This is a genomic window from Demequina aestuarii (assembly GCF_000975095.1).
Taxonomy (GTDB): domain Bacteria; phylum Actinomycetota; class Actinomycetes; order Actinomycetales; family Demequinaceae; genus Demequina; species Demequina aestuarii.
Genome location: NZ_BBRD01000002.1, coordinates 115,344 through 170,536 on the forward strand (window position 1 = coordinate 115,344; position 55,193 = coordinate 170,536).

The 55,193-nt window shown below is 69.8% G+C and carries 60 protein-coding genes and 3 tRNA genes (2 of these 63 cut by a window edge); 20 read left to right on the forward strand and 43 right to left on the reverse strand.

Annotation, left to right across the window (positions count from 1 at the left end):
• From AOP72_RS12105 to AOP72_RS12120, 4 genes are all read left to right on the forward strand, one after another.
• A protein-coding gene (locus tag AOP72_RS12105; RefSeq protein WP_062137507.1) for a hypothetical protein crosses the window boundary here: on the forward strand, positions 1 to 90 show its 3' end. The gene continues 309 nt to the left of window position 1, outside the view; only the last 90 of its 399 coding nucleotides appear in the window; the start codon falls outside the window, past its left edge; the stop codon is at positions 88 to 90.
• Complete coding sequence (locus AOP72_RS12110) at positions 87 to 365, forward strand: hypothetical protein (protein WP_062137510.1); 279 nt, start codon at positions 87 to 89, stop codon at positions 363 to 365. Before AOP72_RS12105 ends, AOP72_RS12110 begins: the two co-directional genes overlap by 4 nt.
• Before the next feature lie 85 nt (positions 366 to 450).
• Positions 451 to 1,533, forward strand: coding sequence for an LLM class flavin-dependent oxidoreductase (locus AOP72_RS12115; RefSeq protein ID WP_062137514.1), 1,083 nt, complete (start codon positions 451 to 453; stop codon positions 1,531 to 1,533).
• Positions 1,534 to 1,569: 36 nt separating this feature from the next.
• Positions 1,570 to 2,088 carry a metallophosphoesterase family protein gene (locus AOP72_RS12120; protein ID WP_062138066.1) on the forward strand — a complete coding sequence of 173 codons (519 nt, stop codon included), beginning with the start codon at positions 1,570 to 1,572 and terminating at the stop codon, positions 2,086 to 2,088.
• A gap of 48 nt (positions 2,089 to 2,136) precedes the next feature.
• Here the strand turns inward: AOP72_RS12120 and AOP72_RS12125 are convergent, their stop codons facing one another.
• Positions 2,137 to 2,649 (reverse strand): ASCH domain-containing protein, encoded by a 513-nt coding sequence (locus AOP72_RS12125; RefSeq protein ID WP_062137517.1) that lies wholly within the window; start codon positions 2,647 to 2,649, stop codon positions 2,137 to 2,139.
• 60 nt (positions 2,650 to 2,709) lie between these two features.
• On the opposite strand from AOP72_RS12125, the gene AOP72_RS13725 reads away from it, so the two are divergent.
• Genes AOP72_RS13725 through AOP72_RS12145 form a run of 4 tightly spaced genes read left to right on the forward strand, consistent with a single transcriptional unit; the run spans position 2,710 to position 5,298 of the window.
• Complete coding sequence (locus tag AOP72_RS13725; protein ID WP_062137521.1) at positions 2,710 to 3,372, forward strand: hypothetical protein; 663 nt, start codon at positions 2,710 to 2,712, stop codon at positions 3,370 to 3,372.
• Positions 3,369 to 3,668 carry a transcriptional regulator gene (locus AOP72_RS13730; RefSeq protein ID WP_062137524.1) on the forward strand — a complete coding sequence of 100 codons (300 nt, stop codon included), beginning with the start codon at positions 3,369 to 3,371 and terminating at the stop codon, positions 3,666 to 3,668. Before AOP72_RS13725 ends, AOP72_RS13730 begins: the two co-directional genes overlap by 4 nt.
• Before the next feature lie 8 nt (positions 3,669 to 3,676).
• Positions 3,677 to 4,546: an ABC transporter ATP-binding protein gene (locus AOP72_RS12140; RefSeq protein WP_062138070.1), complete on the forward strand. Its 870-nt coding sequence runs from the start codon at positions 3,677 to 3,679 to the stop codon at positions 4,544 to 4,546.
• A complete protein-coding gene (locus AOP72_RS12145; RefSeq protein WP_062137527.1) occupies positions 4,543 to 5,298 on the forward strand; it encodes an ABC transporter permease in 756 nt (251 codons plus the stop codon). Before AOP72_RS12140 ends, AOP72_RS12145 begins: the two co-directional genes overlap by 4 nt.
• Before the next feature lie 14 nt (positions 5,299 to 5,312).
• On the opposite strand, the gene AOP72_RS12150 is transcribed toward AOP72_RS12145, so the two are convergent.
• The 5 genes from AOP72_RS12150 to AOP72_RS12170 all read right to left on the reverse strand — a co-directional run bounded on the left by AOP72_RS12150 (position 5,313) and on the right by AOP72_RS12170 (position 7,990).
• Entirely contained in the window at positions 5,313 to 5,993 is a 681-nt protein-coding gene (locus tag AOP72_RS12150) for a nucleoside/nucleotide kinase family protein (protein WP_062137530.1), read from the reverse strand.
• 2 nt (positions 5,994 to 5,995) lie between these two features.
• Positions 5,996 to 6,697 carry a phosphoribosylformylglycinamidine synthase subunit PurQ gene (purQ, locus tag AOP72_RS12155; protein ID WP_062137533.1) on the reverse strand — a complete coding sequence of 234 codons (702 nt, stop codon included), beginning with the start codon at positions 6,695 to 6,697 and terminating at the stop codon, positions 5,996 to 5,998.
• Positions 6,697 to 6,945: a phosphoribosylformylglycinamidine synthase subunit PurS gene (gene purS / locus AOP72_RS12160; RefSeq protein WP_062137537.1), complete on the reverse strand. Its 249-nt coding sequence runs from the start codon at positions 6,943 to 6,945 to the stop codon at positions 6,697 to 6,699. The genes purQ and purS overlap by 1 nt, the downstream gene beginning before the upstream one ends.
• Before the next feature lie 73 nt (positions 6,946 to 7,018).
• On the reverse strand, positions 7,019 to 7,468 hold the full coding sequence (locus AOP72_RS12165) for a septum formation family protein (protein ID WP_062137541.1): 450 nt from the start codon (positions 7,466 to 7,468) through the stop codon (positions 7,019 to 7,021).
• Positions 7,469 to 7,525: 57 nt separating this feature from the next.
• A complete protein-coding gene (locus AOP72_RS12170; RefSeq protein ID WP_152650415.1) occupies positions 7,526 to 7,990 on the reverse strand; it encodes a hypothetical protein in 465 nt (154 codons plus the stop codon).
• Positions 7,991 to 8,086: 96 nt separating this feature from the next.
• Between AOP72_RS12170 and AOP72_RS12175 the strand changes: the two genes are divergently transcribed.
• Entirely contained in the window at positions 8,087 to 8,803 is a 717-nt protein-coding gene (locus AOP72_RS12175) for a trimeric intracellular cation channel family protein (RefSeq protein WP_062137547.1), read from the forward strand.
• Positions 8,804 to 8,816: 13 nt separating this feature from the next.
• Here the strand turns inward: AOP72_RS12175 and AOP72_RS12180 are convergent, their stop codons facing one another.
• The 12 genes from AOP72_RS12180 to AOP72_RS12230 form a co-directional block, all read right to left on the reverse strand.
• Entirely contained in the window at positions 8,817 to 9,713 is an 897-nt protein-coding gene (locus AOP72_RS12180) for a phosphoribosylaminoimidazolesuccinocarboxamide synthase (protein ID WP_062137549.1), read from the reverse strand.
• The gene (purD, locus tag AOP72_RS12185; protein ID WP_062137552.1) at positions 9,713 to 10,987 is read right to left on the reverse strand and encodes a phosphoribosylamine--glycine ligase; all 1,275 of its coding nucleotides are present in this window, start codon (positions 10,985 to 10,987) and stop codon (positions 9,713 to 9,715) included. Before purD ends, AOP72_RS12180 begins: the two co-directional genes overlap by 1 nt.
• A gap of 28 nt (positions 10,988 to 11,015) precedes the next feature.
• Positions 11,016 to 11,165, reverse strand: coding sequence for a hypothetical protein (locus AOP72_RS13655; protein WP_193746431.1), 150 nt, complete (start codon positions 11,163 to 11,165; stop codon positions 11,016 to 11,018).
• A 131-nt stretch (positions 11,166 to 11,296) separates the two neighbouring features.
• Complete coding sequence (locus tag AOP72_RS12190) at positions 11,297 to 12,595, reverse strand: adenylosuccinate synthase (protein ID WP_062137555.1); 1,299 nt, start codon at positions 12,593 to 12,595, stop codon at positions 11,297 to 11,299.
• 112 nt (positions 12,596 to 12,707) lie between these two features.
• Positions 12,708 to 13,763 carry a class II fructose-bisphosphate aldolase gene (gene fbaA, locus AOP72_RS12195; protein WP_274519740.1) on the reverse strand — a complete coding sequence of 352 codons (1,056 nt, stop codon included), beginning with the start codon at positions 13,761 to 13,763 and terminating at the stop codon, positions 12,708 to 12,710.
• A 54-nt stretch (positions 13,764 to 13,817) separates the two neighbouring features.
• The gene (locus AOP72_RS12200; RefSeq protein WP_062137561.1) at positions 13,818 to 14,480 is read right to left on the reverse strand and encodes a metal-dependent transcriptional regulator; all 663 of its coding nucleotides are present in this window, start codon (positions 14,478 to 14,480) and stop codon (positions 13,818 to 13,820) included.
• 55 nt (positions 14,481 to 14,535) lie between these two features.
• A complete protein-coding gene (locus AOP72_RS12205; protein WP_062137564.1) occupies positions 14,536 to 15,186 on the reverse strand; it encodes a TrmH family RNA methyltransferase in 651 nt (216 codons plus the stop codon).
• 9 nt (positions 15,187 to 15,195) lie between these two features.
• Positions 15,196 to 15,834 carry a hypothetical protein gene (locus AOP72_RS12210; RefSeq protein WP_062137567.1) on the reverse strand — a complete coding sequence of 213 codons (639 nt, stop codon included), beginning with the start codon at positions 15,832 to 15,834 and terminating at the stop codon, positions 15,196 to 15,198.
• A 10-nt stretch (positions 15,835 to 15,844) separates the two neighbouring features.
• Positions 15,845 to 16,405, reverse strand: coding sequence for a LemA family protein (locus AOP72_RS12215; RefSeq protein ID WP_062137570.1), 561 nt, complete (start codon positions 16,403 to 16,405; stop codon positions 15,845 to 15,847).
• A 97-nt stretch (positions 16,406 to 16,502) separates the two neighbouring features.
• A complete protein-coding gene (locus AOP72_RS12220; RefSeq protein ID WP_062137573.1) occupies positions 16,503 to 17,411 on the reverse strand; it encodes a hypothetical protein in 909 nt (302 codons plus the stop codon).
• A gap of 46 nt (positions 17,412 to 17,457) precedes the next feature.
• Positions 17,458 to 18,024: an orotate phosphoribosyltransferase gene (gene pyrE / locus AOP72_RS12225; protein WP_062137576.1), complete on the reverse strand. Its 567-nt coding sequence runs from the start codon at positions 18,022 to 18,024 to the stop codon at positions 17,458 to 17,460.
• A 60-nt stretch (positions 18,025 to 18,084) separates the two neighbouring features.
• On the reverse strand, positions 18,085 to 18,849 hold the full coding sequence (locus tag AOP72_RS12230) for an SDR family NAD(P)-dependent oxidoreductase (RefSeq protein ID WP_062137579.1): 765 nt from the start codon (positions 18,847 to 18,849) through the stop codon (positions 18,085 to 18,087).
• An 89-nt stretch (positions 18,850 to 18,938) separates the two neighbouring features.
• Between AOP72_RS12230 and AOP72_RS12235 the strand changes: the two genes are divergently transcribed.
• Positions 18,939 to 19,730, forward strand: coding sequence for an exodeoxyribonuclease III (locus AOP72_RS12235; protein WP_062137582.1), 792 nt, complete (start codon positions 18,939 to 18,941; stop codon positions 19,728 to 19,730).
• Positions 19,727 to 20,371, forward strand: a complete 645-nt coding sequence (locus AOP72_RS12240) for a septum formation family protein (RefSeq protein WP_062137587.1) — start codon at positions 19,727 to 19,729, stop codon at positions 20,369 to 20,371. The genes AOP72_RS12235 and AOP72_RS12240 overlap by 4 nt, the downstream gene beginning before the upstream one ends.
• A gap of 43 nt (positions 20,372 to 20,414) precedes the next feature.
• Here AOP72_RS12240 and AOP72_RS12245 read toward each other — a convergent pair whose 3' ends face one another.
• On the reverse strand, positions 20,415 to 21,011 hold the full coding sequence (locus tag AOP72_RS12245; protein ID WP_062137590.1) for a variant leucine-rich repeat-containing protein: 597 nt from the start codon (positions 21,009 to 21,011) through the stop codon (positions 20,415 to 20,417).
• A 207-nt stretch (positions 21,012 to 21,218) separates the two neighbouring features.
• On the opposite strand from AOP72_RS12245, the gene AOP72_RS12250 reads away from it, so the two are divergent.
• The 3 genes from AOP72_RS12250 to AOP72_RS12260 are packed head-to-tail and all read left to right on the forward strand — an operon-like array spanning position 21,219 to position 24,084.
• Positions 21,219 to 21,851 carry a response regulator transcription factor gene (locus AOP72_RS12250; protein ID WP_062137592.1) on the forward strand — a complete coding sequence of 211 codons (633 nt, stop codon included), beginning with the start codon at positions 21,219 to 21,221 and terminating at the stop codon, positions 21,849 to 21,851.
• Positions 21,848 to 23,020: an ATP-binding protein gene (locus AOP72_RS12255; RefSeq protein WP_062137595.1), complete on the forward strand. Its 1,173-nt coding sequence runs from the start codon at positions 21,848 to 21,850 to the stop codon at positions 23,018 to 23,020. Before AOP72_RS12250 ends, AOP72_RS12255 begins: the two co-directional genes overlap by 4 nt.
• On the forward strand, positions 23,017 to 24,084 hold the full coding sequence (locus AOP72_RS12260; RefSeq protein WP_062137598.1) for a DUF8320 family protein: 1,068 nt from the start codon (positions 23,017 to 23,019) through the stop codon (positions 24,082 to 24,084). Before AOP72_RS12255 ends, AOP72_RS12260 begins: the two co-directional genes overlap by 4 nt.
• Here the strand turns inward: AOP72_RS12260 and AOP72_RS12265 are convergent, their stop codons facing one another.
• From AOP72_RS12265 to AOP72_RS12285, 5 genes are all read right to left on the reverse strand, one after another.
• A complete protein-coding gene (locus AOP72_RS12265) occupies positions 24,085 to 24,477 on the reverse strand; it encodes an SHOCT domain-containing protein (protein ID WP_062137601.1) in 393 nt (130 codons plus the stop codon).
• A 111-nt stretch (positions 24,478 to 24,588) separates the two neighbouring features.
• Complete coding sequence (locus tag AOP72_RS12270) at positions 24,589 to 26,223, reverse strand: DUF885 domain-containing protein (protein ID WP_062137604.1); 1,635 nt, start codon at positions 26,221 to 26,223, stop codon at positions 24,589 to 24,591.
• A gap of 95 nt (positions 26,224 to 26,318) precedes the next feature.
• Positions 26,319 to 26,391: transfer RNA gene (locus AOP72_RS12275), tRNA-Arg, on the reverse strand.
• A gap of 75 nt (positions 26,392 to 26,466) precedes the next feature.
• Positions 26,467 to 26,556: transfer RNA gene (locus tag AOP72_RS12280), tRNA-Ser, on the reverse strand.
• A 74-nt stretch (positions 26,557 to 26,630) separates the two neighbouring features.
• Positions 26,631 to 27,518, reverse strand: coding sequence for a LysR family transcriptional regulator (locus AOP72_RS12285; RefSeq protein WP_062137606.1), 888 nt, complete (start codon positions 27,516 to 27,518; stop codon positions 26,631 to 26,633).
• 72 nt (positions 27,519 to 27,590) lie between these two features.
• On the opposite strand from AOP72_RS12285, the gene AOP72_RS12290 reads away from it, so the two are divergent.
• Entirely contained in the window at positions 27,591 to 28,505 is a 915-nt protein-coding gene (locus AOP72_RS12290; protein WP_202965678.1) for a DMT family transporter, read from the forward strand.
• Between the two features lie 58 nt (positions 28,506 to 28,563).
• Here AOP72_RS12290 and AOP72_RS12295 read toward each other — a convergent pair.
• From AOP72_RS12295 to AOP72_RS12320, 6 genes are all read right to left on the reverse strand, one after another.
• Positions 28,564 to 28,651 (reverse strand) — tRNA-Ser (locus AOP72_RS12295).
• 10 nt (positions 28,652 to 28,661) lie between these two features.
• On the reverse strand, positions 28,662 to 29,093 hold the full coding sequence (locus AOP72_RS12300; protein WP_062137608.1) for a hypothetical protein: 432 nt from the start codon (positions 29,091 to 29,093) through the stop codon (positions 28,662 to 28,664).
• 88 nt (positions 29,094 to 29,181) lie between these two features.
• The gene (locus AOP72_RS12305; protein WP_062137613.1) at positions 29,182 to 29,781 is read right to left on the reverse strand and encodes a GTP-binding protein; all 600 of its coding nucleotides are present in this window, start codon (positions 29,779 to 29,781) and stop codon (positions 29,182 to 29,184) included.
• Positions 29,762 to 30,157 (reverse strand): DUF742 domain-containing protein, encoded by a 396-nt coding sequence (locus tag AOP72_RS12310; protein WP_238581698.1) that lies wholly within the window; start codon positions 30,155 to 30,157, stop codon positions 29,762 to 29,764. The genes AOP72_RS12305 and AOP72_RS12310 overlap by 20 nt, the downstream gene beginning before the upstream one ends.
• 15 nt (positions 30,158 to 30,172) lie before the next feature.
• Positions 30,173 to 30,613: a roadblock/LC7 domain-containing protein gene (locus AOP72_RS12315; protein ID WP_062137616.1), complete on the reverse strand. Its 441-nt coding sequence runs from the start codon at positions 30,611 to 30,613 to the stop codon at positions 30,173 to 30,175.
• A gap of 73 nt (positions 30,614 to 30,686) precedes the next feature.
• Positions 30,687 to 35,492, reverse strand: a complete 4,806-nt coding sequence (locus AOP72_RS12320; protein ID WP_062137619.1) for a sensor histidine kinase — start codon at positions 35,490 to 35,492, stop codon at positions 30,687 to 30,689.
• Positions 35,493 to 35,716: 224 nt separating this feature from the next.
• Here AOP72_RS12320 and AOP72_RS12325 point away from each other — a divergent pair, with 224 nt between their 5' ends.
• The gene (locus AOP72_RS12325) at positions 35,717 to 36,682 is read left to right on the forward strand and encodes an NAD(P)H-quinone oxidoreductase (RefSeq protein ID WP_062137622.1); all 966 of its coding nucleotides are present in this window, start codon (positions 35,717 to 35,719) and stop codon (positions 36,680 to 36,682) included.
• 57 nt (positions 36,683 to 36,739) lie between these two features.
• Here the strand turns inward: AOP72_RS12325 and AOP72_RS12330 are convergent, their stop codons facing one another.
• The 3 genes from AOP72_RS12330 to serS all read right to left on the reverse strand — a co-directional run bounded on the left by AOP72_RS12330 (position 36,740) and on the right by serS (position 40,291).
• Positions 36,740 to 37,972: an AGE family epimerase/isomerase gene (locus AOP72_RS12330; protein ID WP_062137625.1), complete on the reverse strand. Its 1,233-nt coding sequence runs from the start codon at positions 37,970 to 37,972 to the stop codon at positions 36,740 to 36,742.
• Positions 37,973 to 38,052: 80 nt separating this feature from the next.
• A complete protein-coding gene (locus tag AOP72_RS12335; RefSeq protein WP_062137627.1) occupies positions 38,053 to 38,913 on the reverse strand; it encodes an HAD family hydrolase in 861 nt (286 codons plus the stop codon).
• 106 nt (positions 38,914 to 39,019) lie between these two features.
• Positions 39,020 to 40,291, reverse strand: a complete 1,272-nt coding sequence (gene serS / locus AOP72_RS12340) for a serine--tRNA ligase (RefSeq protein ID WP_062137630.1) — start codon at positions 40,289 to 40,291, stop codon at positions 39,020 to 39,022.
• Between the two features lie 37 nt (positions 40,292 to 40,328).
• Here serS and AOP72_RS12345 point away from each other — a divergent pair, with 37 nt between their 5' ends.
• The gene (locus tag AOP72_RS12345) at positions 40,329 to 41,555 is read left to right on the forward strand and encodes a diacylglycerol/lipid kinase family protein (protein WP_062137633.1); all 1,227 of its coding nucleotides are present in this window, start codon (positions 40,329 to 40,331) and stop codon (positions 41,553 to 41,555) included.
• A gap of 21 nt (positions 41,556 to 41,576) precedes the next feature.
• Here the strand turns inward: AOP72_RS12345 and pheA are convergent, their stop codons facing one another.
• Both pheA and AOP72_RS12355 read right to left on the reverse strand, forming a co-directional pair.
• Positions 41,577 to 42,530 (reverse strand): prephenate dehydratase, encoded by a 954-nt coding sequence (gene pheA, locus AOP72_RS12350; RefSeq protein WP_062137636.1) that lies wholly within the window; start codon positions 42,528 to 42,530, stop codon positions 41,577 to 41,579.
• Positions 42,527 to 43,495: a glycosyltransferase family 2 protein gene (locus tag AOP72_RS12355; protein ID WP_084631946.1), complete on the reverse strand. Its 969-nt coding sequence runs from the start codon at positions 43,493 to 43,495 to the stop codon at positions 42,527 to 42,529. Before AOP72_RS12355 ends, pheA begins: the two co-directional genes overlap by 4 nt.
• A 127-nt stretch (positions 43,496 to 43,622) precedes the next feature.
• Between AOP72_RS12355 and pgm the strand changes: the two genes are divergently transcribed.
• Together pgm and AOP72_RS12365 are read left to right on the forward strand one after the other, a co-directional pair.
• Positions 43,623 to 45,302, forward strand: coding sequence for a phosphoglucomutase (alpha-D-glucose-1,6-bisphosphate-dependent) (gene pgm, locus AOP72_RS12360; RefSeq protein ID WP_062137639.1), 1,680 nt, complete (start codon positions 43,623 to 43,625; stop codon positions 45,300 to 45,302).
• A 177-nt stretch (positions 45,303 to 45,479) separates the two neighbouring features.
• Positions 45,480 to 46,616, forward strand: coding sequence for a winged helix DNA-binding domain-containing protein (locus AOP72_RS12365; protein ID WP_062137646.1), 1,137 nt, complete (start codon positions 45,480 to 45,482; stop codon positions 46,614 to 46,616).
• Here AOP72_RS12365 and AOP72_RS13660 read toward each other — a convergent pair whose 3' ends face one another.
• The 7 genes from AOP72_RS13660 to hisC form a co-directional block, all read right to left on the reverse strand.
• Entirely contained in the window at positions 46,617 to 46,760 is a 144-nt protein-coding gene (locus AOP72_RS13660; protein WP_193746432.1) for a hypothetical protein, read from the reverse strand.
• Between the two features lie 81 nt (positions 46,761 to 46,841).
• Entirely contained in the window at positions 46,842 to 48,302 is a 1,461-nt protein-coding gene (locus AOP72_RS12370; RefSeq protein ID WP_062137649.1) for a dihydrolipoamide acetyltransferase family protein, read from the reverse strand.
• A 10-nt stretch (positions 48,303 to 48,312) separates the two neighbouring features.
• Positions 48,313 to 49,329: an alpha-ketoacid dehydrogenase subunit beta gene (locus tag AOP72_RS12375; protein ID WP_062137652.1), complete on the reverse strand. Its 1,017-nt coding sequence runs from the start codon at positions 49,327 to 49,329 to the stop codon at positions 48,313 to 48,315.
• Complete coding sequence (locus AOP72_RS12380) at positions 49,326 to 50,474, reverse strand: thiamine pyrophosphate-dependent dehydrogenase E1 component subunit alpha (RefSeq protein ID WP_152650416.1); 1,149 nt, start codon at positions 50,472 to 50,474, stop codon at positions 49,326 to 49,328. Before AOP72_RS12380 ends, AOP72_RS12375 begins: the two co-directional genes overlap by 4 nt.
• A gap of 95 nt (positions 50,475 to 50,569) precedes the next feature.
• On the reverse strand, positions 50,570 to 51,331 hold the full coding sequence (locus AOP72_RS12385) for an ABC transporter ATP-binding protein (RefSeq protein WP_062137658.1): 762 nt from the start codon (positions 51,329 to 51,331) through the stop codon (positions 50,570 to 50,572).
• On the reverse strand, positions 51,324 to 52,181 hold the full coding sequence (locus AOP72_RS12390; RefSeq protein ID WP_062137661.1) for an ABC transporter permease: 858 nt from the start codon (positions 52,179 to 52,181) through the stop codon (positions 51,324 to 51,326). The genes AOP72_RS12385 and AOP72_RS12390 overlap by 8 nt, the downstream gene beginning before the upstream one ends.
• 109 nt (positions 52,182 to 52,290) lie before the next feature.
• Positions 52,291 to 53,358, reverse strand: coding sequence for a histidinol-phosphate transaminase (hisC, locus tag AOP72_RS12395; RefSeq protein ID WP_062137664.1), 1,068 nt, complete (start codon positions 53,356 to 53,358; stop codon positions 52,291 to 52,293).
• Between the two features lie 35 nt (positions 53,359 to 53,393).
• Here hisC and AOP72_RS12400 point away from each other — a divergent pair, with 35 nt between their 5' ends.
• Positions 53,394 to 53,780, forward strand: coding sequence for a phage holin family protein (locus AOP72_RS12400; protein WP_062137668.1), 387 nt, complete (start codon positions 53,394 to 53,396; stop codon positions 53,778 to 53,780).
• On the opposite strand, the gene AOP72_RS12405 is transcribed toward AOP72_RS12400, so the two are convergent.
• On the reverse strand, positions 53,746 to 55,193 hold the 3' portion of the coding sequence (locus AOP72_RS12405; protein WP_062137671.1) for a PGAP1-like alpha/beta domain-containing protein. Its footprint extends 148 nt past the window's final position; only the last 1,448 of its 1,596 coding nucleotides appear in the window; the start codon falls outside the window, past its right edge; its stop codon occupies positions 53,746 to 53,748. The two genes, AOP72_RS12400 and AOP72_RS12405, sit on opposite strands and share 35 nt — an antisense overlap.

A 55,193-nucleotide genomic window follows, 5' to 3' on the forward strand; every position in this document is an offset into this window, starting at 1 on the left:
TTCTACGGCAGCCTGGCGGTCATCGGCGCAGCGACGCTGGCCGGCAAGGTCGCCGGCTACCGCGAGGCCAGGCTGGGCGACGCCTCATGACCGGGCGCCAGCTGCGCCGACAGGCCTTCACGATCTGGCTGACCGCCCGACCCCCGCGCTGGTACACGTGGGCGTTCTTCCCCCTGATCGCTCTGGGAATCGCGTTCCTCGCGGTGGTCATCACCCGCTACGAGGAGCCACCCTCCTGGTTCGGGCCGATCATGACGACCTTCATCTGGACGGTGGGCGCCGTGATCATCGCGGCGTTCGCCGACTCCTACCGCCGCATCGTGCGCGATCTCCGGCGCGACCAGGGCCACATGGAGAGCACCTAGCCCTCGCATCGGCCGCGTGGAATGACCGATGTGCACGTCACGTTGATCTCGGTGGATACTTGAGGCTTCAACTACGGAGGGCGACATGCTCAACATTGGATTCCTGAGCTTCGGATGGTGGTCCGGCGCACCTGGTTCGCGCGTGCGCAGCGCGAGTGAACTCATGCGCGACACGATCCGCCTGGCCGAGGCCGCTGAGGACGCCCGGATGGACGGCGCGTGGATCCGCATCCATCACTACGAGCAGAACACCTCGTCACCGTTCCCGCTGCTGGCCGCGATGGGCGCACGCACCTCGAGCGTCGAGCTCGGCACTGGCGTGATCAACATGCGCTACGAGAACCCGCTGTACATGGCGGAGGCCGCCGGAACCGCGGACCTCATCTCGGGCGGGCGGCTTCAGCTCGGCGTGAGCCGCGGCAGCCCCGAGCCCGCGGCCGACGGCCCGGGCACCTTTGGCTATCCGCTTCCCGTTGGCAAGCTACCGGTCGAGGACGCGGCCGAGCGCATCGCGCAGTTCCGCGACGCGATCTCGGGCACCGGGATCGCCGATCCTGGCGCCAATGCTCGCGTGCGTCCGGGCACCAAGCTGCCGATCACACCGCAGTCACCCGGGCTGACCGAGCGCATCTGGTACGGCGCCGGTGGTGAGGAGTCGGCGCGCAAGGTGGGCCAGTTGGGCATGAACCTCATGTCGTCGACCCTGGTCGAGGGCGGCACCGGCGAGCCGCTGGGAGTCATCCAGTCGCGCCAGATCGACGGCTTCCGTTCTGCATGGGCCGATGCGGGCCACGAAGGCGTGCCGCGCGTCTCCGTCTCCCGGTCGATCCAGCCCATCATCGACGACGAGACCGCGCTGTACTTCAGCCCCACCCTCGAGCGCGACAAGATGGGGGCGAACCGGGACCAGGTGGGGTCGATCGACAACTTCATCGCCACGTTCGGCAAGACGTACGTGGGTGACATGGACAAGCTCGAGCGCGAACTGCGGGACGACGAGGCCGTGATGAGCTCCGACACCCTGCTGGTGACCATCCCCAATCAGCTCGGCGCGGACTTCAACCACCGCACCTTCTTTGCGCTCAAGGAACTGCGCGACAGGCTCGCACCTCACCACACCGGCCCCCGCGAGGGCCTGCGAGGATTCGAGCGGCACTCGACGCGATGACCCCATGTGCGTGACGGCCATGCCACCCTCGGAGGCGTGACCACGCGCCTCTTGCTCATCAGCGACACCCACGTTCCCAAGAAGGCCCGCGCCCTGCAGCCGCAAGTGTGGGCGCTCATCGAACAGGCCGACATCGTGCTGCACGCGGGCGACTGGGTTGATGAGGCGCTGCTCGACGAGATCGACAGCCGGGCATCCCGCCTCGTGGGCGTCGCGGGCAACAACGATGGGCCCGCGCTGTGGCAGCGGCTGGGCGAGGTCGCGCGAGTGGAGATCGAGGGCGTGCGGTTCGCCATGATTCATGAGACTGGGGATGCTGCAAGGCGCGAGCGACGCTGCGATGCGCTGTTCGGGCCCGCCAGCGCCGCACCCGCCGACGTGCTCGTGTTCGGTCACTCGCACATCCCCTGGGACTCGACGACACCCGGCGGACTGCGTCTGCTGAACCCCGGCTCGCCCACCGACCGTCGCCGACAGCCCGTGGGAACCGTCATGACGGCCGTGGCCGACGACGGGGTGCTGCGCGATGTCGCCCTCGTGCCCACCCCGCGCTGATCGACTCGAGCGCCTCGGTGGCCCCGGCGGACTCGCCTGGCACTGTAGCTAGTCCACCTCCGCGGGCTCGCCCGCCTTCACTCCAACCGGCGGGTACAGCAGGCGGAACTCTTCGCACACCACCGGCATGCCCGGCTCGTATCCTCGCGGGTTTGCGGAGTGCTCGCGCCAGTAGCATTCGTGGACCTGCCGCCAGTGCGTCAGGGACCGGTCCCCCTCACCCTCGGCCGCCGCATGGGCGGCGTCCACCTCGTGGAAGGGCACGATGCGCACGCGGGCGGTCTCGATCAGGGCGCGCGGGACGGACCGGCCATCGAGGATGATGCTCAACTCGCCCTCGACCGGGACGGGCTCGCCCGTCGCCTCATGGTCCCACAGTGCCGATGCGGTGGCCGTCTTGACGCCCTGGATCACCAGGGCGAGCAGATCATCAGCGTGTGCCGGCGTGGCGCCGAACGCCCACGCCGCGGGTTGGGGCTCGGGCAGGTGCGGCATATCTGCGAGTCGCGCAGCCCAGAATGCGGCGAGCCGGGACGGGTCGGGGTCGCTGGCGCTCGTCATGGGATAAGGATCGCAGGCTCCCTCTTGACTCTCTGGACTTTGTGCTACAAACTACTTTGCATGTCGCCACTTGCAGATCACGAAGATCACCCCGGATCGGCCGACGAGATGGTCGCCCTCATGCGCGAGCAGCGCCGCGCCACCCGCGCCCAGCTCGACCGCCGCTTCACGATCCTGCTCGTCGTCTGGGCCCTCGCATGGTGCGTGGGGTTCTTCGCGCTGTGGAGCGCTGAGAATGTGGGCGGCAATCCCGCCTTCCGCATTCCTGAGCAGGTCGCATGGCCGCTGTTCGGCGGTCTTATGCTCGCCGGAATCGTGTGGTCGATCATGACGGGCGTGCTGGCGGGCAGGGACTTCCGTGGCAGCTCGCAGCTCGCCGGAATGCTCTACGGCTGGTCGTGGTCCGTGGCGATGACGGGTGCGGGCTTATTCACGTTCGGACTTCAGCGGGCGGGGCTGACCGGAGAGATGTCGGCGCTGCTGTACCCCGGCCTGTTCATCATCCTGGTCGGCACGCTCTATCTCACCGGCGCCGCACTCGAACGCTCGCCCGGCATGTTCGCGCTGGGCATCGTGATGATCGCCACCGTCGTCGTCGCCACCTGGGTCGGCTCCCCCACGCACTACCTGCTGTACGCCACGGTGGGGCCATCAGCGCTCGCCACCGTCGCCGTGCTGCAGGCTCGCGGAATCCTTCCGACCGTGTCCGAGGAGCTGGCGTGACCGACCTCGACCCCGTCATCCACGCGCCCGCACGCCTCATGATCATGACCACGCTCGATGAGGCGCTCGGCGACCGCGACGAGGTGACCTTTCCCGGCCTGCAGAAGCTGCTGGGCATGACCGCCGGCAACCTCACCACCCACCTCGCCAAGCTCGAGGCCGCCGGCTACGTCGAGACCACCAAGGCCTTCGTCGGCCGCAAGCCCACCACCTACGTGGCGCTCACGCCCGAGGGGCGTGGCGCGTTCCGCAGATACCGCAAGCACCTGCTCCAACTCCTGGGAGGGAACTCATGACGGCTCTGATGAGCACCCGCCGCCTCACCAAGACGTTCGGCGACGTCACCGCGCTTGCCGAGGTTGACCTCGACATCCATGCAGGCGAATGCGTCGGGCTGCTCGGCCCCAATGGCGCGGGCAAGACCACCCTGCTGACCATGGCTCAGGGGCTGCGCAGACCGACGTCGGGACACGTGCGGCTCTTCGGCGGCGACCCACTCGACGCTGCGTCGCGGACCGCCCTCGGCTCCACCCCGCAGGCCACGGCCCTGCCCGAGGCACTGCGGGTCGGCGAGGTGCTCGACTTCATCGCCGCCCACTACCCCACCCCAGCACCGCGAGACAGCATCGTGGAGGAGTTCGACCTCGGGCCGCTCGTCTCGAAGCAGTGCGGTTCGCTCTCGGGCGGCCAGCAGCGTCGCGTCGCCGTCGCGCTTGCCTTCGTCGGCAACCCCGACCTGGTGCTGCTCGACGAGCCCACGACCGGACTCGACGTGAACGCTCGACGGACGCTCTGGGACGCCGTTCGGGCGCGACATGCGGCCGGGTGCGCCGTCGTCGTCACGAGCCATCACCTCGAAGAGATCGAGCAGCTCGCCCGCCGAGTGGTCGTCATCGACCATGGCCGCGTGCGCGCCGACGACACCCTCGCGACGATCGTATCCAGCGTCGCTCGCCGGCGCGTGACGCTCACTGGAGTCGCGCCCGGCCAGGTTCGCAGTCTCGCCCCCGACGCGGCTGTCACGTCCGACGACGGCGTCGTCGAGGCGGTCGTCGAGGACGCCGACTCCCTCGTCAGAAGCCTCGTCGCAGCGAACCTTCCCTTCAGCAATCTCGAGGTCCGCGGCGCGACCCTCGAAGAAGCATTTCTCACCCTCACCACGGAGGCCGCATGATGTCCACCGCTCAGCTCGCTCTGGTCCACACCCGCTACAACCTGCTCGAGACCGCCCGAGTGCCGATCGCGGTCATAGGGTCGCTGGTGTTCCCCACCCTCGCCTTCTGCCTCTTCGTCCTTCCCCAGGGCGTGGTCACTCAGGACCCGGAGGCGGCGACAGCCGCAGTGGCATCCATGACGGTCTTCGCCTTCATGTCCGCAGGGCTGTTCGCCATCGGCATCGATCTAGCCGAGCAGCGCGCCAAGCCCTGGGTTCCCTACATGCGTACGCTTCCCGGCAAGCCCAGCGTTCGCATCGGCGGCCTGATCCTGGCTACGCTCGTGATCGCGTGCCTGGCCATGGTGCCGCTGCTGGTGGTAGGCGCGCTGTTCACAAGCGCCGACCCGGCGTTCTCGGACCTACTCGCGGCCGTCGGTCTCGTCGTCGTGACGTCAGTTCCGCCCATGCTCATCGGCGTGATCATCGGGACCGCATCGGGACCGAAGGCGGCGATCGCCATCACCCAGGTCGCAATGTTCCTGCTCGCGTTCGGCGGAGGCCTGTTCCTCCCCCCACCACTCTTCGCGCCCTGGCTGGATGCCGCGTCCTCCGTGCTACCCATCCGCCAGGCCCGAGAGATCGTGGTGGGTGCCGCGAATGGCCAAGGCGTGCCGCTCTGGGCGGTGCTGGGAATCGTCGCGTGGACGGCCGCACTCGGGGCGCTGGCGGTCTGGCTGCACCGCCGCGACGAGGGGCGCCGCTACCGCTAATTCGGCGGCTGCGGTCAGACCACCGGGACGCTTCCGAGCGACGGACCGGAAAGAACTCGGGGCCGCTTGGGGTCCGCGTTGTCGACCACCACGAGCGCCTTCTGTCGGGGCGCCACCTCGCGGCGGTAGATCAGCTGGCCGTCGAAGTAGCGGCGCTGCAACGGATCGTCCGGATCGTCCTCCAGCCCGTCGCGGGCGACCATGCGCGTGAACCGCACGGAGTAGGGGGCCTCGACCCACACGACGGCGTTCCACCACGCGGCCAGCGCGGGGTGCTGCATGAAGAGGCCGTCGGCGAGGAGCGTCACCTGGTCTCCCACCCCCACTGAGCGGGTGTCGGGCAGCAGCTCATCGGACTCCAGGTCGTGATGGCGCAGGGTGACCACGCGATCCCCGCCAGGGCCGAGCGGCTTCAACACCTTCTCGATGAACGCCTCGTGGTCGAACGAGTCCTCCCAGAATCCGCGCGGGCTCGTCCGTCCCTGGCGATACCGGTGGTCGCGCGGGTGATGAAAGTCGTCCATGCTCACTTCGACCACATCGCGGCCGCGGCAGCGGAGCTCGGCTCCGAGCTCTTTGCGCAGCGTGGTCTTGCCGGAGGCATCGGGCCCGTCGATCGCGATCAGCACCGGCGCGCCCTCGGAACGAGGGAGCGAATCGGCGACGGTGCCGATGACCTTCTGGCGGCGATCCATGGCTACCCGGTGGTGACCAGTTCCCGGATCGCGGAGGTGAAGAACGCGAGCCCGTCGGTGCCGCGCCGGCCGTTCAGGCGAGAATCGGGGCCGAACCCGGGCTCCACGGCGTGCTCGGGGTGAGGCATGAGCCCCACGACGTTGCCACGCCCATTCGTGATGCCGGCGATGTCCCGGCGGGAGCCGTTGGGGTTCCACCCCACGTACCGGAACGTCACGAGCCCCTCACCCTCGAGCTCGTCGAGAGTACGCTCGTCGGCCACGTACTGGCCGTCCTGGTTCTTGAGCGGAATGGTGATCTCCTGGCCCGCCTCGTAGTCGCCGGTCCAGGCGGTCGAGGCGTTCTCCACGCGCAGCACCTGATCGCGGCAGACGAAGTGCAGGTGCTCGTTCTTGATCATCGAGCCGGGCAGCAGGTGCACCTCGGTGAGGACCTGGAAGCCGTTGCAGATTCCGAGCACCGGCATGCCGCCGCGGGCCGCGTCGACCACGCGTTCCATGATGGGCGAGAACCGTGAGATCGCCCCGGCACGCAGGTAGTCGCCGTAGCTGAAGCCGCCCGGAAGCACCACGGCGTCGACGCCCTGCAGGTCCGCATCCGTGTGGAAGAGGTTGACGGCCTCGCCGTCGGCGAGGCGCACGGCGCGCGCGGCGTCGCGGTCATCGAGGGAACCCGGGAAGGTGACGACACCGATGCGGGCCATCAGTCGACGACCTCCACGGCCACCACGTCTTCGATCACGGGGTTGCTGAGCATCGTCGCGGCCGCGTCACGGGCCTGCGTGAGGACCTCGTCCGTGACGTCACCCTCGACCTGGAGCTCGAATCGCTTCCCCTGGCGCACCGACGCGAATCCCTCGAAGCCGAGGCGCGGCAGCGCGGCGCCGACGGCCTTGCCCTGAGGGTCGAGGATCTCGGGCTTGGGCATCACGTGAACGACGATCGTGGGCATAGAGGCATCCTAACGGGCGGCCGTGCGCGGCCACACCTGGTGAGCGGGCATCCCCGCACGGTCAGCCAGCGAGTTACGCTGCCGCGCCTTCGAGCGACCCCGTGAACTCCTCGCCGGTGCCACCGACCACCAGGCATGCGATCTGACGATCACCGAGGTCCCACGAGGCGGACGTGGGCGAAATAGCCGAGAAGTAGTACTCCGACTCCTCGTAGGCCACGCCGATGAAGCCCTCGAACTCCTCGTAGCAGGCGTCGTCGGCCTGGGTGACGATGTCGGCAGAGAACTCCTCGTCGGTCACGTTCTCCGTGTGGTACACCTCTCCGAAGTGCGGCTCTGCGCAGTCGATCACGGGCAGTTCGCCGACCTCCTGGTTGCCCTCGTCTGCGACGGACGGGTCGGAGATGCACTCTCCCACCGACAGCTGGAGCTCCTCGACGGTCGCGCCGCCCAGGAGAGAACAGCCCGACAGGGCCGAGACGGCGAGCGCCATGATGGCGATGGGCGCGAACGAGACACGCATGTGGATCCCCTCGAGAACGTTTCGATCAGCGGCGCGATCGTAGCATTACCAGGCGTGTCAGCACACCCACCAGTACTCGAGCCGGTCCAGTGTCAGCCACGTCTCGAGGTCGTCACTGTCAGCGCTCCAGTGCGCGAAGCCGCCCTCGTAGATGGTCAGCGTGCCGGTGTCGTCGCCCGGCCCCGGCTCCACCACTGCCCCGACCGCCACCGACGGCACGACGGCCGATGCGCGGGCGAAGCCGAGCGGCGCGGTCGCCATCGCTCGCGGCTCGCGGGGGAAGTCGTCGAGGTTGGACGGGGTGAAGGGATGCCACTGGTCACCCTCGAACGTGAGCACCTCGTTGCCGCATGCGGGGTAGTACTCGACGTCCGCCACCGTCTCGATCCACTCGCCCGGCACCCCGAGGTCGAGCTCACTGTCCCACTCCACGGGCCCCACGTTGCCACCGCCGCTCGCGCACCCACCCACCACCAGTGCTGCCGTGACGGACAGGGTCGCCCACGCGCGCATCGTCCTCATGCAGTCAGGACGCCCGGCAGCATGAAACCGTTGGGGCGCCGACTACGCTGGCATGCGCGTGCCTGACGCTGGCACGCCTCACGAAGGGGGCGCACTGTGCTGGAGCTCGCGCTTGACGCACCCGAACTGCTCGACTCGGCTCTTGAGACTCTCCGCACCGTCTTCGAGTACATCGGCACGGTGGCCTTCGCCATCTCGGGCGCGGTGGCCGCAGGACGCAAACGCATGGACCTCGTGGGCGCCGTCGTACTCGCGTGCATGGTCGCCGTGGGAGGCGGGACGCTCCGCGACGTCCTGCTCGACGTGCCCGTCTTCTGGATGGAGAGCCCCAGCTTCCTGCTCGTCGGCGCCGGGACGGGCCTCGCAGTCGCACTGCTCGCGCGATGGCACCCGCCCGACCGCCTGGGCCGGTACCGCATCGTTCAGATCTCCGACGCCGCGGGCCTCGCGGTGTTCGTCGTCGTCGGCACGGGAGTCGCGATCGACGCGGGCGCGAGCACCGTGACGGCCGCCGTCATGGGCATCCTCACGGGCGTGGGTGGCGGCATCATTCGCGACATGCTCGCGAACGACGTGCCGGACGTGCTGCGCAACGGCCAGTTCTACGCCACGGCGGCGTTGGCCGGGGCGACCGTCTACGCGCTGCTGATCGAGCTCGATGTCACGCGACTGGTGGTGATCTGGGTCCCCATCGTCGTGGTCCTGGCCGTCAGGCTGGCGTCACTCAAGTTCGGCTGGGGCGTGCCCACGATCGGGGGCAAACCGGTGGATCTCACCGCCCATGACGACGAGGACGCCGACGCCCGGCGCTAGTGCACTCGGCCTCCTAGGACGTGGCGAGGCGGTCGTAGGCCTCGAGGTACCGCTGGCGCGTGCGCTCGACGACATGGTCGGGCAGCGCGGGCGGCGGGGTGTTGCTCCCCTTGTCCCACCCGGACTCAGGCGACGTGAGCCAGTCGCGCACGAACTGCTTGTCGAAGCTGGGCTGCGCTCGGCCCGGCTCCCAGGTGTCCGCGGGCCAGAAGCGACTCGAGTCGGGGGTGAGCACCTCGTCGCCGAGCACGACCCTGCCGTCCGCGTCCCGGCCGAACTCCACCTTGGTGTCCGCGAGGATGATGCCCTTCGCCGCCGCGATCTCGTGGGCGCGGGTGTAGATCGCGAGGGTCAGGTCACGCAGCTTCTCCGCGTCGTCGCGGCCGATGCTCGCGATCACGGTCTCGAAGCTCACGTTCTCGTCATGCTCCCCCACCTGGGCCTTGGTGGCCGGCGTGAAGATCGGCGCCGGCAGGCGCGAGCCGTCCACGAGCCCCTCGGGCAACGCGATGCCGCACACGGTGCCGCTCTCGCGGTACTCGGCGAGGCCGGACCCGGTGAGGTACCCCCGAGCGACGCACTCCACGGGGAACATGTCGAGCCGTCGGCACACCATCGCGCGTCCCTCCACCTCGTCCGGCACCGGGGCCTCGACGGTGTGGTCGGGCACGATGTCGCCCATCTGGTCGAACCACCACAGGCTCAGCGACGTCAGCACACCGCCCTTGCCGGGGATCTCAGTGGGCAGCACCCAGTCGTAGGCGCTGATGCGGTCACTCGCCACCACCAGCACCACGTCACCGCGCGGGTGCGGCTCGACGGGCTCGTAGAGGTCGCGCACCTTTCCCGAGTAGACGTGACGCCAGCCCGCGAGCTCCGGAGCGGTCGGCGGCACCACGTGGCCGGGCATCAGGCGCCGGCCGCTTCGCCGACGGAGGCCGCGAGCGCGATGTCCGTGCGGTGGTGCGAGCCGGGAAGGCCGATGCGGTCGAGGGCGCCGTAGGCCGTCGCCCTGGCATCGGCGAGCGTGGCGCCCGTCCCCACGACGGAGAGCACACGGCCGCCCGAGGCGACCAGCGCACCGTTGTCGTCCCACGACGTGCCCGCGTGAAGCACGTGGGCACCGTCGACGTCATCGGCAGCCTCCGCGCCGGTGATGGGGTCGCCGCTGCGGACCTGCTCGGGGTAGCCGTGCGCGGCGAGCACCACCGTCACAGCGGCCTCGTCGCGCCACTCGAGCGGGGGGAGCTCGGCGAGCCGTCCCTCGGCGGCCGCGAGCAGCACCCCGCCGAGTGGGGTCGCGAGCCGCGCGAGCACGGACTGGGTCTCCGGGTCGCCGAACCTGGCGTTGAACTCGACCACCCGCATGCCGGCTGAGGTCATGGCGAGGCCGCAGTACAACACTCCCTGGAACGGGGTGCCACGGCGGGCCATCTCGTCGACGGTGGGCTGAGCGACGGTGCGGACCACGTCGTCGACCAGTCCCGGAGGGGCCCACGGCAGGGGTGAATACGCGCCCATGCCGCCGGTGTTGAGGCCCTCGTCGCCGTTGTACGCGCGCTTGAAGTCCTGAGCGGGCTGCAGCGGCACCACCGTGGAGCCGTCGCACAGGCAGAAGAGCGACACCTCGGGGCCATCGAGGAAGTCCTCGACCACGATCACGCCGCCCGCATCCAGGATCGCAGCGCCGTGCGCGGTGGCGGCGGTCAGATCCTCGGTGACCACGACACCCTTGCCCGCCGCCAGGCCGTCATCCTTGACCACGTAGGGGGCGCCGAAGTCTCCCAGCGCCGCGGCGAGCTCGGCGCTCGTGCGGCACACGCGCGGCTCCGCTGTGGGGACGTGCGCGGCGGCCATGATCTCCTTGGCGAACGCCTTCGAGCCCTCGAGCATCGCGGCCTCCGCCGAGGGGCCGAAGCATGGGATGCCCACCTCCCGCACCGCGTCGGCGACACCCGCCACGAGGGGCGCCTCAGGGCCGACGATGACGAGGTCCGCCCGCACATTCACCGCGAGCGTGGCGATCGCGTCGCCGTCGTTCGGGTCCTGCGAGTGCAGCGTCGCGAGCTGCCCGATGCCGGGGTTGCCCGGAACGGCATGCAGCTCCTCGACGTGCGGATCCAAGTGGAGGGAGCGGGCGAGCGCGTGCTCACGGGCTCCTGAGCCGACGATCAGTACCTTCACGCGAGCGAGTCTAGCGACGGGCGCCACCTTAGCCATCGATCACCCCGATGAACAGGCACGCCTCGTCGACGACGTGCGCCGAGACCGGGCCGGCACCGAGCGGGTCGGGGAACAGCCCTCCGTCGTGCTCGTCGAGGCGAACGTCGTCGCCGATCACGAGCACGCCGGTGACCACCACTGCCGCGATCCTCGCGCCGACCTTGCTCAGGGGGCGCCAGAGTAGCGAGCGCGTCCTGGGAGTGCCTGAGTGCCCACTACCGGCCGATGCGGGCCCTCAGGCACTCCCAGGACGCAAGCGTGGACTGGAGGCTACTCGTCGCGCGCGTGCAGCAGGTCGTGGTTGACGATGATCTCGTCGCGCCCCGGCCCCACCCCGATCGCGCTGATGCGGCAGTTCGACACCTTCTCCAGCGCGAGCACGTAGTCCTGGGCCGTCTGCGGCAGATCAGCGAAGTCGCGCGCGCCCGAGATGTCCTCGGTCCAGCCAGGCAGGTACTCGTAGACCGGCGTCGCGGCGGCGAACGCGGCCTGATCCTGCGGCAGCTCCTCGTAGCGCACGCCGTCCACGTCGTACGCGACGCACACGGGGATCTGCTCCAGGCCGGTCAGCACATCCAGCTTGGTGAGGACGAAGTCGGTCAGGCCGTTGATGCGGGCCGAGTAGCGCGCGATGACCGCGTCGTACCACCCGCATCGGCGCGGACGCCCTGTGGTGGTGCCGAACTCATGGCCCACCTGGGCCAGGTGCTCGCCATCCGCGTCGAACAGTTCGGTGGGCATCGGCCCCTCGCCCACTCGCGTCGTGTAGGCCTTGACGATGCCGATCACGGAGTCGATGCGCGTGGGCCCTACGCCGGAGCCGGTCGAGGCGCCGCCGGCCGTCGCGTTCGAGCTGGTGACGAAGGGGTACGTGCCGTGGTCGACGTCGAGCATGGTCGCCTGGCCGCCCTCGAACAGCACGGTCTCCCCGCGGTCGAGCGCCTGGTTCAGCACCAGCGAAGTGTCGGTGACCATGGGCGCAAGACGCTCGCGATACTGCAGCAGTTCGTCCGCGACCTCATCCACCGTGATCGCACGGCGGTTGTACACCTTCACGAGCAGGTGGTTCTTCTGCTCGAGCGCGCCCTCGATCTTGTCGCGCAGCAGCTGCTCGTCGAAGAGATCGCCCATGCGGATGCCGAGCCGGTTGATCTTGTCCGCGTATGCCGGGCCGATGCCGCGGCCCGTGGTGCCGATCTTGCGCTTGCCCAAGAAGCGCTCGGTGACGTTGTCGAGGGTGCGCGCGTACGGCGCGATGATGTGCGCGGCGTTCGAGATCAACAGCTTCGAGGGGTCGACGCCGCGCTCGATGAGGGCGTCGATCTCGCTGAACAGCACCGAGATGTCCACCACCACGCCGTTGCCGATCACGGGCGTCACGCCTGGCGTGAGGATGCCGGATGGCAGCAGATGCAGGGCGAACTTCTGGTCGCCGATCACCACCGTGTGACCGGCGTTGTTGCCGCCGTTGAACTTCACCACGTAGTCGACGCGACTTCCCAGCACGTCCGTGGCCTTGCCTTTGCCCTCGTCGCCCCACTGGGCTCCGACGATCACTACTCCGGGCACGTGGCCCTCCCCTCACCCCGGAACTCAGCCGGGGGCTTGGTACATCTCGAGACTTACGTAGTGAAGCCCCGGGCGTCTGACGACTCCCGGGGCTCCACCTGACGCGATTCGGTCAGATCTTCTTCCCGGCGGAGCCGAGCTGCTGGCACGCCTCGACCACACGGGCCGCCATGCCTGCCTCGGCGAGCTTGCCCCAGGCGCGCGGGTCGTAGGCCTTCTTGTTGCCCCAGTCGCCGTCGACCTTGAGGACGCCGTCGTAGTTCTTCATCATGTGGTCGACCACGGGACGCGTGTACGCGTACTGCGTGTCGGTGTCGATGTTCATCTTGATGACGCCGTGGCTGACGGCCTCGGAGATCTCCTCGGCCGTCGAGCCGGAGCCGCCGTGGAACACGAGGTCGAACGGCTTGTCCTTGCCGACCTTCGCGCCGACCTCGGCCTGGATCTTGCCCAGGAGCTCGGGGCGCAGCTTCACGGAGCCCGGCTTGTAGGAGCCGTGGACGTTGCCGAACGTGAGCGCCGTCAGGTAGCGCCCCTTCTCACCGGTGCCGAGAGCCTCGACGGTCTTGAGGCCGTCTTCGGTGGTCGTGTACAGCTTGTCGTTGATCTCTGCGGTGTGACCGTCCTCCTCGCCACCCACGACGCCGATCTCGACCTCGAGGATAGTCCTGGCAGCCTGCGAGAGCTCGAGGAGCTCCGCCGCGAGCGACAGGTTCTGGTCCATCGGAACCGGCGAGCCGTCCCACATGTGCGACTGGAAGATGGGCTCGAGGCCGTTCTTCACGCGCTCGGTCGACGCGGCCAGCAGGGGGCGCAGCCACGAGTCGACGTAGTCGGGGTGGCAGTGGTCCGTGTGGAGCGCGATGGTCACGCCGTACGAGTCGGCGACCTCGCGAGCGTACGCAGCGAGAGCAAGCGAGCCGATGACCTGGTCCTTGATGGTGGAGCCGGACGCATACTGGCCGCCACCCACCGAGACCTGGATGATGCCGTCGGACTCGGCCTCCGCGAAGCCCTGGATGGCCGCGGTGATCGTCGACGAGGACGTGATGTTGATGGCCGGGAACGCGTACGAGCCACTCTTGGCGGCGTCGAGCATTGCGTTGTAGGACTCTGGGTTGGCGAGTGCCATGCGTAACTCCTGAAGTTGTGCGGACTGAACCGCCATCCATTCTGTCAGATTTCAGGCCCGCACGACATGGGCCCGGGGTCCTGGGGGTCTTCAGGCCGCGGGCTCCGTGAGGATCACGCGCGCCGCGGGCAGTCCCAGCGTGAGCGGCGTGCCCGCAATGGCGAGGTCGACGGTGCCTGCGACCGAGCGCTGCGCCACCACCTCGACCACCGCGCCGATGTCGATCCCGACCTCTCGAAGGTGGCGCAGCAGCTCAGGGTCGTCGTCCGACACTCGCGCCACGCGCACGCGCTCTCCCTCAGCGACGGACGCCAGATCCGTCTGCTCTTCGGCGGGAAGCATGCCGTCAGCCGTGGGGATCGGGTCGCCGTGGGGATCGTGCGTAGGTTCCCCGAGGCGGATCGCGAGGCGTTCCACGAACTCGTCCGACACGGCGTGCTCCAGCACCTCCGCCTCGTCGTGCACCTCGTCCCACTCGTACCCGAGGTAGTCGACCAGGAACGTCTCGATGAGCCGATGCTTGCGCACCGTCGCGAGCGCGATGGTGCGGCCCGCATCGGTCAGATCGACGCTTCCGTAGCGCTCGTGCGTGAGCAGTCCCCGAGCCGTGAGCTTGCGGACGATCTCGGACACGGATGACGGAGACAGGCCGAGCCGTGCCGAGAGCGCGGAGACCGTGACGGGAGCGTCCGACCACTCGCCGGCGTTCCAGACGGCCTTGAGGTAGTCCTCAATAGTGGTCTCCGTGGCCATGGTTCCCTCTCCGTCAGCCTTCGCCCTCGAGCATAGTGACGGTGGCGGTGCGCGCTCAGCCGTGTCCCGCGTCCACGTCACCATGCTGACGTATCCACGTGTGCATCGCGATGGCGGCCGCCGCGCCTGCGTTGATCGACCGGGTCGACCCGTACTGGCCGATCGCGAGCGTCGCCTCCGCCGCCTCGCGCATCGGCCCGGAGAGCCCCGTCGACTCCTGGCCGAACACCAGCACGCATCCGCGCGGCAGCGCGGCGGTCTCGAGCGGAACCGAGCCCGGCAGGTTGTCGATGCCGATCACCGGCAGGTGCTCTGCCTCCGCCCACGCGACGAACTCCTCCACGCTGCCGTGGTGGCGCACGTGCTGATAGCGGTCGGTCACCATGGCGCCGCGGCGGTTCCAGCGCCGACGCCCGACGATGTGCACCTCCTTGGCGAGGAAGGCGTTCGCGGTGCGGACCACGGAACCGATGTTGAAGTCGTGCTGCCAGTTCTCGATCGCCACGTGGAACGGATGCCGCCGCTCATCGAGGTCCGCGACGATGGCGTCGTGCCGCCAGTATCGATAGGCGTCCACCACGTTGCGACGGTCGCCGTCGCGCAGCAGCTCGGGGTCGAACCTGGGGTCGGTCGGCCACGCGGGCTGTCCCCCGGGATAGGGGCCCACGCCGTGCTCGGGCGCAAGGTCCCCCGGCTGCTCGGTCACCTCGCCAGGCTAGTGGTCAGGAACCCAGGCGACGACGCCCTCGTCCTGGGTGCCCCACCGGTCCCACACGAACGGGGGGATCCCAGCGCGCACGGCCTCCAGGGTCTGAAGCGCCTGGCTGATCCAGCCGACCTCGAGCACCGGCACCATGCTCGCGGCGACGAGAGTGCCGTTCTCGATGGTGATGCAGCCCACGTCATCGGGGGCGTCGAGCAGGGCCGCGACCACCGCGGGGGTGAGAACGGCGTGCGCGTAGTCGGGGTCATCGGCGCCCACCCTCCACCGCTCGTTGAATGCATGCGACTCCACCATCACGTCGTGCACGCCGCTCTGGAGGGCCTCGGCTCCCAGAAAGGCCGCGAGGGCCCCATCCGGCGAGAGCGCGATCTGCGGAGTGATCTGCGGGAGCGGCACGGACGCCACCCGCCAGCGACGGACGTGCTCATCCGATCTGCCCGGCCGGAGAACCAGTTCCAGCGTGAACGCCACGAAGGCCCCTGCTGGGCGGGACCCCGTGACCACGTCGGACACGCGCTGAGCGTCCCCCATTCCGAAGGGCGGAGCCGTGATGCCCAAGAGCCGTGGGTCGCCGAGGGGCCGGTAGCTCCACCCCAGCGCGGCAGCGTCCCGCGCGAGGATCGCTCTCATGGAGGTCGAGTCAGAACTGGACGTCCGGCGCCTGGCGCGCTGCCGGGTCCTCGGTCTCGAAGTACTCCTCGCGGGTGAAGGAGAACATGCCGGCGACGACGTTGACGGGGAAGGTCTCGATCTTGGTGTTGAGAGCGCGGACGTTCGCGTTGTAGAACCGTCGCGCGGCAGCGACTCGGTCCTCCGTGTTGGTGAGCTCCTGCTGGAGCTGCATGAAGTTCTGGTCCGCCTTCAGGTCCGGGTACGCCTCCGCGACCGCGAACAATCGGCCGAGCGCCTGAGTCAGCACGTTCTCCTGCTGCGCCTGCTCTGCGGGCGTCGAGCCAGGAGCGGCGGCGACGGTACGCGCCTGCGTGACGGCCTCGAGGGTCTCGCGCTCGTGCTTCGCGTAGCCCTTGACCGTCTCGACGAGGTTGGGAATCAGATCGTGGCGGCGCTGCAGTTCGACGTCGATCTGACGCCAGGCCTCTTGGAGGAGATTCCTGAGCCTCACGAGGGCGTTGTACTGCGCGATCGCCCAGATCACGATGATGACGATGATCGCGCCTAAGGCCGCGAAGAACCACTCCATGCGAGACACCCCCGTGATCGGTGGCGGGACACCCCCGCCGGGCACGTCGAGCCTATCGACGTTGTCCGGCGGGCACTAGCCGCCCCGCGGCACGGACTCAGCGCTGCTGCTGCCAGTCCTCGATGCCGTCGCCGTCCGCGTCCACGCCGATGCCCGTGTATCGGCGAGACGTCAACGCACCGGGCTCGAGAGCCCAGGCCGGACCGGTCAGCGGTCGCGTGGCGGCGTCGCCGTGTCGCACGTGGTGACCCCGCTCCGTGTACTCGCGAATCACGTGCGCGGGGATCCGGCGAGCGATGCCCGACACCACGCTGAGCCGCCGCGCCAGCCCGTCTGCGCCCTGACGGCCGGCCTGCCACACGTAGACCGCGCCTCCCTCGATCCGCACCGGGAGCCCCTCCACGTCCGAGTAGAGAAGTCGCTCGATCATGCGCGGGTCAATCACTGCATGGCCGTACCTGACGTCATCGCACAGCACCCGCCAGCGCCGGTTGAACTCGTGAGACTCGACGTCGATGTCCCGTCCGCCGAGCAGCGTCGCGACGGTCGCGGGGAGGTCCTGAGGCACGATGTCGAGGCGAGGCAGGGCAATCGGGAGCTCGGCGAGGGTGACCTGGTACGCCTGCACCGTGGGCGGGGAGTCGCGGTCCGGCCGCACCTCGAACACCTGGGCGAAGGTCGCACACCGCTGCCCGTTGAACGTGCCGCGGACCACCGCCTCCTGCCGGCGGGAAGTGCCCTCCGCGAACGGGAAGGAAGCGAATCGGGAGTCGTACTCGAAGGCCCTCGCGAGGTACTCCCACCCGTGGGACGCGGCGAACTCCTGGTACTCGTCGTGCAGGTGACGCGCACGGACGACGTCGTAGATCGACCACATCGCGCCGCCCACCACGACGAGCGCGGCCAGGGCGAGGATCCAGGTGGCGGCATCGCCGACCAGGATCACTCCGCCGGCGATCATCGCGATGACGATCCCGGTCCAGCGCCCATGGAGGTGGCGGATCATGGCGACACCCTACTCGCGGCCAGCGGGCACGGGAAGGCGCCGAGAATCAGGACAGGCCGAGGTCCTCCAGGCCGAAGAGCGACAGGTACGGCAGGCCCTCTGCTTCGATGCGCTCTCGCGCCCCCGTGTCGCGGTCGACGATCACCGCGACCGCGGCGACGGTCGCTCCCGCCTCCCGGATCGCCTCGACGGCGGTCAGCACCGAGCCGCCTGTGGTCGAGGTGTCCTCGACGGCCACGACGGTGCGGCCAGCGATGTCGGGCCCCTCGATGCGGCGCTGAAGTCCGTGCGCCTTGTTCTCCTTGCGCACGACGAACGCGTCCAGGTCGAGGCCCCGCGAGGCTGCGGCGTGGAGCAGGGCGGTCGCGACTGGGTCGGCGCCCAGGGTGAGGCCACCGACGGCGTCGATGTCTGCCGGGCCGAACCCGGCCACCTCGAGATGATCGAGCAGCACGTGCCCGACGAGCGGCGCCGCACGGTGATGCAGAGTGATGCGACGCAGATCGACGTAATAGTCGGCCTCCTTGCCGGAGGCGAGCGTGATGTGGCCGTGCACCACGGCGAGGTCGGTGATGAGGTCGCGCAGCTGCTCGCGCGGAGTGCCAGTGGTCATGCGGTCAGGGTACCGGCGACGCTGGGGTGCGGCCGATGCGCCGGCAGGGTCGAGGGCGGCTCAGCCGCGGCGCAGCGAACCCGAGCGGCGAGTGGCGGACTTGGGAAGCATGCGCAGCAGCCCCACTCCGGCGGAGTAGCGCAGGCTCGGGGTGACCACGACGGCTTTGCGGCGCACGCCCGCGAGCGCGGCCTCGACCACCGCTTCCGACGTGATCCACGCCGCATCGGGGTACTCGCTCTTCATGTATTCGAGGTCCGGGCCGTCGTGGAACTCCGTGCGCACCAATCCGGGCACCACCGCCGTGGCGGACACTCCCGTGCCGTGCAGTTGACCGGCGAGCGCCTCGGTGAAGTCGCGCACCCAGCGCTTGTGCGCCGCATAGGTGCTGTTCGCCAGATGCGCGGCGACGGAGGAGACGTTGAGAATCGCGCCGTGGCCGCGTGCGGTCATGGCCTTCGCCGCGACCTGCGACAGTCGCAGCGGCGCCGTCACCATCACGTCCAGCGCCGCCTTCTCCTCGTCCCAGGCGGTGGACAGAATGCCGCGGCCGAGCCCATAGCCGGCGTTGTTGACGAGCAGGCTCACGGGGGCGTCCTCGTCGGCGAGCCGTGCGGCGACGGCCTCCAGTCCGTCCTCCGTGGCGAGGTCCGCGACGAGCACCTCGGCATGGACGCCGGCGGCGCCCCGGATGGTGTCGGCGAGCTCGGAGAGTCGGTCTCGGTCGCGAGCCACGAGAACGACGTCGTGTCGCGCCGTGGCCAGCTGCCAGGCGAACTCCTCGCCCAGCCCCCTGCTCGCGCCGGTGATCAGTGCGGTAGCCATGCCTCCCAGCGTACGCCGCACGCAGACCAGGGAATCGCGGTGCCGCGCCGTCCGCGCATCGGCCGCATCGCTCCCGGTAGCGTGGGGCCATGCGCCTCGCCACCTGGAATGTGAACTCCGTCCGCGCCCGTGCCGACCGCGTCGTGGACTGGCTTCAGCGCTCGGATACCGACGTGCTGGCGATGCAGGAGATCAAGTGCAAGCCCGCGCAGTTCCCGCTCGCGGCGTTCGAGGCCGCCGGCTATGAGGTCGCTCTCCACGGTCTCAACCAGTGGAACGGCGTGGCGATCGCTTCTCGCGTGGGCCTGTCCGATGTCGAGACGCAGTTTCCGGGCCAGCCCGCATTCGGCAAGCCGGGCGTCGAACCGCTGGTCGAGGCGCGAGCGATCGGCGCCACGGCAGGCGGCGTGCGTGTCTGGAGCCTGTACGTCCCCAACGGCCGCGGCCTCACCGACCCGCACTATGCGTACAAGCTGGAGTTCCTGAACGCGCTGCGCGAAGCCGCCGCCGAGTGGAAGGACCGACCGACCGCCCTCGCAGGTGACTGGAACGTCGCGCCGAGCTCCGAGGACATCTGGTCGGAGGAGGACGCGGACGCCGCGACCCACGTGTCGGAGGCCGCCCGCGAGGCCTTCTCCTCGTTCGCCGACGCCGGGTACGTCGAACTGTCACGGCGCTACCTGCCCGAACCGCACACCTACACCTTCTGGGACTATCAGCAGCTGCGGTTCCCGCGCGGCGAGGGCATGCGTATCGACTTCATCTACGGGTCGCAGCCGCTCGCAGATCTCACCACCGGCGTGTCGATCGTGCGCGACGAGCGCAAGGGCAAGGGCGCCTCCGATCACGTGCCGGTCGTCGCAGAGATCGACGCGCCGTGAGCGGCGACTTCGCACCGCCTCCAGGGCCCAGTCACGCCCCCGAGCCCACGTCCCCGCGGGGCGGAGCGCCCGCATCGGCCGATGCGCAGGGCAGCCCCCGCCCACGCAGCCTGCTGCGCTCGGGCAAGGGCGTGGCCGTCGCCGCCTGGATCGCGATCGGCGCGGGACTCGCACTCCTGGTCGGGATCTCGTGGTCGGCGGCGCTCGCATGGTCCGATCGCGAGCTCACCGCAGCCGAGATCGGCGCCACGGGCGACCTGCACCCGCTGCAGATGGTGCCGGGCATGTGCCTCGACGGGGTGGGAGATGATGGCGCGGTCGGCGGCGCCGCCGTCGTGCCGTGCGACGCGCCGCACGGGGCCGAAGTGTTCACATCCGTGACGTTCTCCGTCGCGAGGTTTCCCGGTCATGACCAGATCGAGGCAGAGGCGCTCACGCTGTGCGGAGACCGCATCGATGGCCTGGTGCCGGAAGGCTCGTCATGGGTCGCCTGGGCGCCGTCGGAGTCCTCCTGGGCGCGGGGCGACCGTGTCGCGTTATGCATCGCGGTGTTCGACTCTCCCCGCGACGAGCCGCTCAGCCCCGCAGGCATCGACGCTGTGGATGTCGACGAGCCCGTCAACGACGGTCAGGACGCCTGAGCGGTTCCGCACGGCCCGGTCACTCGGAGGTGCGCGCGCCTGATCACGCCGCCGTGATGCGGCCCGACAGCGGGGCGGGCTGGCGAGGGGCGGGCTGGCGAGCGGAGATCGCGGCGTGGACCGCGGTGTCACCCACGGCCGCCAGCCACTCGAGCAGGTTGGCAGGCGCGGCCGGGTTCCCCGCGATAGTCGCGCGGATCTCCGGATGGCAATAGGCGATGCTCGCCAGCTCTTGGGGACTCGCGCTGGGGTTCGCGGCGCGGGCCCGCAGGAGTCCGTGTGACCGCTCCTCGCGAGCGTCCCCTGGGTCGAGGGGCGGCACGAAGGCCGGAGAGCGACGCACGTGCCCCAACGACGGTGGCTCGCCGGGGAGCCGGCGGGATCGGGAGATCGCATCACGTGCCAACACGCCGAGGATGATGACCGGGACGACCGGCACGACCCACACCAGAGGCGGGTAGCGGACGTCCTCGATCCTGGCCAGGAGTGCGGCGGACCCGACGAACGCTGCGGCGCCGATGGCAAACGTCGCGCGTGACATCGAGGTGAGTTCCACCCCTGGTAGGAGCGAGGACGCCACGATGGCCAAGAACAGGAAAGCAGTGATGACTAGGACGAACTCCTCCGCCGACCAGTACATCGCTTTCCTCCCGGGCCGAGTGGCAGGAAGAGCGCAAACTCTCCCGACCTCGTCACCGAGCCTGGCATCGACGAACCGGCACCGGTATCCCCGTTTATGGGGGGTCAAGGTGAACATCAGGTAAACAACCACCGCGCGGCGACGGCGCCTCACGCCCCGACACGGCGCTATCGTGGGCACGTCGCACGGCAATGAGGGGAGCGTGAGATGGAGGCGCAGCGTCGCATCGCGCTCGTGGAGGACCACGCCCTCATCGCACGCGGCTTCTCCGATCTGGTGGCACAGGCTCCCGACCTCGACCTGGTCGCCGCCGTGGGTTCCGTCGCCGAGCTGTGCGGGATCGACCCGCCCCCCACGCTCGTCGTCCTCGATCTCAGACTCGCGGATGGCTCCCACCCCGCCGCCAACATCGCGACCATCCACGCGCTGGGCGCCTACGTCCTCATTCACACGGGCGGCGAGGATCGGGCTCTCGTGCAGGCCGCGGCGCGATCCGGTGCGCTCGGGCTCGTGCGCAAGTCCTCCGACCCCGAGACCCTGTTGACGGCGATCCGGCGCGCCGTCCGGGGCGAGGCGGTCTTCAACACGGATTGGGCCTCCGCGATCGACTCCGATGCGGATCTGGCGAACGCCAGACTCTCAGACCGCGAGCAGGCGGTGCTGAGCATGTACGCGTCCGGGGAGACCGCCGCGTCCGTCGCAGCCGAGCTCGGCATCACTCGCGACACCGTCACCGACTACGTCAAGTCCATCCGCCGCAAGTACGGCAGCGTGGGGCGAGAAGCGACGTCCCGCGTGGACCTGTACCGGCGTGCCGTCGAGGACGGCATCCTCGAGTGAACCCCGAGGCCCACTCCGCCCGGGAGCGCATGGAGCGCGTGGTCTACACCGCGTCCGGCGTCGGCGCGATCGTGTTCGGAGCGCTGCTGGCGTCCGGCCCCAGTGGATTCATCCAGCAGCGCACACAGCTCACGCCGTGGTTCTGGTCCGCGTCTCTGACGTTCGCCGTGCTGGTCCCGATGTCTCTCATCCTCGTCACCCGCGTCTCCGTGGCGGCGGCGCGAATCGTGGCCCGCACCGCGGTGATCGGGTTCGTGGCATCGCAGCTGCTCTGGGTCCCGGCCATGACGGTGCCCACCCTCGCGGATTCCGGCGATCCGTGGCTGCAGGGCATCAACGCCCTGCCGTCGACCCTGGCGGTGGTCGCCTGGCGCACTCGCTGGGCATGGTCGGTTCCCCTCATGCAGGGGCCGATCGTGGCGATCGTGCAGATCCAGGCAAGCTCGTCTCCCGCCCTCGACGCGGTGCTCAACGGCCTCGGCGCGACGCTGTTCTGCTCGATCCTCGCTGGCACCGCGAAGGCGGTGGTGCGCGCCGCCGACCTTCAGGACGACGCAGCCGAGCGCGCGCGTGCGCAGGCATCGATCGATGCGCGACGCCGCACGAGGGAGCGCGAGCTGGGACGCATCGACGCCATCGTCCACGACGACATCATGTCCGTGCTGGTCACCGCGTCCCGGCCCGACGCCCCACCCACGCTCGCCGTGCAGGCGAAGCGCGCCCTCGACGCCGTCACCGAAATCGCGTCTCCCGAGCGCGATGCGCCCACGGACTACACACCGAGCGAGGTCGTCGCGCTGCTGCGCGCCACGGCCAGCGAGGTGGTTCCCGAGCTCGACCTCGATTACGAGCTTCGCGGCGGCGCCAGCGTCCCCGGCGCGGCCGTCGCGGGGCTCGCGGAGGCGCTCGCGGAGGCGCTGCGCAACGCCACCAGGCACGCAGGAGAGGGTGCCACCATCCGCGCCACGGCGGCGGTGGACGATGACGCCGTGGTGGTCACGGTCGAGGACGACGGCCGCGGCTTCGATCCCCAGACCGTGCCCCCAGCACGGTTGGGAATCCGAGTGAGCATCGAGGACCGCATGTCCGCCGTCCCCGGCGGGGCGGCCTCGATCGCGTCGCGGCCAGGCAGCGGCACATGGGTCACTCTGATGTGGACGCGCCCATGACCGCCACCAAGCCGCAGACGCCACTCGAGCGCTCCGACGTCAGCAAGCTGCTGTTCCTCGACACCACACCGGCACGGTTTCTGGTGGTGCTGTTCGTCGTGTCGAACGCGGTGTTCACCGTCACGACCGCCCATGTCCTCGCTCACCCCAGTGCCGCGTACGTCGCGATGCTGATCGTGAGTGCCACGGCAGTGCTGCTGGTGCGCACGCACCCCGATCCGTTCCCCGCTCGCGACACCGCGGTCGTGATCGCGGCGGTGGTGATCTCGAGCGTGATGATGGCCTACGCGCTGCCCGATGAGGGGGACCTCGGACGAGCAACGTGGCACCTGGGCTCCAACACGTGGCTGCTGTTCTTCGTCGCCGTGCGACGCCGCGCATGGTTCGCATGGCTCGGCATGGCTCTCATGGCCGCCATCACCGCCGCCTGGGGCGCATCCGCGGGCCGCGGAGCCTTGACCGGCATCACCATGCTCGACACCCACATCGGCATCCTGCTGGTGGGCACGCTGTTCGCGCTCATCCTGCGCCGCACGTCGGCCCGGATCAATGCGCTCAACGAGAGGTCGGTGTCCTCCGCCGCCGACGCTGCGGCCACGGACGCGGCCCGGCAGGTGCGCCGCGCCCGCGTCACCGAGCTCGCGGAGGTGGCCGTGCCACTCCTCGAGCGGATCGCGGCGGGGAAGGCCGCCGATGATGACCTGCGGAAAGAGTTCTCGCTCACCGAGGCGCTGCTGCGCGACAGCGTGCGCGGCCGCTCGCTGGCCGTGCCCGCCGTGGTGGACGCCGCCACCCAGGCTCGCCGACGTGGGGTGGAGGTGACGATCCTCGATGACCGCGGCTCCGCCCCCAGCGACGGCGCATCGCTGAGCCGCCTCGTCGACGCGATCGTGATCAGCGTGACGCGCGCCCACGGCGGTCAGGTGACGGTCCGACTCCTGCCCGAGGGCAGGCCGACCGCCTTGACGATCGTGGCGGCGGATGGCGACGAGGTGGACCGAGTGACGCTCGCCGAGGATGGCTTCCCCATCGCGTCACTCGGCGGCGACGGGCGAGGGCACTGACTACCGCAGCGCCTTGGCCTTGAGCGCCTCGTACTCGGGCGGAGTGATCGCTCCGGCGTCGAGCAGCTCCTTGGCCGCACGGATCTGACCAGCAGGCCCTCCAGCCTCGTCGATCAGACCCTTGGTGTAGTCGACCTGCGCCTCGCGGATCGCGTGTGCCGCCGCGACGTCACGCTGCGCCATCCCCTTGCCACGCGCCAGCAGGTAGACGATGCTGCCGAGCACCGGCACCACCACGATGAAGATCAGCCAGCCGGCCTTTCCCCACCCGCTCAGGTCGTGATCGCGGAACACGTCCATGATGATCCTGATCACGATCACGAAGAACGTGATCATCACCATGATCCACAGGGTGAACAGCAAGATCGACACGAAGTTCTCGAAGAAATCCATGGCAGCCCCCTTGGCCGATGTCGGCGCCGGGACGGTCCGGCGGGCCGAGGTCAGCGCCGATGACTATACGGTAGCGACCAGCGACGATGCGCGCGCGGCGAGAATCGATCGCTACCCGAGCACGAGAGCTCGGAGCGTCGTCAGCGGCACCATGCCGTGGCGCAGCACCTGATCGTGGAACTCCCGGATGTCGAACTCCGATGCAGGTTCGGCCTCTCGCCTGATCGCCTGGATCTCGCGGCGCCCGATCATGTACGCGAGCGCCTGGCCGGGAAGTCCGATGTAGCGATCCACCTCTGCGGTGATCTGGTGAATGCTCAGCGGGCAGTGGGCGGCCATGTAGTCGATCGCCTCTTGGCGCGTCCACCGGAGCGCGTGCAGCCCCGTGTCGACCACCAGGCGGCAGGCGCGCAGCGAGTCCGCGGCCAGCATGCCCACGCGGGAGAGGTCCGACGTGTAGAGCCCCATCTCGTCGGCGAGCCGTTCGGTGTACAGGCCCCAGCCCTCGAGGTATGCCGTCACGTTCAGGTGTCGCAGCACGGGATGCAGCGTGGTGGACTCGGTGTGCAGCGCGAACTGCAGGTGGTGACCCGGAATCGACTCGTGGTAGGTGATCGCCTCGAGTTCGTAGGTCGACCACGCGCTTGGATCGGCCGCGTTGAAGAAGAACTCGCCCGGCTTGGAGCCATCGGCCGACGGCGCCGAGTAGAACGCCACGGGCCCCGAGGTGATGGCGACCGCGACGCATTCGGAGCGCGGGAGGTGCGCGAACCACTCCGGCGCGGCCTCGTTGGCGCGCTCGAGTGCGCGCGTGGCGTCCCGAACGATGTCCTCTCCCGAGCGGTAGTGCATCTCCTCATCGTCACGCAGGCGCGCGTAGATCTCCGCGTTGTCGGTGGTCCCGAGCAGCGGCCCGGCGAGCTCGCGATACTCCTCCTCGAGCGCGGTCACCACCTCGAGGCCCAGCTGGTGAACCTCGGCCGGTTCCAGCGGCAGAGTCGTGTGCGCCCACACCAGGTCGCGATAGTGCTCGAGGCCGCCCTCGAGATGGACCAGTCCGGGGTGGTCGTCGTCGCGACCGCGCTCGGCCAGCGCTCGCAGCGCCTCGACATAGCGGCGCAGCGCTGGCCGCACCTCCTCCTCGACGATGCCCGCCAGCCGACGCGACCAGCCATCCGGGTCGCTGGACTCGACGGGAGGCGCCTGAGCCGTCAGCGCGTCGCCCGCGGCCACCGGGGTGGCCATGTATGCGTCGAGCGCATCGGCCGATGCGCTGAGGTGGCGGGTGAGCGCCACGCGCCCATCGAGCGCCGCCGCCTGCAGCGCGGCTACCAGGTCGTCCACGAGAGGGGCGAGGCCGCTCATCTTGCGCAGGTACTGCTCACCGTGCTCGTCGGTGCGCAGCGGGAAGCGGCTGATGAAGACCATGGCGAGGGGGATGAGGCCCATCGCGGGGTTGACCGCCTGCAGTTCGGCATCCCACGTGAGCTGATGCGCCTTCGACCTCGCGGTGAAGGCGATCGAGTCCCGAAGAGCCAGCTGCATCGGGTCTCGCTCGTCGATCTCCAGCGCGTCGGCGCGGTCACCGAACTCGCGCAGTCGCTCCTGTCTGTCCGTCACCGCGTCGGGCGCCACGGCCTCCCAGTGCTCGAGCTGTTCCAGCGAGCAGTCCCAGAGGTGTCGGTTGATGTCAGTGGTCTGCCGGTACGCGTAGTACTCGTCTGCGAGGGTGAGGAGAGCGCTCATGCCGACGACTCTAATAGCGACGCGGGCCCGGTGCGTCAGGGCCACCAACGACGAAAGCTCCTGCCGCAGGAGCGGCAGGAGCTTGAGTCATGAAGCGCGCCCGGAGGGATTCGAACCCCCAACCTTCTGATCCGTAGTCAGATGCTCTATCCGTTGAGCTACGGGCGCACGGCCGCGCGGGCCGAGTCACGAGTATACAGCCTCGCCGAGCGCCGCCCGTCCGTGGGTGATCGCTCGTTCTCGTGGCGGAGACGGTGGGATTTGAACCCACGGATGGGTTACCCCATCACATCCTTAGCAGGGATGCACTTTCGGCCGCTCAGTCACGTCTCCCGATTGGTCCTGGACAGCGTACCGGTCGCACGGCACGTGGAGCAAAGCGGCCGATGCGGGAGGAGAGTCGGCCCCTACTCGTGGCTGAGCAGACGTTCAGCCAGGCTCTGCACGACCAGCGAAGCCGTGCCGGCACGAGTGACCAGCAGCACATCGCGGGTCATCTCAACTGCCAGCGGACGCTCGACGACACCGTCGTGCGCACGCGACTCACCGGTGCGCGGCACGCAGGCGATGGCGAGCCCTGCGTGCACCAGCGCAATCTGGGTGGCGTGGTCGGCCACGAAGTGACGCACATCGATGTCCACGCCGTGACGCCGCATCTCCTGATCGATTGCGCGGTGCGCGTCGGAGCCGGCCGCACAGGTCGCCCACCGCTCGCCGGCGAGTTCCCGCGGCTCGATGCTGCCCCGTGCAGCAAGTCGATGCGAAGCAGGGAGAGAGATCGTCACCGCCTCGCGGCTGAGTCGTCGAACCTGAACGGACGCCGGAAGAGACGTCGGTGCAGTGCTCCACGATTCGGCCAGGACGACATCGACACGGCCAGCCACCAGAGACGCCACGTGAGCCGAGGTCTCTCCGTCCTCGACGGTGACTCGCACCCGTGGGTACTCCTCTTCAAAGATGGGAAGTCGAGCACTCAGCACCGTTCGAATCACAGAGGCGATGGCGGCCACGCGGACCTCGCCGGTCAACGTCCCGCCTCGGTGCAGCTCGTTCTCAGCGCTCTGCATGAGCCCTCTCATGCGACGGGCATAGTCCGCGAGCAGCTTGCCCTCGTCGGTGAGGCGTATGCCACGGCCGGCCGGCACAACGATCGAGACGCCTGCCTCCGCCTCGATCCGGCGCAGCTGTTGCGATATCGCCGGGCCCGTCAGGTGCAGCACCACCGCAGCTTCGCCGACCGAGCCCGTGCGAGCGACGGCGTCGAGGACTCGCAGCCGGTCCCAGTTCATTCTCATCACACATACCTATCATTACTGGGTTGATCTGCGAACTAGTGTTGATCAATAGTCACCGCCTAGCATCGCCCGGTGCCTGCAATCGACCGCCCCGCCTCGACGCCTGGGCCCGCTGTCAGCGGGGTCGCCATCGTGATGGGCGCACTCTGCCTGTCGTTCACTGCGATCGTGGTGAAGGTGGCAGGCGTTGACGCCGCGACCACAGCCGTCCTGCGATGCGCGCTGGCGCTTGTGCCGCTGCTTCCACTTGCCCTTCGCGAACGCCGCCGTCGAGGCGCGCTGTCGGTCCGTGGCATGTGGTGGGCCCTCGCCGCTGGGGCGGCGCTCGGCCTCGACTACGCGGCATGGACGGCATCGATCTATCACGTGGGCGCCGGAATGAGCACGGTGCTGATCAACGTGCAGGTGATCGTCCTCCCTCTGCTGGCCTTCGCCGTCGACCGGGAGCAGGTGCCCCGCCGCTTCCTCGCCATGACTCCCGTCATGCTCGGGGGAATCGCACTAGTGGGCGGCGTGGCGGGCGGCCCCACGACGGTGACGAGCGTGACGGGCACCACTCTGGGCGTCGCCGCCGGCGTGGGATACGCGATCTATCTCTTCCTCACGCGACGCACATCGCGGGTCGAGCCTCGTCGGGCAATCCAACAACTCACCTGGGCCACCGTGGCCGCGACCGTCGCCGCCGCCGTCGTCGCTCCGCTGTCAGGTGGAGTCAGCGTCTCGGGAATCAGCCCTCGACAGTGGTGGCTGCTGGCGACGCTCGCGGGCGTGGGGCAAGTGCTGTCATGGCTGCTGATCCACTACGGGAGTGCTCGGCTGACAGCCGCGCGGACATCCGCGCTCCTGCTCACACAACCGATCCTCGCCGTCGCCCTTGCGGCAGTGATTCTGGGCGAACACCCCACAGCACTCCAGCTTGCAGGCGTGGTCCTCGTCCTCTGCTGCGTCGCGGTCGTGACCGACGTGTGGCGCACGAGGCGACCATGACTGCCGGACAGGAGTTCCATAAGCCTGCTAGCCGACAGTGAGTGCCTGACAGGTGGAGCGGAGAGTGCGGGATTCGAACCCGCGGAGGCGGGTTACGCCTCAACAGTTTTCAAGACTGTCACCTTCGGCCGCTCGGTCAACTCTCCTCGGCGCGCGTTACGCGCCAGCGGTGCCATTGTGCCAGCCCTGAGGCAGTCCGGGTGAGACCACCGCCAGCTCGTACAGCTCGGCGGCCTGGGCGAACTCGGCGTCGTACGTCGCGACGGTGTCGATCGCGGGGTGAGCCACAGCGGCGCCCAGGTGGAGCGCAGCAAACGGCTTCAGCACTGCGGCCGCGTGCGTCGACACGGACACGTTCTCGTCAGAGAAACGGATCACCGGGATGGTGCGCCGCACCTGATCGACGATGTCGTAGGCGTGGCCCTTGGTCTCGCGCGGGAACAGCTCCGCGGCCTGACGCAGTTCGGTGAGCCCCAACTGGGTCATCGCGACGTCGTCGATGCGCGGCACCGCCCAGGCGTTCCATTCATCGAAGAACTTCACACCCGGCAGGAACCTGCAGAGCGCAGAGCCGTCGAGGTAGATCACAGCGTCCAGACTATCCCCGTGCCGCCTGCGCGGACTGCCAGCCGATGCGCACGCGCCGTTGCGCACGCATCGGCCGTCTGGGTGGGGACTACTTCGAGAGCTGGCGCATGGCGAGCTGGACCACCGCGATCAGCGCCTGCTTGGTCGCAGCCTTCTCGCGGGCATCCGTGTACATGATGGGTGTTCCCTCGGGGATGCCGAGCGCCTCACGGACATCCTCGAGCGTGTGCCGAGCGACGCCGTCGAAGCAGTTGACGCACACCACGAACGGCACGCCGCGGCCCTCGAAGTAGTCGACGGCCGGGAAGCACTGGTCGAGGCGCTCAGTGTCGACGAGCACCACGGCACCGATGGCACCGCGCACCAGGTCGTCCCACATGAACAGGAACCGGTCCTGGCCAGGAGTGCCGAACAGGTACAGCCACAGCGAGCCGGGCAGCGCGATGCGCCCGAAGTCCATGGCGACCGTGGTGGTCGTCTTGCGGTCGGTCACGCCTCCGGCATCGTCGATGCCGATGGACTTCTCCGTCATCGCCGCCTCAGTGTTGAGGGGGTCGATATCGGAGATGGAACCGATGAACGTGGTCTTGCCCACCGCGAAGCCGCCAGCGATGACGATCTTGACGACGGTGGGGGCGGTGGGAGACGCGGGGTTTGCGACCGCCGCGTCAGAGGGCTGCGATGCCATCAAGGACACTCTCCAGAAGGCTCAGGGATAGGCCACCGGACTCGTCGTGGGTCGACTTGTCATCGGCCGTTCCGCCGGTGTAGATCGTCAGATAGTTGTCTTCAGCAAGATCCGTCACCAGCACGCGGACCACTCCGAGCGGAAGCCGGGTGTGGGCCGAGAGCTCGGCGATGGATTGATATTGACCTGCAGCGAGCTGCAGGATCTTCTTCTTCTCGGGGGTCAGCCCCTTCAAAGTCTGTGGGTCGGAGCGGGCTTCGACGAGCGCCTCCATGGGGAGGGTCGTGCTCGCCGCGCTCACACGGCCGCCCGTGACGGCGTACGGACGGACCGCGTAGGTCTCCTCGTCGCCCAGCGGCGTCATCGAGTCTGTCATCGCGGCCGTCCCTCCTTAGGAACGCAGGTGACCGTCTGTCGGCAGGTTCTGGCGCATCTCGGTGATGAGCTGCGGCGTGAGGGCGTTCTCGGTGCGCGAGACGAGCAGGGTCATCTCGTAGCCGACCAGGCCGACGTCGCACGTCGAGTCTGCAGCGACCGCGAGCACCGAGCCGTTGGAGACGCTCATGAGGAACAGGAAGAGCTCGTCCATCTCGATGATCGACTGGCGCACCTCGCCTGCCTGGAGCTGACGTGCGGCGCCACGAGTGAGGCTCGCCATCCCGGACACGACGGCGGCGAGAGTGTCGCCTCCCGTGCGGTCGAGGTTCTTGGACATCGCCATGAGCAGTCCATCCGCGCTCACCACCAGCGTGTGTCGCGTCCCGGGGACTGTCTGGACGAAATTGTCCAGCAGCCATCCGAAGTTGGTGGCCTCGGTGCTGAGCTCGGTCACTGCGTCTCCTTGCATTGGCCGCTCCGGGGACGGAGCGAGTTCTCGATGGTGGGGATGGTACTCGCGAAGGCTCTCATGAGTCGGAGGCCTCCGCAGGCTCGGTCTGGCGCTCGAAGGCCGCAACGTCGTCGCGCGCCCTCTTCGTGCCCGAGTAGAAGGAACTGAAGCGACTGCGTACCGCATCGGCATCCCGGTCCGCGGGCGCCAGCGAGGCGTCCTCCTGGATCGGAGTGACCTCGACCGGGTCCGCATTGGTGGGACGGCGACGCTGCAGGCCCGCACGGGTCTTCTCGACCTTGGGCCGCTCCGCCGCGAGCGAGCTCAGCTCTGAGAACACCGCACTGGTGAGATCCGCGCCGCCCATGTCATCGCCGCCATTGTCAGGCTGGATCACCGGCTGGTAGGTGGTGGCGCCTTCGGGCTCGGCCGCCTGGAGAGCACTGGCTCCCGCAGCCTCCCATCCGGACGCCTTCGCGAGCTCGTCAGGGCTGTACGCCGTGGCGCTGGAGTCCGAGGGCGGCTCGGCCGAGTTCACGGTCTGAGACGCGTCCCAGGCGTTGGCCTCGGGGCTCGCTCCGACATCGGGCTGGAACGACTGCGGTGCGGCAGACGGGGGCTCAGCGGGGACGGTGGGCTCGGCTCGCTCCCACGGTGCGGGTGCCTCCGGCTGAGGCGCGGACTGCAGCCACGGTGCGGACGCGGACGGCTCCGGCTGGGCGGCCTCGGGAGCCGGCGAGGAGGCCTCGGGCGCGAACGATGTCGGCGCGGGCTCCCACGGGGCGGGGGCGGAAGCGCTGCTCGGCGCCTCGCTCTCGGGGGCCGATGCGGGTTCGGGGGCCGACTGCCACGACGACGGCTGCACCACGGGCTCCGTCATCGGCAGGTACCCGCCCGGTGCCGGGGTCGACGGCGCGCTGGACGCGGATCGAGCGGCGTCCGTGGCCGCCCACGGCGCAGCGGGAGCGCCAGCGCTCGCGGCCGTGCCCGGTTCCGCGGCGGAGTCGCCGCGGCGGCCCCTGCCGAACAGCCGTGAGAAGAATCCCGGGCGCTGCTCGGTCTCATCGTCGACGGCGCTCTGAATCAGCTCATCGAGGCTGGGGTTTCGCTCGGACTCGGACGCGGGCTCGCCGCCCCACGCCGCGGCGGGAGCGTCGCTCGGAACGGCGCCTTCGACGGGCGACGCGGCCTGCGGCTCTCGGGGCGCATCCGCCACAGGAGCGTCATGGTCGATGGGTGCCTGCGGGCTCGCCATGAATCCGGGAGCAAACGCCGCGTCCTCAGCAGGCGCGTCGCCCTGCGTGGGCTCCGCGAGCCACGGCTGATCGGCGGCGCTCGGGGCGGAGGGCGTGTCGTACGCGCCGGGCGCCTCGTACGGAGCGGGAGCGTCGTGCACGCCAGGGGCGTCGTAGGCGCCGGGGGCTTCGTGCGCCACGGGTGCGTCATACGGCGTGGGCGCGAACGGGTCAGCAGCGTCGGCGTGGTCCGTGCTCGGCGCGTCATAGGGGGACCCGGCGTGAGGAAGCTCGTCATCGACGAGCGAGACCTGCTCGACGCCACCATAGGGAGCGGGCTCGTACGACGGCGCGGGGGCCTGGTACTCATCCTCATCCGCCTCGAGAGACGGCACGACGAACGGTCCCGGGTCGACGGCCGGGGCCGGTGCACCAGCCTCCTCGGGCGCGTCGTCGTACTCGAACACCGGGGTGTCGACAGGAGTCGGCTCAGGGGTGGCGGCGGGGGACGGCGTGACATCCACCTTGGGCATGCGGAAGACGGGCAGCGACTCGGCCGCATTCGGCGCGGACGGAGCGTCCACGCTCGCGATGGTGTCGTGCGAGTCCGGGACGTCGGGCTCGAAGGCGGGTGCGGCGGCACTCTCGGCCTCGACGTCCGCCGGCCCTCGGTCGCGGCGTGAGAAGAACGCGGCGGCCCCTGCGGCGCCGGCGACCTCGGCCGTGTCGGCGTGAGGCGCGGAGTCGGCGGTGTGGCCCGCGTCGGGGGCGACGGCATGATCGGTCGCGAGCTCATCGGGCTCGAGCTCGGGGGCGGGCATCGGCTCGCGTTTGGGCAGCTCTGGCCCGAACGAGGCCTGGGGAGACGTAGCCGCCTCCTGCTCGGTCTCGCGACGAGAGCGGAAGCCGCGGAACATCGAGGAGCGCTGCTCCGGCGACTGCGGGGTGACCTCTGTCGGCGAGATGGCGGGCGTGAACCCGCCCGCCTGCTCCGCCTCGAGAGCAGACAGCTGGGCATCGGTCGCCCGGGCGGGCAGACCCACGATGGACGCCCGTTCCCGCTGGGCGTCCGCGGGCGACGGGGCCTCGCGGCGACGGCGTGCCGGGAGCCCCGACGCCGCAGCACCGCTCGTCAGGTCCTCGGGGTTGGTCGCCTCCGCCACGGGCGCGCTGGCCGCGTCGGCGGCGATGAGAGCGTCGATCGAGTCGCGCTCGGGCTCGCCGGTGCTCCCGCGTCCCGCGAGGCTGACGCCTTCCTCGACCGCCGTCGGCGTGTACGCGTCGACCCGTGCTCCCTCGCGCTCAGGAAGGCGCGTGGTCTCGGTGATCTCCTCCGCCTCGTCGTGGGTGACGAGGGCGGTCGGGGCGTGCAGATTCTGGTCGACGGCGGTGGACGACAGGTGGTGCGGCGCGGGGGCCTCCTCCTTCGCGAACAGTGCCCGCGGCATGGTGACCGTCGCGAGCGTGCCTGCGCCTTCCTCAGACTTCAGCTCCACTCGAGCACCCACGCGGCGCGCGATGCGCCCGACCACGAACAGTCCCAGTCGCTGGGCACCGAGGATCTCCGATGCCGCGGTGGAGGCGACGCGCGCGTTCGCGGCATCGAGTTCCTTCTCGGTCATGCCGATGCCGGAGTCCTCGATCTCCACCACGTACTCATCGCCGCGCTCGAAGGTGCGGACCACGACGGCGCTGCCGGGGTCGGAGAACACCGTCGCGTTCTCGAGCAGCTCCGCGAACAGGTGCGCCGCCGTCAGGGCGGAGTGGCCAAGCATGGCGGGGTCGGCGTCAAGTTCGAGCTGGACTCGCTCGTACAGCTCGATCTCGGACGATGCGGTGCGGACCACGTCGGACAGCGGCATGGGGCGACGCAGTCGGCGTCCGGTGTCGATGCCTGCGAGCACCAGCAGCGACTCGGAGTTCCGTCGCATTCGCGTCGCGAGGTGGTCGAGGGCGAACAGCTTGGTGAGAGTCTCCTGGTTGTCCTCGGAGCGCTCCATCTCGTCGATCGAGGACAGCTGACGGTTCAGCAGCACCTGGTCGCGGCGAGCGACATTGACGAACATCTCGGAGATCGAACCACGCAGCGCGGCCTGCTCGCCGGCGATCGCGAGGGTCGCTGCGTTGACGCCGTTGAACGCCTCGGCCAGTCGTCCCACCTCGTCGCGGGACTCCACGGGGATCTGCACCTCGGAGACGTCGACGGTCTCACCGGGGATCGCGACGCGCTCCACCAGTCGAGGCAGTTCCTGCCGCACCGCGGTGGCGGTCGTGGTCAGGCGTCGCAGCGGTCCGATGATGCGACGCGCGATCACGAGCGCGATCACGAGCGACACGATGATGACCGCGACGATCGCGACGATCGTGACGATCGTCGACAGCAGCGCATTCTGCGCGTTGCTCGAGGCACCGGACTCCACACGCGACCACATGTCCTCGCGGAGAGGCTCGTAGACACGGAGCTCATCCGCCACCACGCCGCTCCAGTCGGCCGTGCGAGCGGTGAACAGCGAGGAGTCCAGGCCAGTGAGCACCTGGGTACGAACGGAGGCGAACGTGGTCGCCTGGTCCGTGTCAGAGCCGAAGGGGGGGACCTCATCGGCCCCCGAGATGCCTGCGGACGCATCCTGCGCCTCCGCGAGCGCGATGTCAGTCGCGGTCGCCATGGTGCGCGCCTGCGCGGCCTCGCCAGGGAGGAACCGTCCCGCCCGGATGAGTCGCTGGAACACGACCTCTTCGTGCTTGACGTTCTCGACCAGGGTGTCGAGGTCACCGTACGCCTGCACGGTCGACACGAGTTCACGGTCGGCCATCGCGACGGCCACGTCGTCGGACGAGGACACGATGGTCTCGATGATGCCGGTGTAGAAAGCCGTCAGCGACACGGGGCCCGTCCCCAGCGACCGCGCGTCAGCGCGGATCTCGGGCATGGACGCGACCGCGTCCTCCCCTTCGAGGAGCGCTGCGACCACCTGAGTGTTCTCCTCGCTGCCGCCGAGCGCGGCGGCCGAACCGCGCAGTGCCTCGACGCCTGCGTCGACGCTGGCGGCTGCAGCCTCCATCGGCTCCACGTAGGCGAGGGGCTCGGTGAACAGGCTCGTCGCGAACTCGCTCTCGACATTGAGGCGGAACGCCAGCGCTGAGAGCAGCGTCGACAGGCCCAGGTCCTCGGAGAGCGACTCGTCGAGCGCGTTGACGCCTTCCACTGCGGCGGCATAGCCGGCCTGCATCGACGCGATCGCGTCCTCGGCGGGGAACACTGCCCAGCCGCCGGACTCCTCTGTCGCCGGGGCGATCTGGAGCGCGCGCTCGGCAGTCATGTACGAGGTGCCGTCGCGTCCGATCGCCGCGTTCAGCTGCGCGCGGATCGCCTCAGGGTCCTCGGCGCCCGATTCGGTGATGGCCGTGTCGAGGCTGGTGAGCGCGGTGTCGGTGAACCCGTACGCCTCGTTGAGCTTGCTCTCCGTGTCCTGCGCCACGTGGACGAAGTTCGCGGTCGCAGCACGCTCGTCCTGGAGGTCGGCTCTCAGGGTGCGGGCGCGGTCGAGCGTGTCGATGAGCGCTTCGGCATTGCGTGCCGAACTCAGGTCCTGCAGGGAGCCGAAACCGATGAACCCGGCCGCCAACACCAGCACCAGAATGGGCACCGCGACTACCGCGAGGAGTTTCCCGCGGATACCTAGCCTCTGGAGCATCTACTCTCTCCCTCATGAGCCGCCACGACTGTGGCTTCCGAACGCCGGACACGCTACACAGCGTGAGGACTCCACAGTTATCGGCCGCCCCGCCGAGAACCTGTAATCCTAGGACTCGCTATGGACAGAGACGCTACAGCGGCCCGACTATGACGTGAAGAAACGGGGGTAATGGTGTGAGAATCGCCACTTCGCACGGATTCGGCGGACCAGAGGTGCTCACGATCGGGGAGGCTCCCTCCCCGCAGGTGGGGACTCACGACATCCTGATCCAGGTGCGTGCCGCAGGCGTCAACCGAGCAGACCTCCTGCAGCGCGAAGGCCGCTACCCGTCACCCCCGGGCGCTCCGCCGTGGCCGGGGCTCGAGGTCGCCGGAGTGGTGGCCGAGATCGGGGACGCGGTCACTCGCTGGCAGGTCGGAGACGAGGTGTGCGCGCTGCTGCCGGGAGGAGGCTACGCGGACCAGGTCGCCGTCGACGCCGACCTCGCGCTCCCCGTCCCAGATGGACTGACCATGGTGGAGGCGGCCGGACTCGTCGAAGCCGCCTGCACCGTGTGGTCCAACCTTCACGAGGCCGATGCGCGGGCTGGCGAGCGCGTGCTCGTGCACGGCGGCTCTGGCGGAGTGGGCCACATCGCGATTCAGATCGCCGCGGCGCTGGACATGGAGGTGTGGGCGACCGCGGGCGGTCCGGAGCGAGCCGCGCGGTGCGCCGCTCTCGGCGCCCGTGCGATCGACTATCGCGCCGACGACTTCACGACGGTGATGACGAACGCCGGTGGCGCAGACGTGATCCTCGACGTCGTCGGCGGCGCGTACCTCGCGCGCAACCTCGAGGCGCTCGCGACAGGGGGCAGGCTCGTCGTGATCGGGATGCAGCGCGGCGCGCGCGCGGAGCTCGACCTGGGCCGACTGCTCATGATGCGGGCGCGCATCATCGGCACCACGCTCCGGTCGCGACCGCTCGCGGAGCGCCAGGCGATCGTCGCGGCAGTGCGAGAGCACGTGTGGCCCCTCGTGCCGGGCCAGGTGCGGCCGATCATCCACGTCACCGAGCCGCTCGAGAGCGCCGCCGACGCGCATCGGGCGCTCGACAGCGGTGACGTGTTCGGCAAGGTCGTGCTGACGACCGACCCCTGATACCCGACCGCGCTCGTCGATGGGCCGGCTGGCCCGGCGACGCCGGTGCGGATCGGGTCAGTGCAGGTTGCCCGCCGCAAGCGAGGCCGCGAGCGCCGGTGAGGCCGGCAGGCGCGGGATGAGGGTGGCCTGGAGGGCGTGGTAGATGTCCGCCTTGCCTTCCCACACCGTGCGCGATACGCGGTTGTCGGTCCCCAGCTCGTGCCACCACGAGCCGCCTTCCCGGTCCAGGTGGTGCTCGCCGACGTAGTCCCACCAGCGCTGGTACTGCTCCGCATAGGCGGGCAGGCGCGTCACCTGCCACAGGACGGCGGCCGCGCCGATCGCCTCGGCCGCGACCCAGTGCATGCGCTCACGGACCACGGGGCGGCCCTCCCAGTCCACGGTGTAGACGAAGCCGGTGGCGCCGTCGACGCTCCAGCCCTCGCGCACCCCTGCGTCGTAGAGGGCGCAGGCATCCTCGCGCATCCACTCCGGGTGGGCGAGCCCGGACTGTTGGAGCGACGCCGCCAGCTGCAGCGTGAGTCTCGCCCACTCGAACCAGTGACCGATGGTCGCGCCATAGGGCCGGAAGGGGTGCGCGGGCGAGTCCTCGTTGTACGACAGCACCGGCTCCCAGTGGGCGTCGAAGTGCTCGGGCAGGCGCCAGTCGTTGCCGCGGGCGTAGACGTGAACGGCGCGCTCGGCGATGCGCAGGGCGCGCTGCAGCAGTTCCTTGTCCCCGGTGACGTCCGCAGCAGCGAGGTATGCCTCGAGCGTGTGCATGTTCGCGTTGATGCCGCGGTAGTCCTCCTCGCCGGACCAATCCCGCGCGAAGGCCTCCCGGCTCATGCCGGCCTCGTCGTCCCAGAAGTGCTCGGTGTGGATCGCGATCGCCTCGTCGAGCAGCTCACGGGCCTCGGGGCGCCCGGCTGCCGTCGCCGATGCGGCGGCGAGGATCACGAACGCGTGGCCGTACGCCTCCTTCGCGGTATTGGTGGGGCCGTCCGGACCCACCGCGGCGAACCAGCCGCCGTGCTCGTGGTCGCGCAGCCGACCACGCAGCGCGTCGAGGCCGTGATCGACGAGCGCGGTCGCACCCGGTCTCCCCATGAGCGTCGCGAGCGCGAAACTGTGAGTCATGCGGCACGTGATCCATAGCTCCACGTCGTGGCTCTCGACGAGTTCGCCCGCCTCATCAAGCCAGCCGAACCCTCCACTGGGATCCGCGCTGCCGGCACCGAATTCCAGGAGGCGGTCGGCCTCCGCCTCGAGCCAACGATGGTGGGCAGGGGTTGTGAGCCACGTCATGACACGAGCCTAGGGGGTCGTGCAGTTCAGGAGGGAGTGCCGCGTCGGAGCGGGAGCGGTCCGCCTGGAATCGATGGCGGCTAGAGAACCGCGAGTCGGTCCGGGTCGATGAGTCGTTCCAGGAGCGGCAGGATGCCGTCCTCCTCGACCGAGCCCAACACCTCATTGGCGACATCGCGCACGTGTTCTGGCGCGGTCGCCATCGCAGCGGAGTGCCCGGCCCACCGGAGCATCTCAGTGTCGTTGTTGCCGTCGCCGGCCGCGACGGTGTGATCCGGGTAGACCCCCAGCTGCCGTCGCAGCGCCTCGAGCGCCGAGGCCTTCGACACGTTGGGCGGGGTCAGATCGAGCCACGCGGAGTACCCCACCGCGTACGTGACGTCGGAGAGCCCGATGCGGTGGACGAGGTCGTCGAAGTGGCTCACATCCACGCCGGGGGCGCGGATCACGACCCGGGTCGCCTCTCCGTGCGCCAGGTCGTCGAAGTCGTCGACCACCCGCTGGCGGCCCACGAGCTCGCCCATCGGGAACTCGCGGTTGACGCGGAAGCCGACGCCGAGGTCTTCGACCGCGAAGAAGGCGTCGGGCATCTCCTCCCGGATCAGCTCGAGAGCGGCGCGGGGGTCGAAGGTGACCGTCTCGACGATGTCATAGCCGCCAGGGCTCGCGGGATTGAGACGGATGGTCACGGCGCCGTTCGAGCACACCGCCCAGCCACGCCGGATGCCGAGCGCCTGCGCGACGGGCATGGTGCCGATGATGTTGCGCCCGGTCGCGAGGATCACGTGGTTGCGGCACATGCGCACCTGCTCCACCGCGCGGACCACGGCCGGAGTGATGTCGCCGCCCCAGTGCATCAGCGTGCCGTCGATGTCGAGCCCGACCAGTCGCCACGCGTCGTTGTCGAGAGGGGGTCGAAGCTGGTCGGGGGTCTGGCTCATGCGACGAGCCTACGACGGGCACCCAACGCCGAAGTGAACGCGCGCCCGCTCAGGCCCGAGCACGGCGCGGCCGATGCGCGGTTCGGGTCGGGCCGAGCGGCCGGGGTCAGGCGACGGGCTCCAGGCGCTTGAGGCCACCCAGATAGGGGCGCAGGATCTCGGGGACGTGAACGCTGCCATCGGCCTGCTGGTGGTTCTCGAGCAGCGCCACGATCCACCGCGTGGTGCCGATGGTGCCGTTGATGGTCGCGACGGGCGTGGTGCCGTTGTCCCCACGTTCGCGGATCGCGAGCCGGCGCGCCTGGTACGTCGTGCAGTTCGACGTGGACGTGACCTCCATCCAGCGCTCCTGGCTGGGGAGCCATGCCTCGCAGTCGAACTTGCGCGCCGCCGAGGACCCCAGGTCGCCGGCGGCGGTGTCGATCAGTCGGTACGGGAGCTCGAGAGCCTGCAGCATGCGCTCCTGGATCTCCAGGAATCGCGCGTGCTCCGCCGCGGCATCGGCCGCCGTGACGTAGCTGAACATCTCCACCTTGTGGAACTGGTGCACGCGGATGATGCCGCGGGTGTCGCGGCCGGCGGAGCCAGCCTCGCGGCGGTAGCACGCGCTCCAGCCGGCGTAGCGGAGCGGACCGCTGGACAGGTCGAGGATCTCGTCGGTGTGATAGCCCGCGAGCGCCACCTCAGAGGTTCCCGTGAGGTACAGGTCGTCGCGTTCGAGGTAGTAGATCTCGTCCGCGTGGGCCCCCAGGAATCCGGTGCCGGCCATGGTCTCAGGGCGCACCAGCGTGGGCGTGATCATGGGCGTGAAGCCCGCGTCCTGAGCGATCCCCATGGCGGCATTGAGGATCGCGAGCTCGAGCCGCGCGCCGACGCCGGTGAGGAAGTAGAAGCGGGCGCCGGAGACCTTCGCGCCGCGCTCCATGTCGATCGCGCGCAGCCTCTCGCCAATCGCGAGGTGATCCTGCACCTCGACGCCCTCGGCGCCGAAGTCGCGAGGCTCGCCCTCCTGGCGCAGCACCGTGAAGTCGTCCTCGCCGCCGCTGGGCACTCCGGGCTCGGGGATGTTGCCCAGTGACCGGGCGAGCTCGACGGCCCGGGCGGCGGCCGCATCGGCGCTCGCCTGAAGCTCCTTGACCTGGCCGGCAAGCTGCTTGGTGCGGACCAGCAGCTGCTGCTTCGCGTCGCCAGACGCCTGGGCGACCTCCTTGCCGAGCGCCTTCTGCTCGGCGCGGCGGGCCTCGAAGTCCGCGAGGGCGGCGCGGTGGGTCGCGTCCGCGTCGAGCACCTGGTCGACCACGGTCGGGTCCGCCCCGCGAGAACGCTGGGATTCCCTCACGACGTCGGGTTCGGCACGCAGCAGCTTGAGGTCGATCATGCCCGCGAGTCTAGCCGCGGGAGCGTAGGCTCAGCCCATGCTCGGCACCATCCTCGGGTCCGTGGCTCTGGGCATCAGCCTGGTCGCTCTCGTCATGGCGATCACCCTGGTCAGGAGCCTCGGCGCACGCGACCCCCTCGCAGTTCCCCGCATGTGGCGGCGCGTCCTGATGGTGCGCTCGACCATCCCGGGCAACTCGGGGCGCTTCACGGCCGACTCCCCCGACAAGCCCTCGATCGCCTTCATCGCGAATCCCACCAAGGAGGGCGTGCAGGAGATGCACGAGCGTGCGCTGCGCGCCTGCTCGATCCGCTACCTCCCACAGCCGATGTGGTTCCACACCACGGAGGAGGACCCGGGCTACGGCATGGCGAGGGACGCGATCGCGGCGGGCGCCGATGTGGTGGTCGCCGTGGGAGGCGACGGCACCGTGCGCGCGGTCGCCGAGGCCTGCGCCGGGACGAGCGCGACGATGGGCATCCTGCCGCTCGGCACCGGCAACCTGTTCGCCCGCAACCTCGACTTCCCCGTGGGTGACACTCCGGCACTGCTGCGGGCCGTCCTCGACGGGGACGATCTCACGGTGGACGTGGGCTACCTCGACATCGAGCGGGCGTTCTCCGGTCATGGCGAGGACGGCCGCTACCTGTTCCTGGTGATGGCGGGCGCGGGCATGGACGCGGAGATGGTCGCGAGCACCAACCCCACCCTCAAGCGACGTCTGGGCTGGCTGGCGTACTTCTTCGCCGCGCTGCGCCACCTCCACGACAAGCGCATGACGGCGTCGGTCTCGATCGACGGCGCCGAGCCCATCCAGAACGAGATGCGCACCGTCCTGGTCGCCAACGCGGGACGCCTGCCGGGCGGCCTTCAGCTGATCCCCGACGCCTCCATCACCGACGGACAGCTCGACATCGCCACGCTCGATGCGCGAGCCGGCATCGTCGGCTGGACGGACCTGTTCGGCTCAGTGATCGCCCAGGGAGCCGGTATCAAGCAGTCGGAGCTCCTGCGGGCATGGCGGGTCTCGCGCATCGACCACGCGCGGGGCGAGAAGGTGGAGATCGACATGGACGCCCCCTATCGCGTGCAGGTCGACGGAGAGTCGCTGGGACGGGCGAAGAGGGTGACGGCTTTCGTCGAGCACGGCGCGCTCACGGTGCGCGTGCCCATCGACGAGACACGCGGGGCCAGGGAACCGAAGGGCGCTCAGGAGGCCAAGGAGTTCATCGACGCCGTCGACGCGACGACCGGGGACCGCTAGGCGGCTCCGCTCGCTCGCCGCTCAGGCGTGGCGACCGAGCCTCAGTTCGTCCACCCACGCACGCGCAGAGGCGAAATCGGCGTCGGCCGTTCCCGTGGCGATGGGCGTGACCTCACGATGCACCGCCGGGTACGACCCCAGGTAGCGGACCACCGGGCAGGTGCGACGCAGCCCGATGAGAGCCTCCGCCATGCGCTGCTCCTCGATGTGGCCCAAGGCGTCGATGGAGAACGAGTACTCGCCCGGGCGATCGCCGATGGGCCGCGACTCGATGCGGGACAGATTGACCCCCCGCACCGCGAACTGCTCGAGCATCTCCAGCAGTGCGCCGGACCTGTCGGTGGGGAGGTGCACCACGAGCGTGGTCTTGTCGGCACCGGTGGGTGCCGGCGGCTCCTGGGGGCGGCCCACCCGCACGAACCGGGTGGCCGCATTGGCGTTGTCCGCGATCCTGTCCGCGAGCACCTCGAGGCCGAGCGCCGCACCGGTCCCCGGCGGTGCCAGAGCCGCATCGAATCCCACCTGGTCTGCGGGCACGGACGAGTCGGCAAGCAGGCGTGCGGCGGCCGCGTTCGACGACGAGGCGACGAAGGCCGCCTCGGGGAGGGTCGCATGCGCCCACCGACGCACCTGCGCCCAGCCGTGCGAGTGCGCGCTCACGCGCCTGATCCGCGAGACCCGCACGCCGGGGCGCACCAGCAGCTCGAACGCCACGGGCAGCACGGTCTCGCCCAGGATCACCAGCGGCGACCCCTCCGCGAGCGTGTCGAGCGTCGCGGTGACGCCGCCCTCGACGGTGTTCTCGATGGCCACGACCGCGTAGTCCGCCTCGCCGTCACGCACGGCGGCGATCGCCGTCGGCACGTCGATCACAGGCAGGTACCGAGCCTGATCGGCCGGGACCATCATGCGCAGTGCGGCCTCGGTGAAGGTTCCCTCGGGCCCCAGGTACGCGTAGCGAGGAGCGTCGCTCACTGGCTCTCCTCCGCGGACGTCGAGCGCGCATCGGGCGCACTGGCGGTGTCGTTCGCGGAGAGGGCGCGCGTCCGGCGCCGTCCCACGGCGTCACGCGTTCCTGCGAGCGAACCTCGGACACGGCGGGCGGTCACGGCCATCATGACGTCACGGTACTGGCTGGCTCGAGCGGGTGCCGACCGTCCGGTCGCAGCCTGCGCCTTGTGCCGCACCTCGCACTCGACCTCGGTCACGGTCAGACCCGCACGGAGCACGTCGATGGTCATGCCCACCTCGAGCCCGCCACCGTGGGCGAGCGGGATGGCGGCCTCGAGCGCCTCGCGTGTGAGGCAGCGGATGGGCCCGAGTGGCTCCGTGGGCACCCAGCCCGATGCGCGCTCGACGGCGCGTCTGGCCGCCTTCGCCGAGGCGCTCGGCGCCTTGCCCGGGGCCTCGGTCAGCGCGATAGCAAGGTCCGCGACGTGCTCTGTCACGGCGGGCACGAGCGGTGCGGCGCCGATCGCGTGCTGACCCAGTCCGCCGGGGAGGAGCAGGATCGCGCGAGCGTGCCGACCGGGCTCGTCGCGCATCGCGATCACGGAGGCGCCGGTCTCCACCGATGCCGTGCGGCCGCGGTGATGCGAGTGACGCACCACGACGGCGCCGGCCTTGCGGGCGAGCTCCTGAGTGTTGTCTCCCGAGGCGTCGTCCACCACGAGCACCAGGTCGACTCCGGGGATGGCGCGCGCGGCACGCACCGTCGCCGCGATGCGGCGCGCCTCGTTGTGGGCGACGATCAGCGCCGCGGCTCCGCGCAGATCCGCCGGCTCCTTGACGGAGCGGCGGCGCCGCGCAGTGGAGGTGAGAGGGCGCTTGCGAGCAGGAGCGGGCGCCCGCTCGGCGACCTCGCCGACCGGGCTCGTCTCAGCAGTCGCGTCCCCGTCGACCGCCGAGGGGGACGCGCTGTCCTTGCGCTTCGCGGCCACGCGCCAAGCCTAGCGCCCTACCCGGGTGGTTTTGTCAGACGTTTGCGGAACCGTAAACGTCTCGTGACCCTGCAGGGCGCACCTCCCCGATTGCCGGACGGCCCGCCATGGTGGGAGAGTGGGTCACATGCATGAGCGCGCCGGAACACCCGCCCAGTCCGAAGACCTCATCGACCCGTCAGCCCTGCTGTCGGCGTATTACGACCTGGTTCCTGATCCGTCAGAGCCGGAGCAGCTGGTCGTGTTCGGCACCTCGGGTCACCGCGGCAGCGCCTTCGACACCGCGTTCAATGAGGCGCACATCGTCGCCACCACCGCCGCTATCGTCGAGTACCGGCGCGCCCAGGGCACCGACGGCCCGCTGTTCCTCGGCATCGACACCCACGCCCTGTCGACGGCGGCGATGGAGACGGCGATCGAGGTGCTCGTCGCCGCCGAGGTCGAGGTGCGCGTCGACGCTCGCGGCCGGTACACGCCCACCCCTGCGGTGAGCCACGCGATCCTCACGAGCAACGGTGCCGTGTCCCCCGGTGGCCTGCGCACGTCCGGTCCCGGACTCGCCGACGGCATCGTCGTCACGCCCTCGCACAACCCGCCGCGCGACGGCGGATTCAAGTACAACCCGCCTCACGGAGGCCCGGCCGATGCGGAGGCGACGGGGTGGATCGCCCGCCGCGCCAACGAGTTCCTCGTCGACGGCAGGTGGCGGCAGATCCCGCGCGTGCGGTACGCCCTCGCCCGCACCGCTCCCCAGGTGAAGGGTCACGACTTCATGGCGAACTACGTTCGAGACCTGCCGAGCGTGATCGACCTCGAGGCCATCCGCTCCGGCGGCGTGCGCATCGGCGCGGACCCGCTCGGCGGCGCTGCGGTCGACTACTGGGGTGCGATCGCGGAGGAGCACCGGCTCGACCTCACGGTGGTCGACGAGACCGTGGACCCGGCCTGGCCGACCATGTACCTCGACTGGGACGGCAAGATCCGCATGGACTGCTCGTCGCCGTACGCGATGGCGGGCCTGCGGGGGCTCATGGACGACCCCGAGGCTCCGTACGACCTCGCCACCGGCAACGACGCGGACGCGGACCGGCACGGCATCGTCACGCGCGACGGCGGCCTCATGAACCCCAACCACTTCCTCGCGACCGCCATCGCGTATCTGTACGGCGGCGCGCGTCCCGACTGGCCCTCCGGCGCCCGGATCGGCAAGACGCTCGTGTCCTCGAGCCTCATCGACCGCGTCGGCAAGCAGCTGGGCCGCACCGTGGAGGAGGTGCCGGTGGGATTCAAGTGGTTCGTGCCCGGGCTGCTGAGCGGCGAGGTGGGCTTTGGCGGCGAGGAGTCCGCCGGCGCATCGTTCCTGCGCCGCGACGGTCGCGCATGGACCACGGACAAGGACGGGATCATCCTGTGCCTGCTCGCGTCCGAGATCGCGGGCGCCACTGGCAAGAGTCCGTCGCAGCGCCACCGCGAGATCACCAACGAGCTGGGCGAGAGCTGGTATGCCCGCGTCGACGCCCCCGCCACGAAGGCGGAGAAGGACACCCTCAAGGGGCTGTCGCCCGACCAGGTGGCGGCGACCAGTCTCGCGGGCCAGGACATCACGGCGAAGCTCACTGAGGCCCCCGGGAACGGCGCGGCCATCGGCGGCCTCAAGGTCACGACGGCCGACGCGTGGTTCGCCGCGCGCCCGTCCGGCACCGAGGACGTCTACAAGATCTACGCCGAGTCGTTCATCTCCGAGTCGCACCTGGGCGAGGTGCAGGCGGCGGCGCGCGAGGTGGTCGCGGAGGCACTCGAGGGCTAGCCCCGCGCCGTTCCCGTCGGCGGGGCGGACTCTCGATCCACCGGCCGTGGGTGGGGCGCGCACACCGCGCAGGACGGCCGCCAAGGTCCGGACGGGTTCGACTGGCTCTCGCCTGCCTCGCCGAGGCCGCGTCCGTGCGGTGTCGGCGGGTCGGTGCGGAGCGCTAGCGTGAGCCGCATGGCAACCCTCTCCGCCCCCACCGTGCTGTCGGCAGACGACGTGCGCGCCCTGCGCATGCGCGCGCTGCTGCTGGGCGGCGACCATCCCCACCAGTCAGTCGGTGAGGTCGTCACGTGGATGGGGGCCATGCAGGCGCAGGACCTCGCGAGCGGCATGTGGTCGCTCGGGATCCGGCTGCCGGGTCGCACCGAGGACGACATCACCCAGGCGCTCGAGAACCGCGAGGCACTGCGCACGTGGCCGATGCGCGGCACCGTCCACCTGGTGCCCTCGCGAGACGCCCGGTGGATGCTCGATCTCATGTCTGCCAGGCCGCTTGCCGGCGCCGCCGGACGGCGGGAGTATCTGGGGATCACGGAGGACACCGTCGAGCGCTCCAACGCCGCTCTCGAGGGCGCACTCCGAGGAGGGCGCCGCCTCTCGCGGTCGGAGTGCCTCCAGGCCGTGGCCGATGCGGGCATCGCGACCCCCGGCCAGGTGGGCTACCACCTGCTCTGGTACGCGTCACAGGTGGGCATCACCTGCGTCACCCCCAGCCGCGAGACGGCAGGCGGGGGCAAGGAGCAGACCTTCGCGCTGCTCGACGAGTGGGCGCCCGATCAGATCACGCTCGAGCACGACGAGGCTCTCGCCACGATCGCGCTGCGGTACTTCCGCGGCCGCGGCCCCGCCACCGTGAAGGACTTCTCCCGGTGGACCGGCCTGGGGGTCCGGGACTGTCGTGCCGGCATCGCCGCCGCGAAGAAGTCGCTGCGCATCGTGGAGACCGAGTCCGGGTCGATGATCGCGGCGGCCGAGGCCCTCGACGCTGGCGTGCCACCGTCGGCAGGCGGACACGTGGTGCCGCCCGGCTTCGACGAGTACATGCTCGGCTACGGGGACCGCGAGGCGATGCTCCGTCCCGAGGAGCTGCAGGCCGTCGTGCCCGGCCGCAACGGGGTCTTCCGCGCCACCCTGGTGCGCGAGGGCCGCGTCGTGGGCACATGGAAGCGCACGCTGCGCACCCGCACCTGCGTAGTGGAGGCCGCACCGCTGGAACCCCTGGACGCTCCGAGCCGGTCCGCGTTCGAGCGGGAGTTCGCGCGCTACGGCGAGTTCCTCGGTCGGGACGTGCAGGTCACGTGGGGCGAGTGATCAGCCGGTGAACTGGCTGATGGCCATGATCGCGATCGCGTCGATCCCCACCACACCGGCGAGAGCGAGCACGCCGAGCACCACCGCGGCGAGTCCCAGCCTGCCATTCGACGCCAGCCCTCGTCGCGCGGCTGTCCAGTTCACGCGCGCGATCGACGCCAATGCCCTCGATGCCGGGCAGTGGCGTCACTGGCGCCCCCTCACCTGGCGACGCCAGCGTAGCGACTAGCCCCAGACGAGACCCTGAGCGGGATCGTTCATCACGCGTCCCACGTCGGAGAGCAGGCGCGCGCCGAGGCCGCCGTCCACAAGACGGTGGTCGAAGCTGAGCGCCAACTGAGTGACCCAGCGGATCTGGATCTCGCCTTCGTGGACCCACGGCTGCTGCCGCACCGCGCCGAACGCCAGGATCGCGGCCTCGCCGGGATTGAGGATCGGCGTGCCGGTGTCGATGCCGAGAGCCCCCACGTTGGTGATCGTGATGGTGCCGTCCGACATCGAGCTGGGCGAGAGCTTGCCGGCGCGCGCCTCGGCCGTAAGGTGCTGCAGCTCGAGCGCGAGCTCGTGCAGCGGGAGGCGGTGGGCGTCCTTGATGTTGGGCACCACGAGTCCGCGAGGCGTGGACGCCGCGATGCCGAGGTTCACGTAGTGCTTGTAGACGATCTCCTGCGCGGCGTCGTCCCAGGAGGCATTGACCTCGGGGTGACGGCGCACCGCGAGCAGCAGCGCCTTGGCCACGATGAGCAGGGGGGTGACCCGCACATCGGCGAAGTCCTTGTCCTGCTTGAGCCGGCTCACCAGGTTCATGGTCTCCGTGACGTCGACCGTCTGGAACTCGGTCACATGCGGGGCGGTGAAGGCGGACTGCACCATGGCCTCGGCCGTGCGCTTGCGCACCGACTTCACGGGGACGCGCGTGGTGCGGCCATCCGACTGAGTGGTGCCGGCGGCGAGCCACGGCTGGTCGTCGCCCGGATAGGTGGCGAGAGTCTGCGCTGACGTGGCCTTGACCTGCTGCTCGACGTCCTCGCGCGTGACCATGCCGCCCGGGCCAGAGGGGGTGATGGTCGTGAGGTCCACGCCCAGGTCGCGTGCCAGCTTGCGGACCGGCGGCTTCGCGAGCACGGGGTAGTCGCCCAAGTCCTGGGCGCCGCCCACGGGTTCGACCGACTCGTCTTTGCGGGGCCTGCGATGAGCGGACCCGGCCTTCACGCCATAGCCGACCAGCACCGCACCGGAGCCCTCGTCGGAACTCTCTGCCGCCCCCGCATCGGCCGCATCGGGGGTACTGGTCTCAGGCGCGCCAGACCGCGAAGCGGTCGAGGCGGCGTCGACCGAGAGGTCCTCGCGAGCGGAGCGAGCAGACTGGACCGGTTCGGCCGATGGCGACTCGGACGCGGACTCATCCGCGGAGGGAGCCTCCGAAGGCGCCTCCCCATTCGGATCCACGTCCACCTCGAGGATGGCGACGCCGACCTCGACGGTCTCGCCCTCCTGCACCAGCAGCCGCGAGACCACGCCCTCGAACGGGCACGGCAGCTCGACCAGCGACTTGGCGGTCTCGATCTCGACGATGGGCTGGTTGACCTCGACGACGTCGCCGGGCGCCACCATCCAGGTGACGATGTCGGCCTCCGTCAGGCCCTCGCCTGCGTCCGGCATCGCGAACTGCTCAAAAGTCGGCATGCGGGGCTCCTCAGTGCGCCATCACTCGATCGACGGCGTCAAGCACGCGATCGAGGCTCGGCAGGTAGTCGTGCTCGAACTTGGCTCCAGGGTAGGGCGTGTGGAAGCCTCCCACGCGGAGCACGGGCGCGTGAAGGTGGAAGAAGGCCTGCTCCGTCACGCGCGCCGACAGCTCCGCGCCCGAGCCGAACGACGTGGGGGCCTCGTGGACCACCACCACTCGACCCGTGCGCTTGGCGGAGTTCACCACGGTGTCGGAGTCGAGGGGGGAGATGGACCGCAGGTCGATGACCTCGACGTCCGTGCCCTCCTCCCGCGCGACCTCGGCCGCCTGGAGCGCGAGCCGCACGGTCGGTCCGTACGCCACGAGCGTCACATCGGCGCCTTCGCGGGCCACTCGCGCCTTGGCCATCTCGGCGGTCGCGAGCGCCTCGCCCTCCGGCTGATCGAGCTGGGCGGCGACGCGTGACGTCTCGACGTCGCCCTTGTCCCAGTACCTCGCCTTGGGCTCGAAGAACATCACCGGGTCCGGGCACGCGATGGACTGCTGAATGAGGTCGTAGGCGTCCTGGGGCGTCGCGGGAGACACCAGGCGCAGGCCGGCGGTGTGCGCGAACAGCGCCTCGGGGCTCTCCGAGTGGTGCTCGACCGCGCCGATGCCGCCGGCGAAGGGCACGCGGATCACGATCGGCAGCGTGATGGTGCCCCGCGAGCGGTAGTGCATCTTCGCCAGCTGGGTGGTGATCTGGTCATACGCCGGGAAGATGAACCCGTCGAACTGGATCTCGATGACGCTGCGGTAGTCCCGCATCGCCATGCCGATCGCGGTGCCGACGATGCCGGACTCCGCGAGCGGCGAGTCCATGACCCGCGCGTCGCCGAAGTCCTTGTGGAGACCATCGGTCACGCGGAACACTCCGCCCAGCGCGCCGATGTCCTCACCCATGAGGAGCACCTTGGGGTCGCGCTCCATCGCCGCCCGCAGGCCTGCGTTGATGGCACCGGCCATCGTCATCCGCTCGGTCATCGGTGCGCCTTCCCCTCAGCCGCGGTCTCGCCGTCGGCGAACGATGCCTCGTAGCGCTCGAACCATGCGCGCTCCGCTTCGACGGTGGCGTGCGGAAGGGCGTACACATCGTCGAACATGGTGAGAAGCGGCTCGCGCTCCCACGACCGCACTGCGGTGCGGGCTCGCTCGCACAACGCCTTGGCCTCGGCTTCGACCTCGGCGCGGAACTCGTCCGACAGCTCGCCCCTGGCGGTCAGGTACGTCTCGAGGCGCGCGATGGGGTCGCGTTCCGCCCAATACGACTCCTGGGCCTTGGACCGGTAGCGCGAGGGGTCGTCGGACGTGGTGTGCGCGCCCATGCGGTACGTGAAGGCCTCGATGAAGACGGGGCCGCCGCCGGAACGCGCGTGGCGCACCGCCCACTGGGTCACGGCGTGGCACGCGATCACGTCGTTGCCGTCGACGCGGACGGTGGGGATGCCAAAGCCCTTGCCGCGGTCCGCGAGGGGAACCCGCGACTGCCGGGTGGCGGGCTCGGAGATCGCGAACTGATTGTTCTGCACAAAGAACACGACCGGCGCGTTGTAGACGGAGGCGAACGTCAGCGCCTCGCTCACGTCGCCCTGCGACGTGGCGCCATCACCGAAGTAGCAGACGGCGGCACCGTCCCGGTCAGGATCGCCGCTGGCGACCAGCCCGTCGCGGTCGAGGGCCATCGCGTAGCCCGTGGCGTGCAGAGCGTGGGAGCCGATGACGAGCGTGTAGAGGTGGAAGCTGTGGTCCTTGGGGTTCCACGCGCCGTGCTGAAGACCGCGGAAGATCTTCAGCACATCGACCAGGTCGACGTCGCGGGTCAGGGCCACGCCATGCTCGCGGTAGCTGGGGAACACGAAGTCGGGCTCGCGGAGCGCGTGGCCGGAGCCGATCTGCGCACCCTCCTGACCCAGGGACTGCACCCACAGACCGAGCTCGCCTTGACGCTGCAGGCTGGTGGCCTCCAGGTCGAAGGCACGCAGCACCGTCATATCGCGCCAGAAGGCGCGCAGGTCGTCCGCGCTCAGGTGCGCCGCATACGGAGAGAAGGTCTCGTTCTCGACCGCCTCGCCCGTGTGCGTGAGCAACTGGACGAGACCGTCAGAAGAGAGAGGTCCGACTGCGTCCACCGAGGCTCCCAAGGGTCGTGCGACGCGGGACACGACAGCGCCCCGCCTGGCTAACTTACGCAAGCGTAGGCTACGGTCGCGTAGGTTTCAACCGGTCAGTTCTTGGAGGCCTGGTACGCCGCGACCACTTCGTCCGGGTCGCCGTCCATCTTGAGGTTGCCGTGGTCGATCCAGATCACGCGGGAGCACGTGTCCAGGATGGACCGCATCGAGTGGCTCACCAGGAACACGGATCCGGCCTGCTGCCGCAACTCGCGGATGCGCTGCTCGCTCTTGGCCTTGAACTCCTTGTCGCCCACCGCGAGCGCCTCGTCGACCAACAGGATCTGGTGGTCGCGCGACACCGCGATCGAGAACCGCAGCCTCGCCGCCATGCCGGACGAGTACGTCTTCATGGGCAGATCGATGAACTCTTCGAGGCCGGAGAACTCGACGATCTCCTCGTACGCCTCGCGCGCCTCCGCGGGTGTGTGGCCCAGAGCGAGCGAGCCGATGATGACGTTGCGCGCGCCGGAGAGATCCGGGATCAGCGCCGCATTGACGCCCAGGAGCGCGGGTCGCGCCGAGGCATAGACCGAGCCCTTGCTGGGCGTGTGCAGGCCGGCGATGGCACGCATCAGGGTCGACTTGCCGGAGCCGTTGTGGCCCACGACGCCGATGCTCTCGCCCTCGTACGCCGTGAACGTCACGCCCTTGAGCGCGTGGACGATCCGCACGCCACGCTGTCGCCGCAGGAGCTGGCGATTGTTAGCCGCCGCCTTGCCGGACGCGAACGTCTTGTAGTTGACGTGGACGTCGTCCACCACGACGGTGGGGCGGTTCTTGTTGATGGTCACCGATGAGCCTGCGTCAGTCACGTCCGTACCTCTCCTCAGCGCGCCAGAAGTACACGACGCCGATCGCGAACGTCACGAATGCTGCTCCCGTCGCGACCCACCAGATCAGCGGCGACACCACGTTGCCCTCCACCATGTAGCCGCGCACCAGCGCGATGTAGTCGTGCACGGGGTTGAGCTGCGCGAGCCTCAGCAGCTCGGGATCGTCCTTGAGGACGAGCTCGAGCGAGTAGAAGATGCCGCTGGAGTAGAACAGCACCCGGGTGATGAGCGGGATGAACTGCGTCACGTCGCGCATGTGAACCGTCAGTCGTGCGGAGATGAGCGCGACGCCGAGGTTGAAGAGCGTCATGAGAGCCATGATCGGCACGATCATCAGCCAGCCCCAGGTGAGCGGCTCGCCGAAGAAGAGCAGGATCGCACCCATCACGATCAGCATGGGGACGAGCTCGACCACCTGCTGCAGCACGGAAGAGATCGGCAGCAGCATCCGCGGGAAGCTCAGGCTGCGGACCAGAGAGCTATTGCCAATGATCGCGCGGGCACCGGAGCCGAACGACTTGGAGAAGTACTCGAAGATGAAGACGCCGGACACGAGGAACGGGATGAAGTTCTCGGGCCTCGAGTCGCTGGGCATGATCACGCCGAAGATCAGCCCGAACAGCGCCGCATTGAGGATGGGCTTGAGCACGATCCAGCCCATGCCCAGCCGGTTGTCGCTCATCGACGCCTGGACCTTGTAGCGCGCCATCGTGAAGGCGAAGGCGCGACGCCGCCAGAGTTCGGCGACATACTCCGTGAACGGGGGCCGGGCGCCGACGCGCTCCAGGCCGTGCTCGCGCGCGTACGCATCGAGGTCAGTTGACGACACTCTTCTCCCAAGGAAAGGCACGCGGATCGCGCGCGGCGGCGCTCACGAGTGCGAACATAGGCGCAACCAAATTACCAGCCGCCCGCGATGTCACGTGCACGTCGGCCGCTCACAGGCTCGCGAGACCGGCCAAGAACGCGTCGTTCTCCTGGCGGGTGCCGATCGTCACGCGTATCCCCTCTCCCGCGAACGGTCGCACGAGGATCGCCGGCTCCAGGGCCGCGAGCGCCTGAGCGATGGCGGTGGTGCGCTCACCTGCAGGGAGCCACACGAAGTTGCCCTGCGCGTCTGGCACCTCCCAGCCGGACTCACGGAGCGCATCGGCCACGCGGGCGCGCTCGGCGACCACCGTCTCCACGCGCTCCATCAGCTCGTCGCGCGCGTCGAGCGACACGAGGGCCGCGACCTGGGCCGGGGCGGAGACGGAGAACGGCGTGACGCAGGACTTCACCGGGGCAATGAGCCCCTCGGCACCCGCGACGTAGCCCACCCGTAGTGCCGCCAGGCCGTACGCCTTGGAGAAGGTGCGCGCGATGAGCAGGTTCGGGTGGCGCCTCAGGGCCGCCAGCCCGTCCACCGCATCGGCATCGCGCACGAACTCCACGTATGCCTGGTCGAGCACCACCAGCACGCGCCGAGGCACCGCAGCCATGAGGCGCTCGAACTCCTCGAGCCGCACGGCCGGGCCGGTGGGGTTGTTCGGCGAGCACAGCACCAGCACCCGAGTCGCGTCAGTGACGGCGGCCGCCATCGCGTCCAGGTCGTGGCGCGCGTCGGCGGCGAGCGGTACCGTCACCGCCGTCGCGCCCGTGATCGCCGTGAGGATCGGGTACGCCTCGAAGCTCCGCCACGGGAAGATCACCTCGTCACCGGGGCCCGTGTAGGCCTGCAGCACGTGCTGCAGGGCGGCGACGGATCCGCCTCCGACCGCCACGGACGCCGCGTCGAGCCCCAGGTGAGCGCCGATGCGGTCATGCAGCTCGACCGCGAACATGTCGGGGTAGCGGTGCGCCGCCTCGCCTGCCGCGGCGATGGCCGCGGCCACCATCGGCAGAGGGCGGTACGGAGTCTCGTTGGACGAGAGCTTGACGGGCGGCAGTCGATCCGCGTCACCACGGGCTCCAGGGATGTACGTGGGGAGCGACGAGACGGCCGGCCGAGGGCGGGGGAGATCCATGTGACCAGCATGGCAGGTGTGCCAGACTCGTTGCCATGAATTTGTTAGCCCGGGTCGCAGCCACCGCGATCGCCGTCTGGATCACGTCGCTGCTGCCCCTGGATGTGGAGGTCTCCGGAGGAGAGGCCGAGTGGTGGACTCGCGCCCTCGTGTACCTGGGGATCGGCGCCGTGATCGTGCTGCTCAACCAGATCATCAAGCCCGTTCTGTCGGTACTCGCGCTGCCCATCACGATCCTCACCCTGGGCCTGTTCGCCCTGGTGATCAGTTGGTTCATCCTGTGGCTCACCGCGTGGATCTCCGAGCAGGTGGACTTCATGACGCTGTCCATCGGAGGCTTCTGGCAGACGCTGTTCGCGGCGCTGGTGATCAGCATCGTCACCGCGATCATGAGCGCCATCCTGGGAGCCCGCCGGGACTGACCCCCCGGCTCTCGGCCGTCCGAGGCCGCCGCTCGGGTGGCGGCGAGCCGACCCGCTCCGTGAAGGTGGGGGCGAACTCCCGGCTCGTGGCGGTGCCGCCACCCACGAATCGGGCGGCGCTCGCCCGCCACGCGGTCATCGAGGCGTGGCTCGACGCATCGGCCGCCTGACCCGCCGCGACGTACGAGGACACAGCGTGGGCACCGATCAGCCCCGTTCCCGCCCGCGCCACCGCCGGGTCGGCCGCCGCACGCAGGTCCGCGACGACGGTCGTGATGTGGGGCGCATCGGGAGTGGCCCGCCCGTCGAGCTGATGCACCACCTCCTGCTCGCTCGACAGGTGCAGGTACTGGACGTCGTCACGGTGAGGAATGCGGTCCGTGGGTGATCCGGCCGCCACCACGTGCGTCACCCAGAACTCATCGCTCGTGTCGGCGGCGAGGGTGGCGGCCACGATTCCTCCCTGGCTGTGGCCCACGAGCATCACCGGCTCGTGGGGCAGCACTCCCGCCGCCCGCATCGCGTCGCGTACGAACCGCGCGGTGTCGGTGTCACCACCGGTCACCGCCACCGCGTTGGTGCGGTTATCGAAGGGCGAGGCGGCGGTCACGGAGAAGTCCTGCGTGCCCGGGATCCGGACCACGTGGGAGCGGGAGCCGTCCGGATGCGCGATCGTCTCGACGGCGACCATTCCATCGCCGCCCACCTGCAACGGGTCGATCCCGGCGATCAGGTCCGCCACTCCCGTCGGGGCCGCGCGCCTGGACGTGCTGCCGATGCGCGGCACCGCTCCGGAGTAGACCGGCTCCTTCCCGATGCGCTCCAACAGACCCAGCACCGCGGCCAGCGAGCCCGCGGTCACCTCGTAGCCCGTCGGAGCGGGGTCGCGGGGAGCGTCGAACGCCTGAAGAAGCGGCCCGACTGACCTTCCGTTGAGGTAGCCGGTCGTGGGCGGAGGGCGATCCGGCAGCAGGGCCGCCGCCACCGCCTCCGCTCCGTCGGCGCTCATCGCCAGGCCCATCGCTCCGGCCCCCCACGCCAGGCCGGCCCGCTGCCCGGTGGCGGTCAGCGCGTCGCCGATGCGCCGGCTCCCACGAGCGGCGGCGCCCACGGCCATCGCGCTGACCGCCGCCAGCGCGCCGTACTGCACCCGCGCCGGGAACATGGCCGTCTGCACCAGGTCGCCTCCTGCGCGTCGCCACCATTCGCCGCGGCCGATGCGCTGGCGTGCGGCCGCCTCGGCCTCCTCATAGGCACGCGCCACGGCAGCCAGCCGCGCCGCAGCATCGGCGATCTCACCCGCGACCGCGACCGCGCCGCCCGTGCCGTGCAGGGCGTCGCCCACCCCCGCATCGGCGCTCACGAGGGCGCCCCGCAGGGACGGAACCGCATCAGGCAGCGCCCGCTCGAGCC

Coding starts and splice junctions, on each gene's coding strand:
- AOP72_RS12110 (WP_062137510.1), top strand. CDS start 87: ATGACCGGGCGCCAGCTGCGCCGACAGGCCTTCACGATCTGGCTGACC.
- AOP72_RS12115 (WP_062137514.1), top strand. CDS start 451: ATGCTCAACATTGGATTCCTGAGCTTCGGATGGTGGTCCGGCGCACCT.
- AOP72_RS12125 (WP_062137517.1), bottom strand. CDS start 2,649: ATGACGAGCGCCAGCGACCCCGACCCGTCCCGGCTCGCCGCATTCTGG.
- AOP72_RS13725 (WP_062137521.1), top strand. CDS start 2,710: ATGTCGCCACTTGCAGATCACGAAGATCACCCCGGATCGGCCGACGAG.
- AOP72_RS12140 (WP_062138070.1), top strand. CDS start 3,677: ATGAGCACCCGCCGCCTCACCAAGACGTTCGGCGACGTCACCGCGCTT.
- AOP72_RS12145 (WP_062137527.1), top strand. CDS start 4,543: ATGATGTCCACCGCTCAGCTCGCTCTGGTCCACACCCGCTACAACCTG.
- AOP72_RS12150 (WP_062137530.1), bottom strand. CDS start 5,993: ATGGATCGCCGCCAGAAGGTCATCGGCACCGTCGCCGATTCGCTCCCT.
- purQ (WP_062137533.1), bottom strand. CDS start 6,697: ATGGCCCGCATCGGTGTCGTCACCTTCCCGGGTTCCCTCGATGACCGC.
- purS (WP_062137537.1), bottom strand. CDS start 6,945: ATGCCCACGATCGTCGTTCACGTGATGCCCAAGCCCGAGATCCTCGAC.
- AOP72_RS12165 (WP_062137541.1), bottom strand. CDS start 7,468: ATGCGTGTCTCGTTCGCGCCCATCGCCATCATGGCGCTCGCCGTCTCG.
- AOP72_RS12170 (WP_152650415.1), bottom strand. CDS start 7,990: ATGAGGACGATGCGCGCGTGGGCGACCCTGTCCGTCACGGCAGCACTG.
- AOP72_RS12180 (WP_062137549.1), bottom strand. CDS start 9,713: ATGCCCGGCCACGTGGTGCCGCCGACCGCTCCGGAGCTCGCGGGCTGG.
- fbaA (WP_274519740.1), bottom strand. CDS start 13,763: ATGGCGGTTCAGTCCGCACAACTTCAGGAGTTACGCATGGCACTCGCC.
- AOP72_RS12200 (WP_062137561.1), bottom strand. CDS start 14,480: ATGGCCACGGAGACCACTATTGAGGACTACCTCAAGGCCGTCTGGAAC.
- AOP72_RS12210 (WP_062137567.1), bottom strand. CDS start 15,834: ATGAGAGCGATCCTCGCGCGGGACGCTGCCGCGCTGGGGTGGAGCTAC.
- AOP72_RS12215 (WP_062137570.1), bottom strand. CDS start 16,405: ATGGAGTGGTTCTTCGCGGCCTTAGGCGCGATCATCGTCATCATCGTG.
- AOP72_RS12220 (WP_062137573.1), bottom strand. CDS start 17,411: ATGATCCGCCACCTCCATGGGCGCTGGACCGGGATCGTCATCGCGATG.
- pyrE (WP_062137576.1), bottom strand. CDS start 18,024: ATGACCACTGGCACTCCGCGCGAGCAGCTGCGCGACCTCATCACCGAC.
- AOP72_RS12230 (WP_062137579.1), bottom strand. CDS start 18,849: ATGGCTACCGCACTGATCACCGGCGCGAGCAGGGGGCTGGGCGAGGAG.
- AOP72_RS12235 (WP_062137582.1), top strand. CDS start 18,939: ATGCGCCTCGCCACCTGGAATGTGAACTCCGTCCGCGCCCGTGCCGAC.
- AOP72_RS12245 (WP_062137590.1), bottom strand. CDS start 21,011: ATGTACTGGTCGGCGGAGGAGTTCGTCCTAGTCATCACTGCTTTCCTG.
- AOP72_RS12250 (WP_062137592.1), top strand. CDS start 21,219: ATGGAGGCGCAGCGTCGCATCGCGCTCGTGGAGGACCACGCCCTCATC.
- AOP72_RS12260 (WP_062137598.1), top strand. CDS start 23,017: ATGACCGCCACCAAGCCGCAGACGCCACTCGAGCGCTCCGACGTCAGC.
- AOP72_RS12265 (WP_062137601.1), bottom strand. CDS start 24,477: ATGGATTTCTTCGAGAACTTCGTGTCGATCTTGCTGTTCACCCTGTGG.
- AOP72_RS12270 (WP_062137604.1), bottom strand. CDS start 26,223: ATGAGCGCTCTCCTCACCCTCGCAGACGAGTACTACGCGTACCGGCAG.
- AOP72_RS12285 (WP_062137606.1), bottom strand. CDS start 27,518: ATGAGAATGAACTGGGACCGGCTGCGAGTCCTCGACGCCGTCGCTCGC.
- AOP72_RS12305 (WP_062137613.1), bottom strand. CDS start 29,781: ATGGCATCGCAGCCCTCTGACGCGGCGGTCGCAAACCCCGCGTCTCCC.
- AOP72_RS12310 (WP_238581698.1), bottom strand. CDS start 30,157: ATGACAGACTCGATGACGCCGCTGGGCGACGAGGAGACCTACGCGGTC.
- AOP72_RS12330 (WP_062137625.1), bottom strand. CDS start 37,972: ATGACGTGGCTCACAACCCCTGCCCACCATCGTTGGCTCGAGGCGGAG.
- AOP72_RS12335 (WP_062137627.1), bottom strand. CDS start 38,913: ATGAGCCAGACCCCCGACCAGCTTCGACCCCCTCTCGACAACGACGCG.
- serS (WP_062137630.1), bottom strand. CDS start 40,291: ATGATCGACCTCAAGCTGCTGCGTGCCGAACCCGACGTCGTGAGGGAA.
- AOP72_RS12345 (WP_062137633.1), top strand. CDS start 40,329: ATGCTCGGCACCATCCTCGGGTCCGTGGCTCTGGGCATCAGCCTGGTC.
- pgm (WP_062137639.1), top strand. CDS start 43,623: ATGCATGAGCGCGCCGGAACACCCGCCCAGTCCGAAGACCTCATCGAC.
- AOP72_RS12365 (WP_062137646.1), top strand. CDS start 45,480: ATGGCAACCCTCTCCGCCCCCACCGTGCTGTCGGCAGACGACGTGCGC.
- AOP72_RS12370 (WP_062137649.1), bottom strand. CDS start 48,302: ATGCCGACTTTTGAGCAGTTCGCGATGCCGGACGCAGGCGAGGGCCTG.
- AOP72_RS12375 (WP_062137652.1), bottom strand. CDS start 49,329: ATGACCGAGCGGATGACGATGGCCGGTGCCATCAACGCAGGCCTGCGG.
- hisC (WP_062137664.1), bottom strand. CDS start 53,358: ATGGATCTCCCCCGCCCTCGGCCGGCCGTCTCGTCGCTCCCCACGTAC.
- AOP72_RS12400 (WP_062137668.1), top strand. CDS start 53,394: ATGAATTTGTTAGCCCGGGTCGCAGCCACCGCGATCGCCGTCTGGATC.